At 63.4% G+C, this 57,671-nt stretch carries 41 protein-coding genes, 1 tRNA gene and 5 pseudogenes (2 of these 47 cut by a window edge); 23 read left to right on the forward strand and 24 right to left on the reverse strand.

Annotated features, from left to right (window positions below):
- The 4 genes from NKJ94_RS00850 to NKJ94_RS00865 form a co-directional block, all read right to left on the reverse strand.
- A protein-coding gene (locus NKJ94_RS00850; protein WP_352522514.1) for a zinc-dependent alcohol dehydrogenase family protein crosses the window boundary here: on the reverse strand, positions 1 to 553 show its 5' portion. Its footprint begins 470 nt before the window's first position; the window shows 553 of its 1,023 coding nt (coding positions 1-553); it begins with the start codon at positions 551 to 553; its stop codon lies beyond the left edge, outside the window.
- 16 nt (positions 554 to 569) lie between these two features.
- Complete coding sequence (locus NKJ94_RS00855) at positions 570 to 2,342, reverse strand: TRAP transporter large permease (RefSeq protein ID WP_352522760.1); 1,773 nt, start codon at positions 2,340 to 2,342, stop codon at positions 570 to 572.
- Positions 2,342 to 2,926 (reverse strand): TRAP transporter small permease subunit, encoded by a 585-nt coding sequence (locus tag NKJ94_RS00860; protein ID WP_352522515.1) that lies wholly within the window; start codon positions 2,924 to 2,926, stop codon positions 2,342 to 2,344. Before NKJ94_RS00860 ends, NKJ94_RS00855 begins: the two co-directional genes overlap by 1 nt.
- Before the next feature lie 205 nt (positions 2,927 to 3,131).
- On the reverse strand, positions 3,132 to 4,037 hold the full coding sequence (locus tag NKJ94_RS00865) for a branched-chain amino acid ABC transporter permease (protein ID WP_352522516.1): 906 nt from the start codon (positions 4,035 to 4,037) through the stop codon (positions 3,132 to 3,134).
- Positions 4,038 to 4,112: 75 nt separating this feature from the next.
- On the opposite strand from NKJ94_RS00865, the gene NKJ94_RS00870 reads away from it, so the two are divergent.
- The 11 genes from NKJ94_RS00870 to NKJ94_RS00920 all read left to right on the forward strand — a co-directional run bounded on the left by NKJ94_RS00870 (position 4,113) and on the right by NKJ94_RS00920 (position 17,872).
- The gene (locus NKJ94_RS00870; RefSeq protein ID WP_352522517.1) at positions 4,113 to 4,721 is read left to right on the forward strand and encodes a CGNR zinc finger domain-containing protein; all 609 of its coding nucleotides are present in this window, start codon (positions 4,113 to 4,115) and stop codon (positions 4,719 to 4,721) included.
- Positions 4,714 to 5,244, forward strand: coding sequence for a hypothetical protein (locus tag NKJ94_RS00875; protein ID WP_352522518.1), 531 nt, complete (start codon positions 4,714 to 4,716; stop codon positions 5,242 to 5,244). Before NKJ94_RS00870 ends, NKJ94_RS00875 begins: the two co-directional genes overlap by 8 nt.
- Before the next feature lie 224 nt (positions 5,245 to 5,468).
- On the forward strand, positions 5,469 to 8,948 hold the full coding sequence (locus NKJ94_RS00880) for an indolepyruvate ferredoxin oxidoreductase family protein (RefSeq protein WP_352522519.1): 3,480 nt from the start codon (positions 5,469 to 5,471) through the stop codon (positions 8,946 to 8,948).
- Positions 8,949 to 9,100: 152 nt separating this feature from the next.
- Positions 9,101 to 11,422 (forward strand): putative bifunctional diguanylate cyclase/phosphodiesterase, encoded by a 2,322-nt coding sequence (locus NKJ94_RS00885; protein WP_352522520.1) that lies wholly within the window; start codon positions 9,101 to 9,103, stop codon positions 11,420 to 11,422.
- 150 nt (positions 11,423 to 11,572) lie between these two features.
- Positions 11,573 to 12,355 carry an N-acyl amino acid synthase FeeM domain-containing protein gene (locus tag NKJ94_RS00890; protein WP_023676258.1) on the forward strand — a complete coding sequence of 261 codons (783 nt, stop codon included), beginning with the start codon at positions 11,573 to 11,575 and terminating at the stop codon, positions 12,353 to 12,355.
- 118 nt (positions 12,356 to 12,473) lie between these two features.
- A complete protein-coding gene (locus NKJ94_RS00895) occupies positions 12,474 to 12,623 on the forward strand; it encodes a DUF3096 domain-containing protein (RefSeq protein WP_013528205.1) in 150 nt (49 codons plus the stop codon).
- A 238-nt stretch (positions 12,624 to 12,861) separates the two neighbouring features.
- Positions 12,862 to 13,086 (forward strand): aa3-type cytochrome c oxidase subunit IV, encoded by a 225-nt coding sequence (locus NKJ94_RS00900; RefSeq protein WP_352522521.1) that lies wholly within the window; start codon positions 12,862 to 12,864, stop codon positions 13,084 to 13,086.
- Between the two features lie 81 nt (positions 13,087 to 13,167).
- Entirely contained in the window at positions 13,168 to 14,430 is a 1,263-nt protein-coding gene (locus NKJ94_RS00905; RefSeq protein WP_352522522.1) for a Re/Si-specific NAD(P)(+) transhydrogenase subunit alpha, read from the forward strand.
- Positions 14,430 to 14,852: a proton-translocating transhydrogenase family protein gene (locus NKJ94_RS00910; protein ID WP_502895988.1), complete on the forward strand. Its 423-nt coding sequence runs from the start codon at positions 14,430 to 14,432 to the stop codon at positions 14,850 to 14,852. Before NKJ94_RS00905 ends, NKJ94_RS00910 begins: the two co-directional genes overlap by 1 nt.
- A gap of 6 nt (positions 14,853 to 14,858) precedes the next feature.
- The gene (locus NKJ94_RS00915) at positions 14,859 to 16,256 is read left to right on the forward strand and encodes an NAD(P)(+) transhydrogenase (Re/Si-specific) subunit beta (protein WP_352522524.1); all 1,398 of its coding nucleotides are present in this window, start codon (positions 14,859 to 14,861) and stop codon (positions 16,254 to 16,256) included.
- Between the two features lie 143 nt (positions 16,257 to 16,399).
- Positions 16,400 to 17,872 carry a hypothetical protein gene (locus tag NKJ94_RS00920; protein ID WP_352522525.1) on the forward strand — a complete coding sequence of 491 codons (1,473 nt, stop codon included), beginning with the start codon at positions 16,400 to 16,402 and terminating at the stop codon, positions 17,870 to 17,872.
- A 97-nt stretch (positions 17,873 to 17,969) separates the two neighbouring features.
- Here NKJ94_RS00920 and NKJ94_RS00925 read toward each other — a convergent pair whose 3' ends face one another.
- The 4 genes from NKJ94_RS00925 to NKJ94_RS00940 all read right to left on the reverse strand — a co-directional run bounded on the left by NKJ94_RS00925 (position 17,970) and on the right by NKJ94_RS00940 (position 25,027).
- A complete protein-coding gene (locus tag NKJ94_RS00925) occupies positions 17,970 to 18,884 on the reverse strand; it encodes a hypothetical protein (RefSeq protein WP_352522526.1) in 915 nt (304 codons plus the stop codon).
- A gap of 246 nt (positions 18,885 to 19,130) precedes the next feature.
- Positions 19,131 to 21,602 (reverse strand): DNA topoisomerase (ATP-hydrolyzing) subunit B, encoded by a 2,472-nt coding sequence (gene gyrB / locus NKJ94_RS00930; protein ID WP_352522527.1) that lies wholly within the window; start codon positions 21,600 to 21,602, stop codon positions 19,131 to 19,133.
- A 146-nt stretch (positions 21,603 to 21,748) separates the two neighbouring features.
- Complete coding sequence (locus NKJ94_RS00935; protein ID WP_352522528.1) at positions 21,749 to 24,415, reverse strand: caspase family protein; 2,667 nt, start codon at positions 24,413 to 24,415, stop codon at positions 21,749 to 21,751.
- A gap of 42 nt (positions 24,416 to 24,457) precedes the next feature.
- Entirely contained in the window at positions 24,458 to 25,027 is a 570-nt protein-coding gene (locus NKJ94_RS00940; RefSeq protein ID WP_352522529.1) for an NADPH-dependent FMN reductase, read from the reverse strand.
- A 187-nt stretch (positions 25,028 to 25,214) separates the two neighbouring features.
- Here NKJ94_RS00940 and NKJ94_RS00945 point away from each other — a divergent pair.
- Positions 25,215 to 26,577: pseudogene (locus NKJ94_RS00945) on the forward strand (cytochrome P450).
- 22 nt (positions 26,578 to 26,599) lie between these two features.
- Here NKJ94_RS00945 and NKJ94_RS00950 read toward each other — a convergent pair.
- Positions 26,600 to 27,571: a complex I NDUFA9 subunit family protein gene (locus NKJ94_RS00950; RefSeq protein WP_352522530.1), complete on the reverse strand. Its 972-nt coding sequence runs from the start codon at positions 27,569 to 27,571 to the stop codon at positions 26,600 to 26,602.
- A gap of 344 nt (positions 27,572 to 27,915) precedes the next feature.
- Here NKJ94_RS00950 and NKJ94_RS00955 point away from each other — a divergent pair, with 344 nt between their 5' ends.
- Complete coding sequence (locus tag NKJ94_RS00955) at positions 27,916 to 28,188, forward strand: hypothetical protein (protein WP_352522531.1); 273 nt, start codon at positions 27,916 to 27,918, stop codon at positions 28,186 to 28,188.
- A gap of 57 nt (positions 28,189 to 28,245) precedes the next feature.
- Here NKJ94_RS00955 and NKJ94_RS00960 read toward each other — a convergent pair whose 3' ends face one another.
- The 5 genes from NKJ94_RS00960 to NKJ94_RS00980 all read right to left on the reverse strand — a co-directional run bounded on the left by NKJ94_RS00960 (position 28,246) and on the right by NKJ94_RS00980 (position 32,711).
- Positions 28,246 to 29,247 carry an Ldh family oxidoreductase gene (locus NKJ94_RS00960; protein WP_352522532.1) on the reverse strand — a complete coding sequence of 334 codons (1,002 nt, stop codon included), beginning with the start codon at positions 29,245 to 29,247 and terminating at the stop codon, positions 28,246 to 28,248.
- 117 nt (positions 29,248 to 29,364) lie between these two features.
- The gene (locus tag NKJ94_RS00965) at positions 29,365 to 30,174 is read right to left on the reverse strand and encodes an ABC transporter permease (protein WP_352522533.1); all 810 of its coding nucleotides are present in this window, start codon (positions 30,172 to 30,174) and stop codon (positions 29,365 to 29,367) included.
- Positions 30,174 to 30,839: an ABC transporter permease gene (locus tag NKJ94_RS00970; protein ID WP_352522761.1), complete on the reverse strand. Its 666-nt coding sequence runs from the start codon at positions 30,837 to 30,839 to the stop codon at positions 30,174 to 30,176. The genes NKJ94_RS00965 and NKJ94_RS00970 overlap by 1 nt, the downstream gene beginning before the upstream one ends.
- A 215-nt stretch (positions 30,840 to 31,054) precedes the next feature.
- Complete coding sequence (locus NKJ94_RS00975) at positions 31,055 to 31,849, reverse strand: transporter substrate-binding domain-containing protein (RefSeq protein ID WP_352522534.1); 795 nt, start codon at positions 31,847 to 31,849, stop codon at positions 31,055 to 31,057.
- A 52-nt stretch (positions 31,850 to 31,901) separates the two neighbouring features.
- Positions 31,902 to 32,711, reverse strand: coding sequence for an ABC transporter ATP-binding protein (locus NKJ94_RS00980; protein ID WP_352522535.1), 810 nt, complete (start codon positions 32,709 to 32,711; stop codon positions 31,902 to 31,904).
- Between the two features lie 218 nt (positions 32,712 to 32,929).
- Here NKJ94_RS00980 and NKJ94_RS00985 point away from each other — a divergent pair, with 218 nt between their 5' ends.
- The 3 genes from NKJ94_RS00985 to NKJ94_RS00995 are packed head-to-tail and all read left to right on the forward strand — an operon-like array spanning position 32,930 to position 36,120.
- On the forward strand, positions 32,930 to 33,778 hold the full coding sequence (locus NKJ94_RS00985) for a dimethylarginine dimethylaminohydrolase family protein (protein ID WP_352522762.1): 849 nt from the start codon (positions 32,930 to 32,932) through the stop codon (positions 33,776 to 33,778).
- Positions 33,775 to 35,355 (forward strand): 5-guanidino-2-oxopentanoate decarboxylase, encoded by a 1,581-nt coding sequence (locus tag NKJ94_RS00990; RefSeq protein WP_352522536.1) that lies wholly within the window; start codon positions 33,775 to 33,777, stop codon positions 35,353 to 35,355. The genes NKJ94_RS00985 and NKJ94_RS00990 overlap by 4 nt, the downstream gene beginning before the upstream one ends.
- A gap of 57 nt (positions 35,356 to 35,412) precedes the next feature.
- The gene (locus NKJ94_RS00995; protein ID WP_352522537.1) at positions 35,413 to 36,120 is read left to right on the forward strand and encodes an SDR family NAD(P)-dependent oxidoreductase; all 708 of its coding nucleotides are present in this window, start codon (positions 35,413 to 35,415) and stop codon (positions 36,118 to 36,120) included.
- A gap of 95 nt (positions 36,121 to 36,215) precedes the next feature.
- On the opposite strand, the gene rpsA is transcribed toward NKJ94_RS00995, so the two are convergent.
- The 4 genes and pseudogenes from rpsA to aroA all read right to left on the reverse strand — a co-directional run bounded on the left by rpsA (position 36,216) and on the right by aroA (position 40,433).
- A complete protein-coding gene (gene rpsA / locus NKJ94_RS01000; RefSeq protein ID WP_023676278.1) occupies positions 36,216 to 37,913 on the reverse strand; it encodes a 30S ribosomal protein S1 in 1,698 nt (565 codons plus the stop codon).
- A gap of 205 nt (positions 37,914 to 38,118) precedes the next feature.
- Positions 38,119 to 38,769: a (d)CMP kinase gene (cmk, locus tag NKJ94_RS01005; protein ID WP_352522763.1), complete on the reverse strand. Its 651-nt coding sequence runs from the start codon at positions 38,767 to 38,769 to the stop codon at positions 38,119 to 38,121.
- Positions 38,770 to 38,799: 30 nt separating this feature from the next.
- A pseudogene (locus NKJ94_RS01010) lies at positions 38,800 to 39,078 on the reverse strand (DUF6881 domain-containing protein); the annotation flags it as partial.
- Complete coding sequence (aroA, locus tag NKJ94_RS01015; RefSeq protein WP_352522538.1) at positions 39,075 to 40,433, reverse strand: 3-phosphoshikimate 1-carboxyvinyltransferase; 1,359 nt, start codon at positions 40,431 to 40,433, stop codon at positions 39,075 to 39,077. The gene aroA and the pseudogene NKJ94_RS01010, both read right to left, overlap by 4 nt.
- Before the next feature lie 195 nt (positions 40,434 to 40,628).
- On the opposite strand from aroA, the gene NKJ94_RS01020 reads away from it, so the two are divergent.
- Both NKJ94_RS01020 and NKJ94_RS01025 read left to right on the forward strand, forming a co-directional pair.
- Positions 40,629 to 41,018: a TIGR02300 family protein gene (locus tag NKJ94_RS01020; RefSeq protein ID WP_352522539.1), complete on the forward strand. Its 390-nt coding sequence runs from the start codon at positions 40,629 to 40,631 to the stop codon at positions 41,016 to 41,018.
- Positions 41,019 to 41,186: 168 nt separating this feature from the next.
- Positions 41,187 to 41,262: transfer RNA gene (locus NKJ94_RS01025), tRNA-Ala, on the forward strand.
- A gap of 225 nt (positions 41,263 to 41,487) precedes the next feature.
- Here the strand turns inward: NKJ94_RS01025 and NKJ94_RS01030 are convergent.
- A complete protein-coding gene (locus NKJ94_RS01030; RefSeq protein ID WP_352522540.1) occupies positions 41,488 to 41,919 on the reverse strand; it encodes a hypothetical protein in 432 nt (143 codons plus the stop codon).
- Positions 41,920 to 42,376: 457 nt separating this feature from the next.
- Here NKJ94_RS01030 and NKJ94_RS01035 point away from each other — a divergent pair.
- Positions 42,377 to 46,411: pseudogene (locus tag NKJ94_RS01035) on the forward strand (HAMP domain-containing protein); the annotation flags it as partial.
- Between the two features lie 149 nt (positions 46,412 to 46,560).
- Here NKJ94_RS01035 and NKJ94_RS37535 read toward each other — a convergent pair.
- Positions 46,561 to 46,746, reverse strand: a pseudogene (locus NKJ94_RS37535) (hypothetical protein); the annotation flags it as partial.
- On the opposite strand from NKJ94_RS37535, the pseudogene NKJ94_RS37540 reads away from it, so the two are divergent.
- Both NKJ94_RS37540 and NKJ94_RS01040 read left to right on the forward strand, forming a co-directional pair.
- Positions 46,667 to 47,797, forward strand: a pseudogene (locus NKJ94_RS37540) (response regulator); the annotation flags it as partial. The pseudogenes NKJ94_RS37535 and NKJ94_RS37540 overlap by 80 nt on opposite strands.
- A gap of 52 nt (positions 47,798 to 47,849) precedes the next feature.
- On the forward strand, positions 47,850 to 49,889 hold the full coding sequence (locus NKJ94_RS01040; RefSeq protein WP_352522541.1) for a PAS domain-containing hybrid sensor histidine kinase/response regulator: 2,040 nt from the start codon (positions 47,850 to 47,852) through the stop codon (positions 49,887 to 49,889).
- A 55-nt stretch (positions 49,890 to 49,944) separates the two neighbouring features.
- Here the strand turns inward: NKJ94_RS01040 and NKJ94_RS01045 are convergent, their stop codons facing one another.
- Positions 49,945 to 51,003: a LysR family transcriptional regulator gene (locus tag NKJ94_RS01045; RefSeq protein WP_352522542.1), complete on the reverse strand. Its 1,059-nt coding sequence runs from the start codon at positions 51,001 to 51,003 to the stop codon at positions 49,945 to 49,947.
- A gap of 1,030 nt (positions 51,004 to 52,033) precedes the next feature.
- Between NKJ94_RS01045 and NKJ94_RS01050 the strand changes: the two genes are divergently transcribed.
- Positions 52,034 to 53,533, forward strand: coding sequence for a helicase HerA domain-containing protein (locus NKJ94_RS01050; RefSeq protein WP_352522765.1), 1,500 nt, complete (start codon positions 52,034 to 52,036; stop codon positions 53,531 to 53,533).
- A gap of 311 nt (positions 53,534 to 53,844) precedes the next feature.
- Here the strand turns inward: NKJ94_RS01050 and NKJ94_RS01055 are convergent, their stop codons facing one another.
- Together NKJ94_RS01055 and NKJ94_RS01060 are read right to left on the reverse strand one after the other, a co-directional pair.
- Positions 53,845 to 54,939, reverse strand: coding sequence for an alkene reductase (locus NKJ94_RS01055; RefSeq protein WP_352522543.1), 1,095 nt, complete (start codon positions 54,937 to 54,939; stop codon positions 53,845 to 53,847).
- Between the two features lie 61 nt (positions 54,940 to 55,000).
- The gene (locus NKJ94_RS01060) at positions 55,001 to 55,789 is read right to left on the reverse strand and encodes an SDR family NAD(P)-dependent oxidoreductase (protein ID WP_352522544.1); all 789 of its coding nucleotides are present in this window, start codon (positions 55,787 to 55,789) and stop codon (positions 55,001 to 55,003) included.
- Between the two features lie 110 nt (positions 55,790 to 55,899).
- On the opposite strand from NKJ94_RS01060, the gene NKJ94_RS01065 reads away from it, so the two are divergent.
- Positions 55,900 to 56,463, forward strand: a complete 564-nt coding sequence (locus tag NKJ94_RS01065) for a TetR/AcrR family transcriptional regulator (protein ID WP_352522766.1) — start codon at positions 55,900 to 55,902, stop codon at positions 56,461 to 56,463.
- Between the two features lie 286 nt (positions 56,464 to 56,749).
- Here NKJ94_RS01065 and NKJ94_RS01070 read toward each other — a convergent pair whose 3' ends face one another.
- A protein-coding gene (locus tag NKJ94_RS01070; RefSeq protein WP_352522545.1) for an ABC transporter permease crosses the window boundary here: on the reverse strand, positions 56,750 to 57,671 show its 3' portion. Its footprint extends 65 nt past the window's final position; the window shows 922 of its 987 coding nt (coding positions 66-987); its start codon lies off the right edge, out of view; the stop codon is at positions 56,750 to 56,752.

Raw genomic sequence — 57,671 nt, forward strand, 5'->3', positions numbered from 1 at the left:
TCGCCCCGGCGAGCTTCGCCAATTGCACCGTCAGCAGGCCGATCACGCCGCCGCCGAGCACGGCGACCGACGAGCCTGGCCGGATCGCGGCAAGGTCTACGCCATGCAGGCAGCAACCGAGCGGCTCGCAGAACGCACCATGCGTCGGCTTCAGATTGCCCGGCAAAACGAAGGCCTGCTTCTGCGGCAAGACAAGATATTCGGCAAAGCCGCCATCGCGATGGATGCCGATGGCGCGCAGATTGCCGCAGAGATTGACCCGGCCTGCCTGACAATGCGCACAGCGCCCGCAGGCGATGTTGGGATCGCCGGTAACGCGGTCGCCAGCGGAAAAGCCGGATACGGCAGATCCGATCGCCTCGACGATGCCGGAGAATTCATGCCCGAGCGTCACCGGCGGCGTGCACGGGAATTCGCCATGGAAAAGATGCCGGTCGGTGCCGCAGACACCGCACGCCTCGATCCGCACCAGCAGCTCGTCCGGCCCGGCGGTAGGTTTCTCGACCTCGCGCACGGCTAGGCCGCCCACTCGCTCCAGTCGCACCGCCTTCATGGCTGCCCGGCCTTCGTCACTTGAAACTCGGTGGTTGCGACAGATCGGTTGCCGGTGCCGCCGGTTTCGCAGGGGGTTTTTCATCGAAGCTCGGTGGCTGCGACAGATCCTGCGCACCGGGCGCAGCGGGTGCCGTGCTGCCACCGACCGGTGGCGTGCCGAGAGGCGACAGGCTGGGCATTTCCGGCACCTGGAAGTTGATGGTCGCCGGATCGACGACGGTGCCTTTGTAGTGCATCACCATCTGCGGGAAGGCGATGGTCAGGCCGATCATGATGACCTGGATACAGACGAACGGCACTGCGCCCCAATAGATCTGGCCGGTGGTGACCGGCGCGATCTGCTTGCCGGTGAGCCGGTCGAGATAGGGCACGCGCGCGGCGACCGAGCGCAGATAAAACAGCGCGAAGCCGAAGGGCGGATGCATGAAGCTGGTCTGCATGTTGACCCCGAGCAGCACGCCGAACCAGATCAGGTCGATGCCGAGCTTGTCGGCCGCCGGCGCTAAAAGCGGCACGATGATGAAGGCAAGCTCGAAAAAGTCGAGGAAGAAGGCGAGCACGAAGACGAGGATGTTGACGCCAATCAGGAAACCGACTTCACCGCCCGGCAGCGACGTCAACAGGTGCTCGACCCAGATGTGGCCATTGACCCCGTAGAAGGTCAGCGAGAACACCCGCGCGCCGATCAGGATGAACAGCACGAAGGACGACAGCCGCGTCGTCGAAGCCAGCGCCTGCTTGACCACGTCGAGCGACAGCCGGCCCTTCATCGCCGCCATCGCCAGCGCACCGACGGCGCCCATGGCGCCGCCTTCCGTCGGCGTGGCGATGCCGAGGAAGATGGTGCCCAGCACCAGGAAGATCAGCGCCAGTGGCGGGATCAGCACGATGATCACCTGCTGCGCCAGCCTCGACATGACGTTGATCTTCAGGCGCTGATCGATTATCGCCATGACATAGATGAAGATCACGCCGATGGTGGCGCCGAGGATATCGGCGTTGCCGCCATGGTTCGGCGCGAGGTAGCGATACGCCGCATAGGAAACCACCACCGCCGCCAGCAGCGCCGCCAGCAGCGACAGCACACCGTGGCCGAACGTGCGGGCCTCCAGCGGCAGTGCCGGCATCGACTTCGGCCGGAAGATCGACATGAGCAGGATGTAGAGCATGTAGATGCCGGTCAAAATGAGCCCGGGGATCAGCGCGCCCTTGTACATATCGCCGACCGAGCGGCCGAGCTGGTCGGCCAGGACGATCAGCACCAGTGACGGCGGGATGATCTGGGCGAGCGTCCCGGACGCGGCAATGACGCCGGACGCCAGCCGCCGGTCGTAGCCATAGCGCAGCATGATCGGCAGCGAAATCAGTCCCATGGCAATGACGGAAGCCGCCACCACGCCAGTCGTCGCGGCAAGCAGCGCGCCGACGAAGATCACGGCGTAGGCCAGGCCACCGCGGACCGGTCCGAACAACTGGCCGATCGTGTCGAGCAGGTCTTCGGCCATCCCGGACCGTTCGAGCACGATGCCCATGAAGGTGAAGAACGGGATCGCCAGCAGCGTATCGTTCGACATCACCCGGCTGCCGTAGAAATTGTCCGGCAACGCGTGCAGCAACGGCCAGGCGAGATTGATCGAGCCACCCGAATAGGGCGACAGCAGCACGCCGATGAAGAAAAACATCAGACCGTTGGCGGCGAGCGAGAAGGCGACGGGGTAGCCGATCAGCAGGAAGAAGATCAGCGAGGCGAACATGATCGGCGCCATGTTCTGGGCGATGAACTCGATCACGAGCGCACCTCTTCGACGAGCGCCTTCGCTTCGAGTTCGGCTTGCTCGTGCACCGATATGAACGGAGTGGGATCGTCCATTTGGCCGCGTATGATGGCAATTTTCTTGATGATTTCGGAAATGCCCTGCAGCGCGAGCAGGAAAAAGCCGACCAGCAGGATCGCCTTCGCCGGCCAGATGATCAGCCCGCCGGAATTGTTCGACATCTCGCCGCTGCGATACGACAGCGACACATAGGGAACAAAATAGACCACCATCAACATCACGAACGGCATCAGGAAGAAGACGTGACCGAAAAGGTCGATCCAGTGCTGCACGCGGCGCGAGAACATGCCGTAGACGATATCGATGCGGATATGGTCATTCTGCTTCAGCGTGTAGGCGGCGGCCAGCATGAAGGCGGCGCCGAACAGATACCACTGCAGTTCCAGCCAGGCGTTCGACGACATGTCGAACACCTTGCGGATGACGGCATTGGCGGCGCTTACCAGGATTGCCAACAGGATCAGCCACGATACCCATTTGCCGATGAACTCGTTCAAACGGTCAATGGCCCTGGATAGAGCGAGAAGCCCTGCCATGCATTCCTCCCTTGTGTCAGAGCGCGCCGGTTCCCTGTCCGCCGCGTCGCTGTGGCCCAACGGTATGCAGTGCGTGGTCCGGCGGGTCAACACGGGATAGCCCGCATAAACACAGTTGTGAGGTGAGGGCCGGCAAAAATGCTGCTGCGTCCTTTGCATGTCCAAGGAGATGCGGCGCTTTCATCCAACCAAAGTCTGATGTGGTTCAGGCGATCTTCTGTTGGTCGCGCCCGGCGCCGATCAGCACAAGCATGGCGACGAGGAACAGATACATCCAGCCGTCCCGCCATTCGAGCGGAAAATAGCCGGCCCATAGTGATTCGGCCATGCCGAAAGCGGCCGCGCCCAGTGCCGCCCGGAGCGGCGAGAGATAGCCGCCCACTGCCGTCACGAACAGGATCTTCAACCCGTAGACCAGACCAGTGCCGAAGCTGATGTTGCCGTAGTAGAAGCCGGCAAGCACCCCGGCCAGCGCAGCGCAAAGGCCGCCGAAAAGCACCGCGCGCCGGAACACCGCGCGGACATCGACGCCGCACATCGCCGCCGCCTTGGGATCGTCGGATACGGCGCGCCAGCTCCGACCGAAGCTCGAATATGCGAAGCCCCATGCAGCCAGTGCGATGGCCGCCAGCACGGCGGCGCAATCGAGCAATTGGATCAGCGTCAACGTCGCCTTGAAGCTGGCATTCTGCGCGAAGACGATGGTCTGGGCCAGCATTGGCGGCAACCATAGGTCATGGGTATCGGCGGCGATACGGCTGGCTTCCGACAAGACCAGCAATATGCCGAGCGTCGTCACCACGATGGCGTTGGGCGAACGGTCGGCCAACGGTTCGAAGATGCTTCGCGACAGGACATGGCTGAGCAGCGCCGCATAAAGGAACGCCGCAGCTACGCCAAGCGCGACCGATGCAAACAGCGTCAGCCACAGCGCCTGATAGCCGAACGCCGCGGTGAGGATCATTGTATGCCCGCAAAAGGCGAACAGCGCCCCATAGGCAAGATTGGTGCGGTGCAGGATGCCGTTGGTCAGCACGTAGCCGAAGGCAAGCAATGCGTAGAGCGCGCCCGAATGCAGCCCGTTTAGAACCTGCTGGAAGAAATAGAGCATGCGGTCGCCTCCGTCACGAGCGTTGCACCCGGAATCTAACTTGTCAAACGCGATTTATCGGTTAGATTTCGCCATATGACAGTACCCTGGACCCCGCACCGCTTCACCGGCGGGATGCTTGCGCTCGACACGGCGAACACGGTCGTTTTGCGGAACGATCCGGAGAAAATCTTCGATCGTTTCGAAGATCCGGCCGAGATCGCCCGCTTTGCCGAAGCCGCGAGCAGCTTTCGCGCCGTTGAGCTCGGCGGCAGGCGGCTCGAAGCGCCGGTGCCTGAAAAGATCGCGCCGATGGTGCTGTCGATCCGGGAGACGACCGATCGGCTGTTTCGCCGTGCGGTGTCGAAAGGTGCGATCGCCACCGGCGACATGCCTGAATTCCTGGAAGCCTGCGCCGATGGCCTCGCACAAAGCCGCACCGAAATCGGTGCGCCGGGAAAACCGTTCGGCGATGCGGCGACGCCGGTCGCCTTCGAGGTAGCGCTGGCCATCTCGGCGCTGTCGCTGCTGCGCGACGACACCATCGCCAGGCTGAGGATATGTCCCAATTGCAGCTGGCTGTTTGTCGACCGAAGCCGCAATTCCAGCCGCCTTTGGTGCGACATGGCGGTATGCGGCAACCGCCAGAAGGCAAACCGTCACTATCGCCGCCGGACGGCGGCCAGGGAGGTCATCAATGTCTAAAATATTTTGGCGCGCGATCGTTGTCGGCGCGGCGTTGTTTGCGACAGCCGTGCTTGGCGCTTGCCGTGATTCCGGCAAGGACCAGTTGTTCGCCATTTCCGGGAAGCTGTTCGAGTTCAACTACCGGCTGGGTATCGCCACCTACGTCATCACCCTCAATCCGCTGCGGCCAGTGGGTGAGGGACAGGTCGCCGTGGTCTCCTTCCAGAACCCGGCCGGCGGTGATCCGATCATCGTTAACCAGAAGATATGGCCGAAGCTGCCGCATGTGACGCTCACCAGCCCGCCGCTCACTTGCGTCGTCAAGGACAAGCCCTATGCGGTGTCGATCCGCATCGAGGATTCCAGCGGCAAGCTGCTGCAGAGTTTCGAGACGACGCTGACGTCCTCGCTCGACCAGTCGGTGCTGCCTGACCGGCCTCTGGTGGTCGGGCCGGTCTACGAGCTCAACAAGGACCTGGCCGGCCATGTCGACGGCAAGCTTCCCGGCGAACCGAAGCCCAGTTGCCCAAAGGCTGCATGATGCGTCACCAGCGGCACTGACCGTCGCCGGAATTTTCGTGCTCGGCCATCCTGCCCGACAGGCGTTTCGTGGCGCCACCCGGCCGCGCACGGATCATTTGTTGCGCACCGCGTTGCACCTTCGATTTTGTTTGACCTCCCCGGCAAGGGAAGAAAGACTGTAGGCACTCGACTCCGACGTTGGCCGCGCACCTCTAGGCGGGGCCTCCGCACAGGAAATGCCTGATGACGCTGCACAATGTCGCGCTAGACGACAAGTTCGACCTGGCAAAGGAGCGTATCTTCCTGTCGGGCGCCCAGGCGGTCATCCGCATGCTTCTGATGCAGCGCGAGCGCGACCGCCGGGCTGGCCTGAACACCGCCGGTTTCGTCTCCGGCTATCGCGGCTCGCCGCTCGGCGGCCTCGACATGCAGCTGTGGAAGGCGAAGAACCAGCTCGCGCAGTCGGACATCGTCTTCCAGCCCGGTCTCAACGAGGAGCTCGCCGCCACCGCTTGCTGGGGCTCGCAGCAGGCCGAATTGTTGGGCGAGGGCACGCATGACGGTGTCTTTTCGGTCTGGTACGGCAAGGGTCCGGGCGTCGACCGCTCCGGCGACGTGTTCCGCCACGCCAATCTCGCCGGCTCATCCAGACATGGCGGCGTGCTGGCCCTGATGGGTGACGACCATATGGCCGAATCCTCGACCAACGCGCATGCCACCGAGTTCCTGTTCGTCGACACCATGGTGCCGATCCTCAATCCGGCCGGTGTCCAGGAGATCATCGATTACGGTCTCTACGGGTTTGCCATGTCGCGTTTTGCCGGCACCTGGGCGGCGATCAAATGCGTCAAGGACAACGTCGAATCGACGGCCTCGGTCGATGCAGCGCTCGAACGGCTGAACATCGTCGTGCCGGACTTCGACATGCCGCCCGGCGGCCTCAACATCCGCAACGAGATCGACATGCTCGGCCAGGAGGAGCGGTTGCATGAATACAAGCGCGCCGCCGCCTCGGCCTTCATTCATGCCAATGGGCTGAACCGGATCGTCTATTCAGGCGGCCGCAGCCCCAAGCTTGGCATCGTCACCATCGGCAAGAGTTATCTCGACGTTCGTCAGGCGCTGGAAGATATCGGCATCGACGAGGCGGTCGCCAATCGTATCGGGATCAGGCTGTTCAAGGTCGGCTGCCCGTGGCCGCTCGACCTGCAGCACATTGCCGACTTCGCCCGCGGCCTCGACACCATCGTCGTCGTCGAGGAGAAGCGCTCGCTGATCGAGGTGCAGTTGCGCGAGAACCTTTACGGCACCGCCACGCAGCCGGTCATAGTCGGTAAGAAGGACGAGCGCGGCGACTGGCTGTTCCCGGCCAAGGGCGCGCTCGACCCCAACGACATCGCCATCGCGCTCGGCGAGAGGATCTTGAGAACGATCGGCCCGTCGGAGGAGATCGCCGCGCGGGTAGCGAAATTGCGCCAGTTCCAGGCGATGCTCGCCGACACGTCAGACGTTGCCTCGCGCACGCCCTTCTTCTGCTCCGGCTGCCCGCACAATTCCTCGACCAAGGTGCCGGACGGCTCGCTCGCCGCCGCCGGAATCGGCTGCCATTTCATGGCGCTGTGGATGGACCGCAACACCGTCGGCTTCACCGCCATGGGCGGCGAGGGCGCGCAATGGGTCGGCCAGGCGCCGTTCTCGAAGCGCGAGCACATCTTCCAGAATCTCGGCGACGGCACCTACAACCACTCGGGTGTGTTGGCGATTCGCTTCGCGCTGTCGACCGACGCCAACATCACCTACAAGATCCTCTACAATGACGCCGTCGCCATGACCGGCGGCCAGCCGCACGAGGGCGGCCTGACGGTGGACATGATCGCCAGGCAGGTGCGCGCCGAAGGCGTCGAGCGCATCGCCATCGTCACCGACGAGCCGGACAAATATGCCGGCAAGGTGGAATTTCCCGCTGGCGCCACCATCCACCACCGAGACGACCTCGACCTCGTCCAGCGCGAGTTGCGCGCGGTCAAGGGCGTCTCGGTGCTGCTCTACGACCAGACCTGCGCCGCCGAGAAGCGCCGCCGCCGCAAGCGCGGCACCTTCCCCGATCCCGACAAGCGCGTCTTCATCAACGAACTGGTCTGCGAAGGCTGCGGCGATTGCGGCGTGCAGTCGAATTGCGTCTCGATCCAGCCGGTCGAAACCGAATTCGGCCGGAAGCGCAAGATCGACCAGTCGAGCTGCAACAAGGACTTCTCTTGCGTCAACGGTTTTTGCCCGTCCTTCGTCACCGTGCACGGCGCCAAGATCAGGAAAGCCGAAGCCATCGCCGGCGCAGCCGACCCGCTCGCAGGGGTGCCGGTGCCGGCGCAATTTCCGCTCGGTGAACAAGGCTGGGCGGCGATCATCGACGGTGTCGGCGGCACCGGCGTCGTCACCATCGGCGCGGTGCTCGGCATGGCCGCGCACCTCGAAGGCAAGGGCTGCGGCATGATCGACATGGCCGGCCTCGCCCAGAAGGGCGGCTCGGTGTTCACCCATGTCCGCATAGCCCGCACGCCGGACGACATCCACGCCATTCGCGTATCGGCCGGCAAAGCCGACCTTGTGCTTGGCTGCGATCTCGTCGTTTCGGGTGCCAAGAAGGTGCTGGCCGCGGTGCGCGAGGGCCATACCATCTTCCTCGCCAACACCGCCGAGATCATGCCGGGCGAGTTCGCCCGTTCGGCCGATTTCTTACTGCCTGTAGAGCGGCTGAAGAAAGCGATACGAACCGCCGCGGGCGACAACAAGACGCATTTCTTCGACGCCACCCGCACCGCCACCGCGCTGTTCGGCAGCTCGCTCGGCGCCAACATGTTCATGCTCGGCTTCGCCTTCCAGCACGGCGGCCTGCCGCTGTCGGCCGAGGCGGTCGAGAAGGCGATCGAACTCAACGGCGAGGCGGTGGCTATGAACGTCGCAGCATTTCGCTGGGGCCGCCGCGCCGCCCACCAGCCGGATTTCGTCCGCAGCCTTCTCGCCCAGCCGGGCAAGGCCACGCAGCATGCCGCCATTGCCGAGACGCTGGACGATATCATTGCTCGCCGCGTCGCCTTCCTGACCGCCTATCAGAACGCCGCCTATGGCAAGCGCTATGCCGACAGACTGGCGGCGCTGCGCAAGGCCGAAACCAATGCTGTGCCCGGGTCGACCGTGGTGACCGAGGCTGCCGCAAAGAACCTGTTCAAGCTGATGGCGATCAAGGACGAATACGAGGTGGCGCGGCTTTATACGGACGGCTCCTTTGCCGCAGAGCTCGCAAAGCAGTTCCAGAGCTACGGCAAGCTTGAATTCCATCTCGCACCGCCGATCATGGGCAGGCGCGGCAGTGACGGCAAGCCGAAGAAATCGAGCTTTGGCCCGTGGATGATGAACGGGTTCCGCCTGCTGGCGGCGATGAAGGGCCTGCGCGGCACGGCTTTCGACCTGTTCGGCTACAGCGCCGAGAGGCGTATGGAGCGGCAGCTTCTTGCCCTCTATGAAGCCGACCTGGAGCTTGTCGCCGGCGCGCTGGCGCCGGGCAAGATCGAGGCCGCTGCCGCGCTTGTTTCGGTACCAGCGCTCATCCGCGGCTTTGGCCACGTCAAGCAGGCCAGTGCCGAAAAAGCCGCCGGCGAACGCCAGCGTCTGCTCGACCGCCTCTCGACGGCGCCGCTGCGGCCGCAACTTCAAGCCGCCGAATAATTCAGCGCTGTGATACGCCTTGTTTACCTGAACTGTAGTTTCCCCGCTTCCGCTGCGTCACCAATGAATGCCAATAGAGCCCAAACCGCTGCTCTAAACCTTTCTTAAGGCCAATGTGACACTGCTGGGTTCCCCAGGGTTGGGATCCAGGCGTGAATCTGAGACGAAAAAACGAGATTCCGGTCGACGTTTACATTCCGTTCGTGGAAACGCTGTTTCGCGACGGGTTCACGCTGTCGATCGGCCTTGTTGCGCAGACACTCCTCGTCATTCTGGTCTATTGGAAGACCATGGACTTGGCGTATCTTCTAGTTGCCGCTGGGCTCATCATTGTCGGTACTCTGCGCCTTCGCAACATCCGAAAATATGGGCGACTTCCTTCCCCGACGACGTGGGAAGAAGCCCATGATCGCGAAAACGATTACATAATTTTCGGTTCGATGCATGGTTTCATGCTTGGCGCGTTCTGTTTCGTCAGTATCTATCTGGCAAATGACAGCCACGACAACTATGCCGAAATAGCCTCTGTCTGCGTCACTCTGGCATCGGTCACGTCGATTGCCGGCCGCAATTATGGGTCGCCGCGCATGGTCATGATTTTTATCATAACCACCACATGGCCCATATCGCTTGGCTTTATCCTGCGCGGCGATATCTACCACATCATCCTCGGTCTGATGTCGGCCCCTTTTCTGTTTGCGATCAAGCGGTTCGCCGACATCGTCCGCGAAGTCCTGTTTACCGCCCTGTCGGAGGAAAAGAAGGCGAACCGCATCGCGCAGCGTTTCAACCGCGCGCTCAACACCATGTCGCATGGCCTTGTCATGCTTGGTCCCGACGGCCGGGTGGCGGTGGCCAATGCCGAAGCCGCGCACCTGATGTCGCTCAAATCGGCCGATGCGCTGCTAGGCCGCTCGATCCACGGTCTGCTGATGCGCGGCGCTGCCGGCGGCATGCTGGCGCCGAAAGATTGCCGTTACATCGAAGCCCAGCTGACGCGTGCGTTGCGCGAGGGCCGCGACCGCAAGGTTCTGGTCTCGCTCACCAACGGCCAGCACTATGAATTTTCGGCGCGCGAAGGCAGCCAGGAACTGGGCGTCGTCACTTTCGAGGATGTGACCGCCCGGGTCGAGGCGGAAGACAAGATCCGCTTCATGGCGCGCTACGACAGTCTCACCGGCCTGCCCAACCGCGCCTACTTCCACGAACTGGTCGTGGAATCCATGGAATCGGGCGACCCCGAGCGTCTCTGCGGGCTGGTGGTGCTCGATCTCGATGATTTCAAGAGCGTCAACGACACGCTTGGCCATCCGGTTGGCGACGGCTTGATCTACGCCGTTGCCGAGCGGCTGGCGGCAGTCGCTGGGCCAGGCATCACCGTCAGCCGCTTCGGCGGCGACGAGTTCATGATCTTCTTCGAGCGCATCGAGGATGAAAGCCACCTGACCGGCCAGGTTGATGAGATCTTTGTCAATCTACAGGGCGAGGTCGATGTCGCCGGCCACGGATTACGCATCCAGGCCAGCGGCGGCGCGGTGCTGTCGCGGGTCAAGGATACCGACGTTGACGCCATGATCGTCAAAGCCGACCTTGCACTCTACAAGGCCAAGGAGCTTGGCAAGAACGGTTGGCGGCTGTTCGAGGCCTCGATGGACGCCGCCTTCCGCAGCCGTCAGCTGATGAAGGCGGACCTGCGCAGCGCCGTGGAAAACAACGAATTGCGGGTGGTCTATCAGCCGATCGTGGCGATGAGCACCATGCGTATCGCCAGTTGCGAAGCGCTGTGCCGCTGGGATCATCCCGATCTCGGGCCGATTTCCCCCGGTATCTTTATTCCGCTGGCGGAGGAAATGGGGATTATTTCCGACATCAGCACCTTCGTCCTGCATGCGGCCTGCACGGAATGCGCCAAATGGCCGGCCCAGACCAGCGTGTCGGTCAATCTCTCGGCCAAGGATTTCCGCAACCGTGATGTCATCCAGAAGGTTCGCGACGCGCTGGCCGAATCCGGTCTCTCCGCCGGACGTCTGGAGATCGAGGTCACCGAGACGGCGCTGCTCGACGACAAGTCGCTGACACGCCAATATATCGAGGAGTTGAAGCGGCTCGGCGTGCGCATTGCGCTCGACGATTTCGGTACCGGGTATTCGAGCCTCAGCTATCTCCACAAACTGCCGCTCGACAAAATAAAGATCGATCGCTCGTTCCTGATGGATGTCACTCAGAACAGCCGGTCGCTCGAATTGCTCAAGGGCATCGTCAACCTGTCACGGCCGCTGGGACTTTCGGTTACCGTCGAAGGTGTCGAGACCTTCGAACAGCTCAAGATCCTAGCATTGCAGGTCAAGCCGGACATGGTCCAGGGCTTTCTGTTCGGGTCGGCACTCAGCGCGTCCGGCATCGAGACGATGTCGAGCACCGTCTGGCCCTTCGCCAAGGACATCCAGACGGCAAGGAAGGCGCCGCGGCGCTGACTTCGCGCTGAAAAACCGCGTATTTTAGTATAATTTTATTAATTGTTAACCTTAACGAGCGGTAAACGAGCTCCTACTTATTTTCATCTTTACATCTCATGACCCGTCCGTAGTGTCGGCTGGTGGCGGTAATCGCGGGGAATAGAGTTCATGTGTGCCCAGTTGAGTTCGCTCGGCCATGCGGCGGGCGCTGGTGGGAAAGATGCGTCCGAGACCATGTCCAGCTTCGCGCAACATGTTTATGCGCTGCTTGACCGGACGGAGTACCGACGCTGTGAAAGCGGCGAGGACTTCGAAAGCATTTACAGGCTGCGCTACAATTCCTATCGGATGAACGATCTGGTGCCCGAGAATGCGTCCCGTCAGGTCCATGACGAGTTTGACGAACTGCCCAATTGCCATACGTTCGGAATCTACATCGAGGGGCGGCTGGTCAGCACAATGCGCCTGCATAACGTGTCTGCTGATAACGCCACATCACCAGCGCTCAGCGTCTACAAGGACTTGTTGATGCCGCGTCTGGCGGCCGGCGAAGTCTTTATCGACCCGAGCCGTTTTGCCGTGGACGCCGAATGGTCACGGCTTTACCCGCAGATCCCGTATGTGACGCTGCGCCTTGCGGGCATGGCTTGCTTCCATTTCGGCGCGCCTTATTGCATATCCATGATCCGCGAGGACCATGCGGCTTTCTACAAGCGCATCTATCGGGCGCGACCGATTGGCGATGCGCGGCCCTATGCCGGCGTGATCAACTGTTTCGCGCTGCTTTATCAAGCCGATGTCCTGGCGATCAAGAATGAAACCTACGCTCGCTTTCCGTTCTTCCGTTCGACGCCAATGGAGCAGCGCATGTTGTTCGATACGCCCGGTGCCGGCGAACTCGCGCCGCTGACCATCCTGCCCACCGCCAAGTATTTTCGCGAAGCCGCCTGAACGAGATCATGGAGCCTTCCGGTTGCTTCGGCGTTCTGGCAAGGGTGCTGGTGGTAGGTCGGCATGTCTGACATCCGCCAAGCATCGCTTCGACAGCGATCCGATCAAAGGAACCGATATGACCATTTCGACGCTCGCCCTTACTCCACTTATCTCGCTGATTGCAGGCGTGCTGATCCTGGTGATGCCGCGGCTGCTCAACTATATCGTCGCCCTTTATCTGATCGTTGTCGGCCTGCTCGGGTTGTTCCCGCATCTCGCCGGCTAACGACATCGGCAATAGCGGACCTGCCATCCATTGTGATTGGTATCGCCGCGCTCCGCCCCGCCTCGTTTTCAGGCTCGGGTCAGTCATAAGACCGCTGCGCATGTTGCGCCACATCATTGACGCAGCGATTTCCAGTTTCGCTTGAGACAGTTGGCTGCGGCGATGCGGCAATAGCGCCATTGCCCTTGACGCGGCTTTTCGCTATGTGCCTGAAAGATGTCTTCGAAGGGGTATTCCTATGGCTGAACACACGCCGACCGGTCCTGTCGAACTGGGCGCGAAGATGGACTATGCCGAGCACGACCGCACCTATGCCGGCTTTGTGATGCTGGCCAAATATGGATCGCTATTTTGCGCCGCCGTGCTTCTGGCCATGGCGTTCGGCTTCTTCGTGGGCGGTTTCTTCTCGGGGACTATCCTGTTCGTTCTGATCCTTGCCGTCGGCGCCTTTATTCTCCGGTAGACTCCTCCAACCTTTGTCGAGGGCGCCGCCGGGGGCCGGTCGGCGTCTTGGGTAACGGGTTCCGGCCGAAAGGATCATGCGGTGGGACAGACGGTTTTCATCCCTCGTGAGCTTGACGCGAACGAGCCGCGCGTCGCGGCCTCGCCCGACACGGTGAAACGGCTGACGGCACTGGGTTTCGACGTGGTCGTCGAAGCCGGCGCCGGAACGGCGTCGCGCATTCCCGACGAGGAGTTTGCCAAGGCGGGCGCCGCGATCGGTAAGGCCGGCGATGTTTCCAGGGCTGATGTCGTGCTGAAGGTGCGCCGGCCGAGCGAGGCCGAGCTGAAAGCCTATCGGCCGGGCACTGCCGTCATTGCCATCATGGATCCATATGGCAACGATGCTGCCGTTGCCGCGCTGGCAAAGGCCGGTGTTACTGCCTTTTCCATGGAGTTCATGCCGCGCATCACCCGTGCCCAGTCGATGGACGTCCTATCCAGCCAGGCGAACCTCGCCGGCTATCAGGCATTGATCGACGCGGCTGGCGAATATGACCGGGCGTTGCCGATGATGATGACCGCGGCCGGCACGGTACCGGCGGCGAAGGCCTTCATCATGGGCGTCGGCGTCGCCGGTCTGCAGGCCATCGCCACCGCGCGCCGCCTCGGCGCCGTGGTCACCGCCACCGACGTGCGCCCGGCCGCCAAGGAGCAGGTTGCCTCGCTCGGCGCAAAATTCCTGGCGGTCGAGGACGAGGAGTTCAAGGCGGCCGAGACGGCCGGCGGCTACGCCAAGGAAATGTCAAAGGAGTATCAGGCCAAGCAGGCGGCGCTTACCGCCGAGCACATCGCCAAGCAGGACATCGTCATCACCACGGCGCTGATACCCGGCCGGCCCGCGCCGAAGCTGGTATCGGCGGCGATGGTCGCTTCGATGAAACCCGGCTCGGTGATCGTCGACCTCGCGGTCGAGCGCGGCGGCAATGTCGAGGGCGCCGTGCCGGGGCAGGTGGTGACCACGGCCAACGGGGTAAAGATCGTCGGCCATCTCAACGTTCCCGGTCGCGTCGCGGCCTCCGCTTCGCTGCTCTATGCGAGAAACCTCTATGCCTTCCTCGAGACGCTGGTCGACAAGGCGACGAAGACGCTTGCCGTCAACCGCGACGACGAACTGGTCAAGGCGACGATGCTGACGAATGGCGGCAAGGTCGTTCATCCTGCTTTCGTCAGGGCTGAGCAAGAGCCGCGCGTCGAACCGCCGGCCATTCCGGCCAAGACGATGGTTGCCGACGCTTCGGCCAAACCGGCTGCGAAGAAACCGGCCGCTTCAAGGAAGCCAAAGACCACCGGGGGGATCGCGTGATGGACCAGACCCTGCAGAAAGCCCTCGACCAGCTCGACCAGGCGACAGCTGCCGTCCGGCTCGCGGTACAGAACCTGGCCACCGCTCCCGGCACTGAGGCCGCCGCCGACGCCGCGCACGCGCTGTCCGGCGGGGCGATCGATCCCTTCGTCTTCCGCTTCGCCATCTTCGTGCTGGCGATCTTCGTCGGCTATTACGTCGTCTGGTCGGTCACACCGGCGCTGCACACGCCGCTGATGGCGGTCACCAACGCGATTTCCTCAGTCATCGTCGTCGGTGCGCTGCTGGCCGTCGGCATCTCTGCCTCCGGCATCGCCACTGGTTTCGGCTTCGTTGCTTTGGTGCTGGTCTCGGTCAACATCTTCGGCGGCTTCCTCGTCACCCAGCGCATGCTGGCCATGTACAAGAAGAAGGAAAAGTAGAGCGCTATGAACGCCAACTTTGCCTCCTTCCTCTATCTGGTCTCCGGCATCCTCTTCATCCTGGCGTTGCGCGGCCTGTCGCACCCGACCACCAGCCGCCAGGGCAACATGTACGGCATGATCGGCATGGGCATCGCCATCGCCACGACGCTGGCGCTGGCGACCCCATCCGCGGGAGGCTTCGGCCTGATCGTGCTCGGTCTGCTGATCGGCGGCTCGGTCGGCGCGGTCACCGCGCGGCGCATCGCCATGACCTCGATGCCGCAGCTGGTTGCCGCCTTCCACTCTCTGGTCGGCCTTGCCGCCGTCATGGTGGCGGCCGCCGCCATCTACGCGCCTGAAAGTTTCGGCATCGGCACGGTAAACGATATCCACGCCCAGGCTCTGATCGAGATGAGCCTTGGCGTCGCCATCGGCGCCATCACCTTCACCGGCTCGGTCATCGCCTTCCTCAAGCTCGACGGCCGCATGTCGGGCAAGCCGATCATGATCGGCGGCCGCCACTTCATCAACGCCGCGCTTGGCATCGCGCTCGTCGTATTGATCGTCCTGCTGGTCACCACCGAGTCGAAGCTGGTGTTCTGGCTGATCGTCGTGGCCTCGCTTGTCCTTGGCGTCCTGCTGATCATCCCGATCGGCGGCGCCGACATGCCGGTGGTCGTCTCGATGCTCAATTCCTACTCGGGTTGGGCAGCGGCGGCACTCGGCTTCACGCTCGGCAATCTGGCGCTGATCATCACCGGCGCGCTGGTCGGCTCGTCCGGTGCGATCCTGTCCTACATCATGTGCAAGGGCATGAATCGAAGCTTCATCTCGGTCATTCTCGGCGGCTTCGGCGGCGAGACGGCCGCAGCTGCCGATGACGGCATCGAGCGCACGGTCAAGCAGGGCTCGGCCGACGACGCCGCCTATCTGATGATGAACGCGCAGAAGGTCATCATCGTGCCGGGCTACGGCATGGCGGTGGCGCAAGCGCAGCATGCGTTGCGCGAGATGGCCGACAAGCTCAAGGCCAATGGCGTCGACGTCAAATACGCGATCCACCCGGTGGCCGGCCGCATGCCCGGCCACATGAACGTGCTGCTCGCCGAAGCCAACGTGCCTTACGACGAAGTGTTCGAGCTCGAGGACATCAACTCCGAATTCGCGCAAGCCGACGTCGCCTATGTCATCGGCGCCAACGACGTCACCAACCCGTCCGCCCGCGACGACAAATCGTCGCCGATCTACGGCATGCCGATCCTCGACGTCGACAAGGCCCGCACCTGCCTGTTCGTCAAGCGCTCGCTCGGCTCCGGCTATGCCGGTATCGACAATGCGCTGTTCTACAAGGACGGCACCATGATGCTGCTCGGCGACGCCAAGAAGATGACCGAAGAGATCGTCAAGGCGATGGATCACTGAAACGGCGTCGTTGCCAACTCACTGCCGGTCGGTCGTCGAATACAGACCGGCTTCGCGCCGGGCTTTTTCTTGGCTGTTACCGGTTCTGAAGTTACGATAGCGACCGGTCGTCTTGTCTGACGGCGTCGTCGGTGGAGGTGCCGGTGCCCGACCCTGGTTCTGCTGCATCGCCGGCCACCGATCTGACTGCAGCAGAGAAGGCGCCGCGCAAGCTCAGCCAGGCGGTGGTGGTCGTACACGGCATGGGCGAACAGCGGCCCATGGACACCCTGAGGGGATTTGTCCAGGCGATATGGAGCCACGATCCCGCCCGTGCTCCGTTCTATGCCCATGTCGCAGATCCGGCCGACCCGACGGGTGCGAAGATCAACCAGAGTTGGATCACGCCCGACAGCCGGACCAATTCGCACGAGCTTCGCCGGATCACCACGCCCTATGATGTCGATGGCCGCCGCACCGATTTCTACGAGCTTTACTGGGCCGACATCACCCAAGGCACGACCCGGAGCCGCCTTGCTGCCTGGGTGACGACCCTGCTCTGGCGCAAGCCCGCCGATATTCCGCACGATGTGCGCAAACTCTACGCTGTCACGCTTTTGGCCACTATCGTCGTCCTCGGCGCGGCGCTGGCGCTCGCAACGTCGGCCTGGCAAGGCTACATCTCCTGGACGACCGGTGTGCTTCTCACCGTCGTGGCGTCATTCGTCATCTGGTCGGTGGACCAGTTTGGCCTGCCTTATTTCGGCGATGTCGCTGCCTATGTACGGGCCGAAGCGACGACGGTCGAGAAGCGCGCGCTGGTCCGCGAGCGTGGCCTCAAGCTGCTGAAGCGCCTTATGATGGACGACGCCTACGACCGCATCGTCCTGGTCTCGCACAGCTTGGGGTCAATCATCGCCTATGATCTGCTGCAGATATTGTGGGCCGATTTCAGGCCTCGAAGGCTGGAAGCCGTTCGCGACAAAGCGAGGCTGAAGGCGATCCGCGCCGTCGACAAGGCGACGCTGGCCGCCGATGTTTCAGCTTGGCCCGAGCATCTCGATGACCTCTCCGGATTCCAGCGCGACCAATGGGAGCTCTACCAGCAGCTCCGTGCCAAGGATGCGGATCACCCGCTGCCGTGGAAGATCAGCGATTTCGTCACGCTCGGCAGTCCGCTGACCCACAGCGAGTTTCTGGTTACCTACAACCTCGCCGAATTCAGGCGCGGCATCGCCGAACGCCTGTTTTCGGCATGTCCGCCGATCGCCGACACGGCAGGCGGCGGGACTGTGCTCTATCAGGAAGGGCGCAGCCATTCGGGCAAGCCGCAGCGGGCGGTGCATCATGGCGCGGTGTTTGCGGCGACGCGCTGGACCAACATTTTCGACAGGGGAAATGGCTGGCTGACCGGCGACCCGATTTCCGGACCGATGACGGAGAATTTCGGTCCGGGGGTGGAAAACATTCAGGTCGAGTTGCGCGGCCCGCGCGGCCGCGCCTTCACGCACACCCTTTATTGGTCGCTGACGGCGAGCGGCGTCGAGGCCAACGCACCATCCGGCGTGCCGCGCTCGCATCTTGCCGTGCTGCGCGACGCAATCGATCTCGGCCGCAAGCTGGGAACTGAGCTATAGGCAATGAACGGCGCACGATCATGGCGACGACAGCTCAAAGCAAAATCCGCTTCGGGGTAACCTTCCCTGAAGCGGATCAAACTCGCTTAAGCACCGATCAACGGTTGGTCAGGAAAATTGCCTCCTCGTCGTCGCGCTGCCTGCCGCCAAGTGCTGCAGCTGCACTGGCAATGAAAGCCCCGACGACCAGCGACAGCGCTCCAATCAGCGAGAAGGTGGCGCCCGCCTTTCTGGCGGTGTCGGCCGCCTGCTGGGCCTTGACCTTGGCGTCCTGCACTTTGGCGATTACCGCATCGACCCGAGCGGTGGCATCCGCTTCGGACAGGCCTGTACGGGCGGCCACCAGCCGCGACAGATAGGTCTTGTCGTCGCCCGATATTTCGCCTGCTGCCGCACTCGCGATCAGAATTCGCGACGCCTGCGCAGTTGCCGCGGCGTCGCTCTCCGGATTGGCGGCAGCGAGCCTTGCCGGATCGGCCGGGCGGAACAGCGTATCGACGAAATACGATGTGGCGCTGTCAGTCGAGGCGCCACCAGCGTTTGCAGTGGCACCCGCCGAAGCGCCCATTGCCGCGCCGGATGCCACAGTCGAAGCAGCCTGGACACCGGTGCCTATTGCGGCCGAAAGCGCCGTGCCGAGCACGCCGGCGACGAGCAGCGTCGCAAGCGCCCAGGCCAGGAAGCCGTGAGCGGTATCGCGGAAGAAGACTTCATCGGTGTGGATGCCGACCCATTTGGTCCGCAGGCGTCCGGCAAGGTAGCCGCCGAGAGCGGAAGATAGCCACTGCACGATGATCAGCCAGACGGCGGTGGAAACGGCGAAAGTGGTGACTGACGCACCCGAGCCGGACCATGGCGACACCATGCTCAGCCCGAGCCCGGAGCCGAGCAGCATCAAAATGAAGGTAAGCGTCGACGCAGCAAAGGCGCCGGCGATGATCGGCCCCCAGGTGACAGCAGTAGAAGAGGATTCCGTCGGTGCGGAAACGTCGACAGACGTTAGGGTGGACATCGAAGCCCCCTACCGTGCGAACAGCATCAGGAGAATAATGATCGGAATCGGAACTCCGAGAAGCCAGAGCAAAATGCCACGTCCCATGGATGCCTCCTGCGGCGATTGTGATCGACTACAATGCCTTGAAAGACTTTCCGTTCCGGGAGATACGCGGTGATCTTTGTTGCAATGCAGCAGGCGCATCGGTGCGCCAAGGCGCACCGATCCACTTCACGCCCGCCGGCTGGGTATCTGGATCGCGGCTCAGATGTCCAGATTGGCGACCGACAGCGCATTCTCCTGGATGAATTCGCGCCTTGGCTCGACCTCGTCGCCCATCAATCGCGAAAACAGTGAGTCCGCGTCCGTTGCGTCATTGACCCTTACCTGTAAGAGCGAGCGCACATTCGGGTCGAGCGTCGTTTCCCAGAGCTGCTCGGCGTTCATTTCACCAAGGCCCTTGTAGCGCTGCATGGTCAGGCCCTTGCGGCCGGTGGCAAAAACGGCATTGAGCAGTGCGAGCGGCCCCGAAATGGTTTCGGAGACGTCCTTGCGGCGCAGCACCGGCGGCTCGCCGTAGATTTCTGACAGGCGCGGCGCATAGCGGTCGAGCTGGCGTGCATCGGCGGAATTGATCAGCGCCAGATCGAGATGCGCGAACTCCTTGACGCTGCGCACGGTGCGCTCGAAGACATAGCCGCCGGTGCCCTCGTTCGAGGTTGACATACGGCCTGTCCAGCCGCGCTCGGTGTCCTCGGCGATAATGTCGAGACGACGCGCAACACGCTCGGCCATCTCGTTGGCGCGGCCGAGGTCGGTGAAGATCTCGGGGTTGAGCGCGCCGGCGATCGCTGCCTGCTCGACCACGCCTCTGTTATAGCGGGTATGCAATCCGTTGATGAGCTGGCGGACAGCCAAGGCGTCGTCGATGGCGCTGCGCAGGTCCTGTCCGGCCCGCACCTCGCCCGTGCTGAGCGCAAGCGACGCCTCTTCCAGCCCCGAGCCGATCAGGAATTCCTCGAAGGCGGCTTCGTCCTTGATATATTGCGAGCTCTTCCCTCGCGTCACCTTATAGAGCGGCGGCTGCGCGATATAGAGATGGCCGCGTTCGATCAGTTCCGGCATCTGCCGGAAGAAGAAGGTCAGCAGCAAGGTGCGGATGTGGGCGCCGTCGACATCGGCGTCGGTCATCAGGATGATCTTGTGGTAGCGCAGCTTGTCGGCATTGAACTCGTCCTTGCCGATCGAGGTGCCGAGCGCGGTGATCAGCGTGCCGATCATGTCGGAGCCGAGCATGCGGTCGAAGCGGGCGCGTTCGACATTGAGGATCTTGCCGCGCAGCGGAAGAATGGCCTGGTTCTGGCGTGAACGGCCGCCCTTTGCCGAGCCGCCGGCGCTGTCGCCCTCGACGATGAAGATTTCGGATTTCGCCGGATCGCGCTCCTGGCAATCGGCCAGCTTGCCGGGCAGCGAGGTGACGCCGAGCGAGCTCTTGCGGGTGATATCGCGTGCCTTGCGCGCGGCTTCGCGCGCGGCAGCGGCCTGGATGACCTTCTCGATGACCGCCTTGCCCTCGGTCGGGTGCTCCTCGAGCCAGGTACCGAGCGCTTCGTTGACGAGCCCTTCGACCACCGGGCGAACCTCGGACGACACCAGCTTGTCCTTGGTCTGCGAGGAGAATTTCGGGTCGGGAACCTTGACCGACAGCACGGCCGTCAGTCCTTCGCGGCAATCGTCGCCGATCAGCGCCACCTTTTCCTTCTTCGTCAGGCCGGAGGAATCGCCGTAGCCGGTTATCTGGCGCGTCAGCGCACCGCGGAAGCCGGCCAGATGCGTGCCGCCGTCGCGTTGCGGGATGTTGTTGGTGAAGGCCAGCACGTTCTCGTGGTAGCTGTCGTTCCACCACATGGCGACTTCGACGGTGATGCCGTCGCGCTCGGCGCGGATCGCGATCGGCTTGTCGAGCAGCGGCTTCTTCGTCCGGTCGAGATATCTGGCGAACTCTTCCAGCCCGCCATCGTAGTGCAGTTCATGGCGCACGATGTCGGCATGGCGGGCGTCGGTCAAAACGATGCGCACGCCGGAGTTCAGGAAGGCGAGTTCACGCAGCCGGTGCTCCAGCGTACCGTAGTCGAACTCGACCATGGTGAAGGTTTCGGACGACGGCAAAAACGTGATTTCGCTGCCACTGCGTCCTTCATAGGTGCCGGGGACCTTGTGTTGTTCGTAGGTGCCGGTGACCCGCAGCGGCGCGTCCGCATCGCCATGCGTGAAGCTCATCTCGTAGATCTGGCCGTTGCGGCGGATTTTCAGTTTCAGCCAAGCCGACAGCGCGTTGACGACCGACACGCCAACGCCGTGCAGGCCGCCCGACACCTTGTAGGAGTTCTGGTCGAACTTGCCGCCGGCATGCAGCTGCGTCATGATCACTTCGGCCGCCGAAATGCCTTCCCCGGTGTGGATATCGGTCGGAATGCCGCGGCCATTGTCGATGACCGTCACCGAGCCGTCCGGATTGAGCGTCACCGTCACCAGGTCGGCATGGCCGGCCAGTGCTTCGTCGATGGCGTTGTCGACGACTTCATAGACCATGTGGTGCAGGCCCGAGCCGTCGTCGGTGTCGCCGATATACATGCCCGGCCGCTTGCGAACGGCATCCAAGCCCTTCAAAACCTTGATGGAATCGGCGCCGTATTCGGCTTCAACGCCGTTGGCGATGTCGGTCTGGTCGCTCATGAAAACCTGTCTGATTGATGCCGTGTGCAGAGCGCGAAAAATCGGCGTCGAATCGCGCATTTCTAATGTCGTAGATATAGGCGCAAAAGGCGGTTTTTCCAAGGTTTGCAGGCGTTTCCGAACGGAATGACCGTCGCGTGGGCCGGCTACCGGCGCCTGGCTTCGATCTTGGCCAGCCGCTCACGCAGGAACTTGATCATGAACTTGTATCGCGGCGCCAGCCGACCGGTCCGGTCGAGCTCGAGCGTCATGTCGAGCGCCTTGGAAAGCACGGCTTTCGGATCCTTCGCAATCTGCGCGTAGTCGATATAGGCGACCACAAGGTCGCGCTGCCAGGTGGCGTTGTCCGGATCGGACTGGGCAAGTTTCTCGCGAATGGCGAGGCTGTCCTGAAGGGCTTGCCGGGCTCCTCTGACGTCGCGCTGCCTGAGGCGCAGCGTGGCGACTTCGGACAGCGTTATCGACAAGTCACGCTGCCAGTCGGAATTGGCGGGATCGAGCTTCGCCAGCCTCTGTGCAATCGCGTAACTGTCCAGATAGGCTTTCAGCGCGCCTTTGTGGTCGCCCTGTATCGCCAGGACGCCGGCGACCTTCTCGAGGCACACGGACAGGTCACGCTGCCAATCGGTGTTGTTCGGGTCGCCGGCGGCGAGCGCGCTGGCCTGCGAGAGTGCCTCACGATAAGCCGAAAGTGCCGCCGGCCAATTCTCCTGGTCGCTCAGCGCGTTGCCGATCTTGGCGTTGCCGACCGACAGGTCGCGTTTCAGCTCGGTGTCGTCCGGATCGCGTTTCGCCAGTTGCTTGATGATCGCCAGGCCTTCCTTGTAGGCCGCCAGCGCCCCGGCGGCGTCGCCGCGTTCGCGCAGCAGGTCGCCTATCGTATCGTGGCTGACCGAGACGTCACGCTGCCGGTCGGCATCTCCCGGCTTGTCCGCCGCCAGCGCCAGCCGCACCTTCAGGCTCTCTTCATAGGCCGCCTGTGCGTTGTCCAGTTGGCCTGCGACATGGGCAAGATGGCCGATCTCATCATAGGCGATGGTCAGGTCGCGCTGCAGCTCGGCACGGTCGGGTTCGCCGGCAGCGAGCTGTTTCTTGATCGACAGGCTTTCCTGATAGACCTGTGCGGCGCCGGCCCGATCGCCTTGCGTCGCCAGCACGTTACCGATCTTGTCGTCGGTCATGGCGAGGTCGCCGAACCACTCCAGATTGTCCGGCTCTGCCTCGGTCAGGCCCTGCAGAACGGTCTTGGCGGTCTCATAGTTCTGCAGCGCTGCCGGCAGATTGCCTTGCGCCATCCGCACATTGCCGAGCTTGACGTGGCTGACGGCGAAGTCGCGCTTCACGTTCGGATCGGTTTCCTGATGCGACCGCCGCTCGAGATCAGCTTGCAGCGCCTCGAAGGCGCGGCCGGCCGCCTCGATATTGCCGACCGTGGTATAGAGCTTGCCGAGCTCGTCCAGCGTGCGGATCAAGCGGTCGGCATCGTCGAGCGACAGCACCACCTGGCCGGCTTCGCCATAAAGCGCGAGCACCGATTCATAATCCTTGATGGCTGTGGCGTAGTCGAGGTCGGCGCGCGCCGCGCCGCCGGACAGATAGCGCGTCGCGGCTTCGGAAAGCGTGCGGCTGACGAAATTAGCCTTCAGCGCGTTGCGCGAGACATTGTCGATCTCGGCTGCCTCGGCGAGCTTTTTCCGCGCGGCATCGAACGCTCCCAGCGAAAGCTGCTCTTCGGCCTGCCGGCGCAACGCTGCCACCCGCAGATCGTCGGAGCCAAGGGTCTGCATTTCGCTTCGCACCTTGACGAAGGCGTCGGCCGCCTCACGCAGCCTGGCGTTCAGACTGTCCGCGGAGAGGTGGCCGGCATCGGAACTGATCAACGCGCCATAAAGCGGTGCCAGCGGCATGTCGGCGTCGCTGGCGATCTTTTCCACCTCGCCGCGCATCTCGGGCGTCACCTCGGCCATGGCCAGCAACAGGCGTTCGCGCTCCGGCAATTTCTCCTTGGCTGTCGTGGCAAAGAACAGCTGCGGCAGGCCGCTCTCGACATAGGGCAATTGCTTGCCGCGCGAGAGATCGTAGACCTCCTGTTGCACGAGCGTCAGCACGGAGCGGATCTCGAGCCCTTCGGTGCCGAGATATTTCGTCAGCGCCGCGGTGAACGGCGAATTCTCGCCGGTCCCATCCGCTGCGGTCTCGCCGGGCGCCGCCGAAAAGGCAAACAGGATGTTTTCTGCCCGCCCGATGCGACCAAGACCCGGCCGGACCTTGTCGCTGACGTCTTTTGCCAGTGCCGTCGCGCCGCGGCCTTCATCGCCCGTGCCCGCGAATGGATCGCTACGGCAGGCATCGAGCACAATCAGTCCGATCTTGCTGGTGGCGGCGACGACCTCGCGGACCTCTTCCAGCGGCAGACTGGTCTTTTCCAGCGCATCGAGCGACGACGAGTCTGCATCGACCGGCAGGAGCCGGTTCTCGCCGGCGATCTCGACGCCGTGGCCGGAGAAGAACACGAACGCCACGTCGGCGCCTTTGGCATCGTCGCGGAAATCGTCGAGCGCCCGGCGCATGCGCCGCAGGTCGCGGTTGGTTTCGAGGAAGACCTCGAAACCGAGCTTCCTCAGCACCGTTTCCATGATCTCGCCGTCATTGACGGGATTGGCGAGCGGCCGGATCAGCCGGTAGTCGTTCTCGGCGATGACTAGCGCAACGCGCCGCTCCGCCACGGCAGCGGAGGCCGTCGAGAGGATCAGCAGCAAGGCAAACAGAAGACGCAAATCGAACCGCCCCGGCCCGGTCATTTGCCGGAGCATTCCATCTCTTTATGGCATGAGCAAGCCAGGCTGTTCGCGTTGTTAGCCGACCCGCATCGGCTTCAGTGCTTCGCTCCAGCGGAACAGCTCGTCCAGCATGGTCCTGGCCCCGCCGAGCACCTGCTCGCTGGGCAGGAAGGCACCGGTCTCGTCGAGCAGTTTCTGGTACATCGGCAGCGCCACGCCTTCCGGGATCGGCATGACGCCGACGGAGGTCAGCAGCGGTTTGACCGCCTGCGCCGCTCGCAAGCCGCCGGAGACACCGCCATAGCTGAGAATGGCGGCCGGCTTGTATCGCCATTCCCTGAGCAGGTAGTCGACCGCGTTGACGATCGCGGGGGCTGCGAAATAATTGTATTCCGGCGCCACGAAGACGAATGCGTCGGCGGCGTCGATTGCCTCCGACCAAGCCTTCGTGTGGCTGTTTTCGTATTTGCCGAGTCTCGGATGATGCGGCTCGTCTAGCACCGGCAGGTTGAAGGCGGCGATGTCGGTGAGCACCGGCTCGAATTTCCCGTGCTCGGCCGCGAAGCTCTCCAGCCACTTTGCGAAAACCGGCCCGGCGCGGCCCGGCCGCGTGCTGCCGATGATGACGTTCAACTGGTGCTTCAAGGTGGGCTCCTGCCGGTTGGCGGTATCTGTTGGTGAGTGCCACCTAAGGCACGCAACCAGACACAACAAGCAGGCACTTTCCGGTGCCCCGGTCACATTCCAGAGAGTGGATGCTTCGCCTTGCCGTTCGGCCACATGGACGCTTGCCTTGCCAGCCACTACATTGAGCTCGCTAGCGGAGCACGCCATGGACAGTCAGCCCGTCCCCTTCGTCCCGCCGGCGCCGAAGCCGCGCACCTCGCCGCCTTCGACGCTGGAGATGATCCGCATCGTATACCGCAATCCGCTCGAACTGTGGGGCGAGGCGACCTACAACGAGCCCTGGATTTCGGTGAACGGCGTCGGGGGGCGGCTGGTCATCGCCAACGATCCCGGCCTCATCCGCCACGTGTTGGTCGACAATGCCAAGAACTACAAGATGGCGACGGTGCGCCAGTTGATCCTGCGGCCGATCTTGCGCGACGGCCTGCTGACCGCCGAGGGCGATGTCTGGAAGCGTTCGCGCAAGGCGATGGCGCCGGTGTTCACGCCGCGCCACATCTTCGGCTTCGCCGAGCCGATGCTGAAACGCACGCTCGAGTTCGTCACGCGCTACGAGCAGGGTGGCACGTCGGATATCGCCCACGACATGACGCTGCTCACCTTCGACATCCTGGCCGAGACGCTGTTTTCGGGCGAGATATCGGGCGAGCCGGGCAGCTTCGCCAAGGAGATCGACCGCCTGTTCGAGACGATGGGCCGGGTCGATCCGCTCGACCTTTTGCGTGCGCCCGACTGGATGCCGCGCCTGACCCGCATCCGCGGCCGCAAGACCATGGCCTACTTCCGCAAGATCGTCACCGACACGGTGCAGATGCGCGAAGAGCGGCTGAAGCGCGCTCCGGATGGACTTTCTCACTCTGTTGCTCAAGGCGGAGGGACCGGACGGGCTGACCCGGGCCGAGGTCGAGGACAATATCATCACCTTCATCGGCGCCGGCCACGAGACTACAGCCAGGGCGCTCGGCTGGACGCTCTACTGCCTTGCCGAAGCGCCGTGGGAGCGCGAAAAGATCGAGCACGAGATCGATGCGGTGCTGGCGCGCGAGCCCGACCCGACGAAATGGCTCGACGCAATGCCGCTCACCCGCGCCGCATTCGACGAGGCGCTCAGGCTCTATCCGCCGGCGCCGTCGATCAACCGCGAACCGATCGAGCCCGAAACCTGGAACGGCCTCTATATACCGCGGCGCGCCGCGGTGCTGGTGATGCCGTGGGTCGTCCACCGCCATCGGAAATTGTGGGACCGGCCGGACGCTTTCATGCCGGAACGCTTCCATCCGGGAAACCGCGAAAAGATCGACCGTTTCCAGTATTTACCGTTCGGCGCCGGGCCTCGCGTCTGCATCGGCGCCAGCTTCGCCATGCAGGAGGCGATCATCGCGTTGGCGATCATGCTGTCGCGCTACCGTTTCGACACCACCGCAGAGACCCGGCCCTGGCCGGTGCAGAAGCTGACGACGCAGCCGCAAGGCGGGCTGCCGATGCAGGTCACCCGGCGCGTGCCGTAAGCGGCTGAACGTTCGTTCCGTATTATGCGGACTTGCGTTGGAACTGGCCGGCGGCGCGGTAGCGCCAGAGATAGCTTGGCAGAATGGTTCCGATCGACCGAGGCTGAATGCCGAGGCCGGCGAGCGTCCTGTTATCCTTGACGGCGGCATCCGACACGACATTGTGCTGGCGCAACAGCAGGACCTGGTCCTTGGTCAACAACGGTTTGGGCAGCAGCCCGAGAATTGATGCCTGGAGGTTCGCCAGCCACCATGGCATCGGCAGCAGAAGCCGCTTGCGTTCGATGATGACAAGCAGCTCTTGCATGCATTCCTTGAAGCTGAGCACTTGCGGCCCGCCGAGCTCATAGATCTGGCCGCCCTGGACCTTGCCGTCGACCGAGTGCGCCACCGCTTCGGCGACGTCGCCGACATAGACCGGCTGGAATTTCGTCTGCCCGCCGCCGATCAGCGGCAGGACTGGGGAAAAGCGGGCCATGTTGGCAAAGCGGTTGAAGAAACCGTCCTCCGGCCCGAAATTGATCGATGGCCGCAAGATCACGGCGTCCTGGATCGTCTCCAGAACCGCCTTTTCGCCGAGCGCCTTGGTACGCGCATAGTCCGATTGCGCGTGGAGATCCGCACCCAGAGCCGAGATATGGGTGAGGCCGGCGCCGACGGTGCGCGCCGCCTCGGCGATGGCGCGTGCGCCGAACTCATGCACGGCAGCGAATTTCTGCCGGCCGCCCTCATACGGGATAGCCACCAGATTGACGACATGGTCGGCGCCTTGCACGGCGCGGTCGACCGACCAGCGCACCCGGACATTGGCCTGCACCGGCTGGATCTGCCCGACATTGCCGAGCGGCTGCAGGTGGCCGGCGAGATCGGGCCGGCGGCAGGCGACTCGGATGCGGTAGCCGCGCTTGGCCAGCGCCCGCACGACATGACGACCGACAAAGCCGGAGCCGCCGAAGACGACGACGAGCTTTGGGGTCTGCAGGATTTCGGTCATGGCTGGCTCCGGCGGGCTATCCAGATGGCTCGGTTGAAGCCGTTTCATAGTCCGTTTCGCGCCAAAGGCAAAGGGTGACCATAGGTCGCCCGGCATTGTTGAAGCATGATTTTCCGGATCCGTTCGAAACGGCAGAAAACCCGGCCGAGGCGCGGCTTTCCGGGGTCGCGTTCATTTGCAACCATGGTTCAACGGGCCGCTTGACCTGAGACGATATCGGGAGGGCGTGAAGCAAGTACGCCCGCCCCAACCCCGAACATCCGATAGGACCAGCACCGGCAGGAACTTTTATTCGGTCGGCGATTTTAGATGTATGGTTTGATTCCGAATGGAGGATATTGCCGATGACGAAAAAATGCGTTGCGATCTTCGCTCTGGCTTTCGCAACAGGCTGCAGCATTGGCGCTTCGGCGTTCGCCGGAAACCGGCATCACCACCAAGCTCAACCCGAACGCTACGTTTCCGCCAATGGCGACATCATCGACATCCTGTTCGGTGGCCCGCGTTACTATGACAACCACTTGTTCACGACGGCCGCCGAACCCTGCTCCTACAACAGGGTAGGACCGGACGCGAATGCGCTGAACGTCATCAACGATCATCATTGCGGGAAGTAGGCTCGCGCTGCCGGATCGGCCGGCGTGGTCAGCCACTCATCGGACAAACGAATTTCTTCAGGATGAATAGCGGGCGGCGAATTCGGAAATGCGCTGCACCACGGCTTTCGGCGCGCTTATGCCGCGAGCCGCCGCCTTCTCAGCCGCTTCTGCCCGGGCACGCCCTGGCACATGCACGCCATAGCGGCGGCGCAGCCGGTCGAGTTGATCCTTCATCCGTTTCTCGAAGTCCGGATCGAGCAGCTTGGGCTCGACGGCGAGCACGAACAGGCCGGTCCCCGGACTGTCCGGTCCGCCGCTGAACCATGGCGCATCGAGCGACCAGTTGGCGCCCGACAGGCCCGCAGCCAGCACCTCAACCATCAGCGCGATGTTGGCGCCGCGCTGGCCGCCGAAGGCAATCATAGCGCCTTTCATGGCGGACGCGGGATCGGTGGTCGGGTTGCCGCTGGCGTCCAGCGCCCAGCCTTCGGGAATCTTCTTGCCGTCCTCGGCCGCCTTGCGGATGTTGACGAAGGCGGTGGCGCTCGACGACTGGTCGATGACCAGCGGCGCCCCGTCTGCGGCGGGTGCTGCAAAGGACATCGGATTTGTACAGTAGACCGGCTTGACCGAGCCCGAGCCGGCAAGCACGGCCGGGCCGTTGGTTGCGGCGAACGAAACCAGCCCCTGCGCGGCAAGCCGCCCGGTGAAATAGCCGAGTGCGCCGCACGTATAGGCATTCTTCTGCGAAAAAATGGCGACGCCGAACAGCCGCGCCGCCTTGGCAAGGTCATCGATCGTGCGGTCGAAACCGGTATGCGCCAGGCCGCCGCGCGCATCGGAGAGATAGACGGCGAGCGCCGGCCTGGTGATCACCGGATCGGCGTTGCCGTCAATGCGGCCAGCCTCCAGTGCTTCGAGATAATCGATGAAATGCGACAGCCCGACGGCCGACAGTCCTTCCGCCTCGGCCGTGACGATCGAGGCAGCCAGCGACTGTGCCGCCTCTTCGTTGGCGCCGGCGCCAAGTGCGGCCATCCGGCACAGCCCTGTCGCCTGGTCGAGACTGAGTTGCATTGGGATTGCCTCTGGGTGAGTAGTGAATGGTGAATGGTGAATAGTGAAGCGTGAATAGGTGGATGGGAGTGGTGACTGGTTGATCCCACTACTCACTACTCACCATTTACCATTCACCTACCCGATCTTGTTCGGGATCCGCGCCTCGATCTTGCCCAGGGTGAAGACGAGGATGCCGGTGATCGCCATATAGATCAACGCCAAGAGCAGCAAGGGTTCATAGGTGAGATAGGTATCCTGCCGCACCTTGGAGGAGACGGCGAATATGTCGATCACGCTGATGGTCGCCACCAGCGGCGTCGATTTCAGCTGCAGCACGGTTTCGCCGGTCAGCGTCGGCAATGCGCGGTAGAAGGCCTGCGGCAGCCAGATTCGCTGGAATGTCTTCCAGCGGCTCATGCCGAAAGCGCGGGCGGCTTCCAATTGCCCTTTCGGCACGCCGGCAAAGGCGCCTCGCATCACCTCGCCCTCATAGCCGGCGAAGGACAGCGTCAGTCCGAGGACGCCATAGGGCCATGCCTGCCTGAGATAAGGCCACATCCAGGACTGGCGAATCCACGGATATTGCGGAAACAGCGAACCGAGGCCGTAATAGAGCAGCCAGAGCTGCAGCAGCAGCGGTGTTCCCCTGATGACGGTGCAGAAGACCTTGGCGGGTGCCGCGAACCAGATGGGGCCGGCGGCCTGCGCCAGCCCCAGCGGCACGGCGAGCAGGAAGCCCAGTGTGCAGGTGACGGCAAGAATCCACAGCGAGCGCCAGATGCCGAGCAGTCCCATTTCGTAATATTTCGGCAGCCAGTCCCAACGCATGAAGAAAGCCGCCGACAGAACCAGCCCCAGTGCGATGAGGATCAGCACGATGCGATGCGGCTTCAGCCACAGCGAAGCGCGTGCAGCGACATTGACAACGACAGCTTCGCCAGTCATCACCGGGCCTCCTTGAGCGAAGGCATGCCGCGGCGGGCCCAGGTCTCGATCCGGCCGATGATCAGGTTGGAAACCAGCGTCAACAGCAGGTAGATCGCGCCTGCGGCGACGAAGAATGTAAGATAGGCTTTGGTGACGCCTGCCGCTTGCCGCGTCGCCAATGTCAGCTCGTAGAAGCCGACGACCGCCAGCAGGGCGGTGTCCTTGGTGGCGATCAGCCAAAGATTGGCAAGGCCGGGTATGGCGAAAGGCAACATCGCCGGCAGTGTGATGCGCCGCAGCAGCAGGCCGGGAGGCATGCCATAGGCTCTCGCCGCTTCGATCTGGCCTTGCGGAATGGCGAGGATCGCGCCGCGGATCACCTCGGTAGAATAGGCACCCTGGACGAAACCGAGCACGGCAATGCCGGCCGCAAGCCCGCTAATGTCGATGCGCTGATAGCCCATTGCCGCCAGCATCTGATTGATCAGGTCGGTGCCGGCGTAATAGAGCAGCAGAATCAGCACCAGCTCCGGCACGGCGCGCACGACGGTCGTATAGACTGCCAGGAGATCGCGCACGACCGGACCGCCATAGAGCTTGCCGGAGGCGCCGCCGATGCCGATCAGAAGGCCGAGGCAGGTGGCCCCGACCGCGATCTCGATCGTATGGAGCAGCCCGACCAGGAGCGTTCCACCCCAGCCCGGCGGCGTGGGCGAGAGAAGCGCGATCGTAGAGGCGGCCCAAGCAGGAAGAAATGCGTCGATCAGCGTCGCCCCCGAATTGCTGGCGCTAAAACCGCCGGCGATCTGCGCCTGCGGAAGCTTGCGTGGATGGGTTTTCGACGAACCACGCGGCGCGCTGCCAGCGCCGCGTGGTTATCGCTCATGGGATAAGGCCGTCAGTTCGACTGCGTGTCGGCACCGTAAATGTCGAAGTCGAAATATTTCTTCGAAATCTCGTCATATTTGCCATTGGCGCGGATGGCCTTGATGCCGGCGTTGATCTTTTCCTTCAACTCGGTGTCTTCCTTGCGGACGCCGGCGCCGACGCCAGGCCCGAGGATGGCCAGATCCGGCGCGACCATGCCTTTCAGGTCGCAGCATTGCTTGCCCTGATCCGATTTCAGGAAGGCGTCGAGGGCGATGGAATCGGCCTGCACCGCGTCGACCCGGCCGGCGGCAAGATCCTGGTTGGCTTCATCCTGGGTCTGGTATTCCTTGATTTCCGCCGCTTCGGCGAAGTGCTTCTTGGCGTAGTCGGCATGCACGGTCGAGACCTGGACGCCGATGATCTTGCCCTTGAGATCCTCCGGTGTCGAGCCGAACTTCTGGTCCTTCGGCCCGATGATGGCCGTCGGGGTGTTGTAATACTTGTCGGAGAAGTCGATCGTCTTCTTGCGTTCGTCGGTGATCGACATCGAGCTGGCGATGACGTCGATCTTCTTGGTCGTCAGCGCCGGGATGATGCCGTCCCAGGCGACGGGCGTGATGACGCAATCGAGCTTCTCCTCGGCGCAGACGGCGTCGATGAATTCGATTTCCCAGCCGACCCATTTGCCGGAAGCGTCCGGCGAGGTGAACGGCGGATAGGGCTCGGCGGCGACACCGATCTTGACCGGATCGGCCTTGGCCACGCCCATCGCGGCAACGCCAAGCAGCAGCGCTGCGGCAAAGGTCTTGAGAATAGTCTTCATGGTCATGACTCCCAGTTTTGTCGTTGTTCCCGGTTTTTCCATCCGCCTCGGTTTAACCGATGTTGCGGATGAATTGCTTCAGCCTTTCGGATTTGGGTGCGCCGAAAATCTGCTCCGGCGGCCCTTCTTCCTCGACCAGCCCGTTGTAGAGATAGACGACATGCGTCGCGACCTCGCGGGCGAACTTCATCTCATGGGTGACCAGCACCATGGTGCGGCCTTCGCGCGCCAGGTCGCCGATCACCTTCAGCACCTCGCCGACCAGCTCCGGGTCGAGCGCCGAAGTCGGCTCGTCGAACAGCATGACGCGCGGGTTGATGGCCAGCGCCCTGGCAATCGCGGCGCGCTGCTGTTGGCCGCCCGAGAGATAGGCGGGATAGACGTCGCGTTTTTCGGCGAGGCCGACGCGGGCCAGCAGTTTCTCCGCCTCGCTGATCGCCGCATCGCGCTTGACGCCGAGCACATGAATGGGAACCTCGATGACGTTCTCGATCAGCGTCATGTGGCTCCACAGATTGAAGTTCTGGAACACCATGCCGAGCTTGGAGCGGATGCGTTCGATCTGCTTGCGGTCGGCGGGCACGGTGTGGCCGTGGCTGTCGGCCTTCAGCCGGATCTGCTCGCCATTGACGCGGATGATGCCGCTGGTCGGGTTCTCCAGGCAATTGATGCAGCGCAGCAGCGTCGACTTGCCCGAGCCGCTGCCGCCGATGATGGCGATCACCTCACCATCGCGCGCCGACAGCGAAACGCCCTTCAGCACATGCAGCTTGCCGAAATTCTTGTGCAGGTTCTCGACGTGAATGGCTTCGGCGGCGCCGTTCTGCGCCGTATGCTTCAGGGCGGTGCCCGGCGCTGTCATCGTCGCGGTGCCCCGCGGAGCGGCCGAGGCAGTCCTTGCTGGAATTTTTTACCCATTACCCGTCACTGGACAGCGTTCCGATTCTCAAGATGGACCGTTCCGCTTGCCTCCGTCAACCGCAGTTTTTGGACCATTGATCACGGCCTGCCGAGTGGCTATTGGCAGGAGGGGGCGCGTTTCAGGAGAATTTAGTGGGCAAAGCTTACGGGTCGCAGTCGATGGCCGGGCCGCTGCAGCGCGTACTGATGCGCTCCGCCGCCAGCGCCATGCATGGGGCCGAAGCGCTGGAGTGGCACTATGGCCCGGGCTTCGATCCGCAAAAGGCGGCGGCCCAGCATGAAGCGCTGGCCAGGTTGATTTCGGCCTCAGGCGCCGAGATCGAATGGCTGAGCGACGCCGATGACGGGCTTGCCGATTCTGTCTTCACCCACGATCCGTCGCTGATGACCGACCATGGCGCCGTTATCCTGGCCATGGGCAAGGCATTGCGCCGGCCCGAGCCCGGCCTGCACGAGGCAGCCTACGGGCGCATGGGCATCCCCATCCTCGGCCGTATCGAGGCTCCCGGCCAGGTCGAGGGCGGCGATTGCGTCTGGCTGGATGCGAAGACGCTGGCGGTCGGTCGCGGCGTGCGCACCAACCAGCACGGCATCCAGCAGCTCTCCAATCTGCTTTCGCCCAAGGGCATCCAGGTCTATGGCTTCGATCTGCCGCTCTGGCACGGCGAGGAGGCCTGCCTGCATCTGATGTCGGTGATCAGCCCGCTCGCCGACGATCTGGCGCTGGTTTATGCGCCGCTCTTGCCTGTGGCCTTCTATCAGATGCTGCGCGCGCATGGCATTCGCCTGGTCGAAGGCGACGCCGACGAATTCTTCGCCTCGAATGGGCTCAGCCTGAACGTCCTGCCGACCGCGCCGCGCCACGTCATCGCCGTTGCTGGCTTTCCCAAAACAGCAGCGGCCATGCAGGCCGCCGGCTGTACGGTCTCGACATTCGAGGCCGATGCGCTGTGCATTGCCTGCGAAGGCGGCCCAACCTGCCTCACACGCCCGGTGCTAAGACAATGACGACGGTCGGCGAAGCCCTCATCACCTTGCTCGAAGCCCATGGCGTCGACACCGTCTTCGGCATTCCCGGTGTGCATACGGTCGAGCTCTACCGCGGCCTGGCGCGGTCGAATATCCGCCACGTCACGCCGCGCCACGAGCAGGGTGCCGGCTTCATGGCTGACGGCTATGCGCGCGCCAGCGGCAGGCCGGGCGTCGCCTTCGTCATCACCGGGCCAGGGCTGACCAACACCATCACCGCCATGGGCCAGGCGCGCGCCGATTCGGTGCCGATGCTGGTGATCTCGGGCGTCAACGCCACACCGACGCTGGGCAAGGGCCTCGGCCATCTGCACGAACTGCCGGACCAGCGCGGCATGATGGAGAAGGTGGCGCTGTTTTCGCACCGCGTCACCGAGGCTGGCGAACTGCCCAGCGTGCTCGCCCGCGCCTTCGCACTGTTTTCATCCTCGCGTCCGGGCCCGGTGCATATCGAGATCCCGACCGATGTCATGACCATGCCGGCCAACGGCATCGTGGCGCTGCTGCGAAATTCAGCGCCGCCCGAGCCAGATGTGGCGGCGATTGCAGAGGCGGCAAGGCTGTGCGCGTCTGCCCGCCAGCCGCTTATCCTCGCCGGCGGCGGCGCCAAAGCCGCCGAAGCGCCGTTGCAGCGCCTGGCCGAGAGGCTGAGCGCGCCGGTCGTCCAGACCGCCAATGCGCGCGGCCTGCTGTATCGCCATCCGCTTGGCGTGCCGGCCAGCCCCAGCCTGAAGGCGGTGCGTGCGCTGATGGCCGATGCCGATCTGGTCATCGCCGCCGGCACCGAATTCGGTCCGACCGACTATGACGGATATGGTGACGGCGGCTTTGTCCTGCCCGCCAATCTGATCCGCATCGACATCGGCGCCGACCAGCTTGCCCGCCGGCCGGCGCGGATTTCGATCCAGGCCGATTGCGGCGCAGCGCTCGAAGCGCTGCTTGCCGAACTCGGCACGGGCCAGGCACCGTTGGATGATGGTTCGGCTCGCGCCGCCGCGACGCGCAAAGCAGCCTTTGCCGAGATCGGCCCGGCTATGCAGGCGCAACTGCGGGCCGTCGAGACGATCCGCGATACGCTGCCCGGCGCGATCATCGTCGGCGATTCGACCCAGCCGGTCTACGCCGCCAATCTCTATTACGATCACGACCGGCCGGGCGGCTGGTTCAACGCCGCCACCGGCTTCGGCGCGCTCGGCTATGGCCCGCCGGCGGCAATCGGCGCCGCCCTTGCCAGGCCCGACGCACCGGTCGTTTGCCTCACCGGCGACGGCGGCTTCCAGTTCACCCTGCCGGAACTGGGCGCGGCGCTCGATGCGGCGGCGCCGGTGATTTTCGCCGTCTGGAACAATCGCGGCTACCGCGAGATCGAAACCTCGATGCTTGACGTTGGCGTCGAGCCGGTCGGCGTCTCGCCGGCGCCGCCGGATTTCTGCAAGCTGGCCGAAGCCTATGGCATTGCCGCCGAGCGGATTTCCGGCGTTGGCGGCTTGGCGGACGCGCTTAGGCGCGCGCGAGCGGCTGGACGACCCTACGTCATCGAGATTTCGGTTGAGTGATCGCGCGAAAGGCGCGACTTTCCGCACCGGCGGCGCGCAATCACGGAGCGGTCGAATATGATGGAAACACTGGACGGCAGACATATCGTGGTGACCGGCGGCACCGGGGCGCTTGGCGGCGCGGTCGTGGGGAAACTGCTGGAGCAGGGCGCGATTTGCCATGTGCCCAATGCTCACGCTGCCGCGCCTGCGCATTTTCCCTTCCCGGCACATGACCGCGTCAGGCTGGCGCACAATGTCGACCTCGCCGACCCTGCCAAGGTCGACGCCTTCTATGCCAGTGTTCCGGATTTGTGGGCATCGGTGCATCTTGCCGGCGGCTTCACCGCCGCGCCGGTCGAGAAGATCGAGCCCGCCTCCTTTGCCGAGATGATGGACACCAACGCCCGAACTACCTTCCTGTGCTGCCGCGCGGCGATACGCTCGATGCTGGGATCTTCCGTGTCGGGCCGCATCGTCAATGTCACCGCGCGAGCCGGGCTCGACCCGCGGCGCGGCTCCGGCAAGGTCGCTTACGCCGCCGCCAAGGCGGCGGTCGCCGCGATGACCGTGGCGATGGCTGAAGAGCTGAAGGCCAAGGGCATCCTGATCAACGCCGTGGCGCCCTCGACGCTCGACACGCCGGCCAACCGAGCTGACATGCCGGATGCCGATTTCAGCAGATGGGTCAGCCTCGAAGCGGCAGCCGAGGCCATAGCCTATCTTGCCTCGCCGGCCAACATGGCGATCAGCGGTACGCTGGTGCCGCTTTACGGCAGGGCCTGAAATTCAGGCCTAGTCTAGTACAAAAAAAGCCCCGCCGGATCGCTCCGGCGGGGCTTTTTGTTTCGTTTACAACCTGCGTGAGGCGCGGTGTTGGCTCAGCTGCCCTGCTTCTTCAGCGCGGCGCCAAGGATGTCGCCCAGCGAAGCGCCGGAGTCGGTCGAACCGTATTGGGCGACCGCTTCCTTCTCTTCGGCGATTTCCAGCGCCTTGATCGAGACCTGCAGCTTGCGGGTCTTCTTGTCGAAGGCGATGACGCGGGCGTCGACCTTTTGACCGACGGTGAAGCGCTCGGGGCGCTGCTCGTCGCGGTCACGGCTGAGATCGGAGCGCTTGATGAAGGTCTCGATGCCGCTGTCGACCAGCCGCACTTCCAGACCGCCATCCTTCACGCCGATAACCTCGCAGGTGACGACTGCGTTCTTGCGAAGTTCGCCTGACGTCGCTGCTTCGCCGACCGTATCCTTGGCCAGCTGCTTGATGCCGAGCGAGATGCGTTCCTTGTCGATGTCGACGTCGAGCACCTGCGCCTTGACCATGTCGCCGCGATTGTACTCCTCGATCACCTGCTCGCCCGGACGGGTCCAGTCGAGGTCGGAAAGGTGGACCATGCCGTCGACGTCGCCTTCGAGGCCGATGAACAGGCCGAACTCGGTCTTGTTCTTGACCTCGCCCTCAACCTGGCTTCCGACCGGATGGCTGCGCGCGAAGGCTTCCCACGGGTTTTCCAGCGTCTGCTTGAGGCCGAGCGAGATGCGGCGCTTGGCCGGATCGACTTCGAGCACCACCACGTCGACTTCCTGCGTCGTCGACAGGATCTTGCCGGGATGCACGTTCTTCTTGGTCCACGACATTTCCGAAACGTGGATGAGGCCTTCGATGCCCGGCTCCAGCTCGACGAACGCGCCGTAGTCGGTGATGTTGGTGACGGTACCCTTGATCTTCTTGCCGATCGGGAACTTGGTGCCGATCTCGGACCACGGATCGCTCTCGAGCTGCTTCATGCCGAGCGAGATGCGGTGGGTTTCCTGGTTGATGCGGATGATCTGCACCTTGACCGTCTGGCCGATATTGAGGATCTCGGTCGGATGGTTGACGCGGCGCCAGGCCATGTCGGTGACGTGCAGCAGGCCGTCGATGCCGCCGAGGTCGACGAATGCACCATAGTCGGTGATGTTCTTGACGACGCCTTCGACCACCTGGCCCTCTTCGAGGTTCTGCACGATTTCCGAACGCTGTTCGGCGCGGCTTTCCTCGAGCACGGTGCGGCGCGACACCACGATGTTGCCGCGGCGGCGATCCATCTTGAGGATCTCGAAGGGCTGCGGGTTGTGCATCAGCGGCGAGACGTCGCGGATTGGGCGGATGTCGACCTGGCTGCGCGGCAGGAAGGCCACGGCGCCGTCGAGATCGACGGTGAAGCCGCCCTTGACCTGGTTGAAGATGACGCCTTCGACGCGTTCGCCCTTGGTGAACTTCTCTTCGAGACGGACCCAGCTCTCTTCGCGGCGGGCCTTCTCACGCGACAGCATGGCTTCGCCAAGCGCGTTTTCGATACGCTCGACATAGACCTCGACCGTGTCGCCGACCTTGAGCGTCGTGTCCTTGCCCTTGACGCCGAATTCCTTCAGCGGCACGCGGCCTTCGACCTTGAGGCCGACGTCGATGATAGCCATGTCCTTCTCAATGGCAGTGATGATGCCCTTGACGACCTGGCCTTCGCCGGAATGGCCGGCGGAAAATGATTCTTCGAGCAGGCTCGCGAAATCATCGCGAGTGGGATTTGCAACTGACATAGTTTCTCCTGGAATGCCCCGCAATCTGTCGCGGGGCCGGCGCCGTGGGTTAGCGTTGCGTTGGCCTGCCGGCGTTCCGGGCAAAAAGCCCTTGGCCGCCTTTGAGCGGCAATTCCGGCGCATGAAGAATGCTGGCAGGCTGGTTCATGCCTGATATGGGAATTCTTTTTGTCGCCGGCAATCGGCGGCGGCGGGAACACCCGGCTCAGGCTTCATTTCTCTTGGCCAGGACGTCGTCGATGATCGCCCGAGCTGCCAGAAACGCGGCCTCTATAGCCATTTCCGACGTGTCAAGCAAGTGCGCGTCGACGGCCGGCTTCAAGGGCGAGTCCACGCGGCCCATGTCGCGCTCGTCGCGGCGCACGATATCGGCAAGGATTTCATCGAAATTGGCAGTGCCGCCGATGCTCTCGATTTCATCCAGCCGCCGCTTTGCCCGCACCTCGGCACTGGCCGTGACATAGAGTTTTACGTCGGCATCGGGACAGACGACGGTGCCGATGTCGCGGCCGTCGAGCACCGCGCCAGGCGGTGTTCTTGCGAAGTCACGCTGTTTCTCGACCAGGATGCGCCGCACCGACGGGATCACTGCCACTTTCGAAGCCGCCTCGCCAACGGCGTGTGCCGAAAGCACTGGGCGGTCGAGCTTTGCCAGATCGACCTGCCGGGCAGCGGTTTCAGCGGCCGAAACATTGTCGAGCGGCAGGCCGAGCCGGAGCAGCGCATGCGCCACCGCGCGATAGGTAAGGCCGGTGTCGAGCAGGTTCAGCCGGTAATGGTCGGCGAGTCGCCGGGCAAGGGTGCCCTTGCCGGCGCCGGCGGGACCGTCGATGGCGATGGTGAAGGTTGAGGTCATTCGCCGCCTCGAGGCAAGCGCCTGCTGCCAACGCTTTTCAAACTCTGCCGCCGTGACTTCCACCGCCTCAAATACAGGATCAGCGTTGATCTCGTCGAGGTCCGGAAAAGGTTGGTCTGAGTTCGTTGTCCCGCCAACGTCGAGGTCCTTTGATCCATCTGGCGCGACGCCACGTGACGCGAACCCGACCGAACCGTCCCGATAGAACTCTATTGTTCTCGACTGATAATTGTCATCTTCAATCTCATACCAGAGGTGAAATGGTTGCTCCGGCCTTTCGTGCTTCCAATGTACGCAGACATATTTCACCCGATCTCCGCCCCCAGCCCCTTCATCAGACCCATGAATTCCGGAAAACTCGTCGCGATCATCGCCTGGTCGTCAATGGTCACGGGCTTTTCCGTCGCCAGGCCCATCACCAGAAAGCTCATGGCGATGCGGTGGTCGAGATGGGTCTGGACAATAGTGCCCCGTCCGTTCGGATGCTGGCCGAGGCCCTTGCCGCCGGGTTTTCCACGCACGACAAGCGAGGCCTCGCCTTCGCTGCAATCGACGCCGTTGAGCTTCAGCCCGTTGGCGACTGCCGCCAGCCGGTCGGATTCCTTCACCCGCAGCTCTTCCAGCCCCTGCATCAGCGTCTCGCCCTCGGCGAAGCTGGCCGCCACTGCAAGCACCGGATATTCGTCGATCATGGTCGGCGCCCGTTCGGGCGGCACGGTGACGCCCTTCAGCTCGGAATAGCGCACGCGCAGATCGGCGACATCCTCGCCGCCTTCGTTGCGCGGGTCGAGAATGTCGATCCGGGCGCCCATTTCCTGCAGCGTCAACAGAAGTCCGGTGCGGGTCGGGTTCATCAGCACGTTTTCGATAATAATGTCCGAGCCCGGCACGATCAGCGCCGCCACCAGCGGGAAGCCGGCCGAGGAGGGGTCGCCTGGCACCGCGATGGTCTGCCCGGTGAGCTTGCCCTGGCCTTCGATGAAAATGTGGCGCACGCCGCGCTCGTCGGTCTCGACCGACAGATTGGCGCCGAATCCCCTGAGCATCTTTTCGGTGTGATCGCGCGTCATCACCGGCTCGATGACGGTGGTGATGCCCGGCGTGTTCAGCCCAGCCAGCAGCACCGCCGACTTGACTTGTGCCGATGCCATCGGCACGCGGTACGTGATCGGCGCGGCGTGCTTGGGCCCGTGCAGCGTGATCGGCATGCGGTCGCCAGGCGTCGCCTTCAGCACCTGCACGCCCATCTGGCGCAGCGGCTCGAGCACGCGGCCCATCGGCCGGCCGGACAGCGAGGCGTCGCCGATGAAGGTGGTTTCCATGTCATAGGTGCCGACCAGGCCCATGGTGAGGCGTGAGCCCGTGCCGGCATTGCCGAAATCGAGCGGGCCTTCCGGCTGCAGCAGCGCGCCGTTGCCGGTACCGCGGATCACCCACTCAGCGCCATGCTTCTCGATATGGGCGCCCATGGCCTTCATGGCAGCGCCCGTACGCATCACGTCCTCGCCTTCCAGCAGCCCGGTAATGCGGGTTTCGCCGGAGGCTAGGCCGCCGAACATGAACGAGCGGTGCGAGATCGACTTGTCGCCCGGCACCCGCGCCGCGCCGGAAAGGGCAGATGATTTGCGGGCGGTGGCCTGCATCGGGGCGGCAGTATGCGACATGGTTCTTTCCTGGATGAACGCCGGCGGCCGGCTATTTTCTTCTGGTTTGCGCGGTCTCCTATCATGGCGGACCGAAATGGTCATCCCCTTGGCACGAGGCCTTCGAATTCAAGGTTTTTGGGACGCCGGCTTTTCGCTTTGACAGCGCCGTAAACTCTGGTTAAGGGGACCAAACTTTTATCGACGAGGCTTGCTGTGGCAAAACCCGAACTTGGCACCAAACGCATCGACCCGGAGACGGGTCGAAAATTCTATGACCTGAACAAAGACCCGATCGTCTCGCCTTACACAGGCAAGAGCTATCCGCGCTCCTATTTCGAGGAAGGCAAGGTTGCCGCCGTCGAAGAGGAAGAGGAAGTTGTCGAAAAGGAGGTCGACGCCGAGGAGGAAGAGGGCGTCGAGGTCGTTTCGCTCGAAGAGGCGGACGAGGACGTGAAGGCCGACGAACTGCCCGATCTCGGCGACGACGAGGACGACGTCGACCTCGGCGATGACGAGGATGACACTTTCCTCGCCGACGAGGAGGAAGAGGACGACGACGTCGCCGACATGATCGGCGTCGGCGACGACGACGACGAAGTCTGAGCGGGTGCGAACCGCATTTGACGGCTTTCGTCGCGCCGGCAAGAAAAAGCGGTTCTCGAAGGCTTGATATTAGGGGAAGGCGGGGTTAGAAGCCGCCTGCACTAACGGCGCGGTCTCAACCCGCGCCGGATCTCTTCGCCGGAAACGGCGCCGGCGGACTGCCGGAGTGGGGCCATAGCTCAGTTGGGAGAGCGCTTGAATGGCATTCAAGAGGTCGTCGGTTCGATTCCGATTGGCTCCACCAGTTCTCTCTATCGAAACCATCAGGACAGCCGCCCGAACCGAGCTGGCCGCCGCCTATCGCGCGGAAAATAATTAAGCACGGTCGATCAGCCCAAGACTCGCCATTTCATCCAAATGACGAGTCTGCGCCCGATAGAACACCTATCCTAGCCTGGCGTGTGATCGAACCACGAGCACCGATTTCGGATAGGTTCCAGGGCTGAAATGACGGCTGAGCAAAACTCCGTTACTTGTTGCAGTTCTGCATATCCGACGTCATAGCGCCGCTTGGGGTGTTGTTGTCGGTGTCGTTGCCCGCCGTATCCTTGCAGCGGTCATTCATGCCGTTGCCCTGCGGCGTGGCGTTCGTTGCGTTCGGATCGATTGTGTTCGGCGTAGTTCCGGTGCCGGTTCCTGTGTTAGCGCCGGAAGTGCCCGTATTGACACCGGTATTGGCATCATTGCCAGTTCCGCCGGTTTCCTGGCCGGCAGTTTGCGCCATGGCAGATGTGGCCAGGCCTATGGCAAGTAGGGCTGCAGAGAGTAATTTCAGCATGATAGTGTCTCCATTGGGGTGCATCGCTGTATCGCGATCTATACCAAACGAGAGTTTTTCCGGGATGTTCCGTTTGACAGAAATAGTGATCAATACAATCGCTATGAGAGCTTTGTTGCTCATCGTTTCGTGAATGGGGCCGTGAAATTCCTGTGTCACAACAGAAATTTTGTCTGGAACCAAATCGAAGATGCCGCGTTGTTGCGCTTGCGGGGAGTTGTGTCGGCCGCAGGGGACAGTTTCATCAAGACATTCAAGAGAGTCGTGAGCTGGGAGGGGCGCTGTGAGCGTGCTTGCATCCAAAGGGCAATTGGACCGTCGTCAAATACTGAACGCGTTGAAGGCTTTTCGGAGCGGTGATTTCTCCGTTCGCATCGACAATGTCTACACTGGCCTCGATTCGGAGATCGCCGATACCTTCAACGAAATCGTCGAGCTCAACGATCAGGTGACGCGTGAGTTTGAGCGCCTCAGCAAGGTCGTCGGCAAGGATGGCCGGATCGGCGAACGCGGCCGCGTCCGCAACGCCACCGGCAGTTGGGAATCCAGCGTCCGCTCCGTCAACGACCTCATCGAAGACATGGTTCAGCCGACGGCCGAGGTGGCGCGCGTTATCGGCGCGGTGGCCAAGGGCGACCTGTCGCAGACGATGATGGTCGAAATCGACGGCAGGCCGCTGCGCGGCGAGTTCCTGCGTATCGGCAAGATCGTCAATACCATGGTCGGGCAACGGGCCTCCTTCGCCTCGGAAGTGACGCGCGTGGCGCGCGAAGTCGGCACCGAAGGCAAGCTCGGCGGTCAGGCCCGCGTGAAGGGCGTGGCCGGGACCTGGAAGGACCTGACCGACAACGTCAACGCCATGGCGACGAACCTGACCGGGCAGGTGCGCAATATCGCCGAGGTAACGACCGCCGTCGCTTCCGGCGACCTGTCAAAGAAGATCACCGTCGATGTGAAAGGCGAAATCCTCGAGCTTAAGAACACCATCAACACCATGGTCGACCAGCTCAATTCCTTCGCCTCGGAAGTGACACGCGTCGCGCGCGAGGTCGGCACCGAAGGCAAGCTCGGCGGCCAGGCGCGCGTCGAAGGCGTCGGCGGAACCTGGAAGGACCTGACCGACAACGTCAACCTGATGGCCGAAAACCTGACCGGCCAGGTGCGCAATATCGCCGAGGTGACCACGGCGGTGGCGCTTGGCGACCTGTCGAAGAAGATCACGGTCGACGTCAAAGGCGAGATCCTCGAGCTGAAATCGACCATCAACACCATGGTCGACCAGCTGAATTCATTTGCCGGCGAAGTAACGCGCGTCGCCCGCGAAGTCGGCACCGAAGGCAAGCTTGGAGGCCAGGCGCAGGTGCGCGGCGTTGCCGGCACCTGGAAGGACTTGACCGACAACGTCAATTCGATGGCCGAGAACCTGACCGGCCAGGTCCGCAACATCGCCGAGGTGACCACCGCCGTCGCTTCCGGCGACCTGTCGAAGAAGATCACCGTCGCCGTGCAAGGCGAAATCCTCGAACTCAAGGACACCATCAACACGATGGTCGACCAGCTCAATTCCTTCGCCTCGGAAGTGACGCGCGTGGCGCGCGAGGTCGGCACGGAAGGCAAGCTCGGCGGCCAGGCCGAGGTGAAGGGCGTCGGCGGCACCTGGAAGGATCTGACCGACAACGTCAACTTGATGGCCGCCAACCTGACCGGCCAGGTGCGCAACATCGCCGAGGTCACCACCGCAGTGGCCCGCGGCGACCTGTCGAAGAAGATCACCGTCGACGTCAAGGGCGAAATCCTGGAGCTCAAGGACACCGTCAACACGATGGTCGATCAGCTGAATTCCTTCGCCTCGGAAGTGACGCGTGTGGCGCGCGAAGTGGGGTCGGAAGGCAAGCTCGGCGGCCAGGCTCACGTCGAGGGCGTCGGCGGCACCTGGAAGGACCTGACCGACAACGTCAACGCCATGGCCGGCAATCTGACCGTGCAGTTGCGCGACGTCTCCAAGGTGGCGACGGCGATTGCGACCGGCGACCTGACCCAGAAGATCACCGTCGATGCATTGGGCGAGATCCTGCAGATCAAGGACGTCATCAACACGATGGTCGACCAGCTGAATTCCTTCGCCTCCGAGGTGACGCGCGTGGCGCGCGAAGTCGGTTCCGACGGCAAGCTCGGCGGCCAGGCGCAGGTGCGCGGCGTTGCCGGCACCTGGAAAGATTTGACCGACAACGTCAACGCAATGGCCGCCAACCTGACCGGTCAGGTCCGCAACATCGCCGAGGTGACGACTGCGGTGGCGTTGGGTGACCTGTCGAAGAAGATCACGGTCGATGTGCGCGGCGAAATCCTCGAGCTGAAGGACACCATCAATACGATGGTCGACCAGCTGAATTCCTTCGCCTCGGAGGTGACGCGCGTGGCGCGCGAGGTCGGCACCGAGGGCAAGCTCGGCGGCCAGGCGCAGGTGCGCGGCGTTGCCGGCACCTGGAAGGACCTGACCGACAATGTGAATTCGATGGCCGAGAACCTGACCGGCCAGGTGCGCAACATCGCCGAGGTGACGACTGCAGTGGCGCGCGGCGACCTGTCGAAGAAGATCACCGTCGACGTCAAGGGCGAGATACTGGAGCTGAAATCGACGATCAACACCATGGTCGACCAGTTGAACTCCTTTGCCGGCGAAGTGACGCGTGTCGCCCGCGAGGTCGGCACCGAGGGCAAGCTCGGCGGCCAGGCGCGGGTCGAGGGCGTCGCCGGCACCTGGAAGGACCTTACCGACAACGTCAATCTGATGGCGACGAACCTGACCAACCAAGTGCGCGGCATCGCCGATGTCGTGACCGCGGTGGCGCAAGGCAATCTCAAGCGCAAGCTGACGGTCGATGCCAAGGGCGAGATCGCCTCGCTCGCCGACACCATCAATGGCATGATCGAGACGCTTGCGACCTTCGCCGACCAGGTGACCAACGTCGCCCGCGAGGTGGGCATCGAAGGCAAGCTCGGTGGCCAGGCCCGCGTGCCTGGCGCTGCCGGCCTTTGGCGCGACCTGACCGACAACGTCAATCAGCTCGCCGCCAACCTGACCACCCAGGTGCGCGCCATCGCCGAGGTGTCGACGGCGGTGACCAAGGGCGATCTGACCCGCTCGATCAGCGTCCAGGCCTCCGGTGAGGTGGCGGCGTTGAAAGACAACATCAATGAGATGATCCGCAATTTGAAGGATCAGACGTTGAAGAATGCCGAGCAGGACTGGCTGAAGACCAATCTCGCCCGGTTCTCGCGCATGCTGCAGGGCGAGCGCGACCTGGCCACGGTCTCGCGTCTCATCATGTCCGAGCTCGCCCCGCTGGTGAATGCGCAATATGGCGTGTTCTACGTGACCAACCGCGACGAGGACGAATCCTATCTCGAGCTTGCGGCCTCCTATGGCGCCGAAAGCAAGGCGGAGATCAAGCAGCGCCTCGATCTGCGCGAAGGCCTTGTCGGGCAGAGTGCCGCCGACAAGCGCGCCATCATGCTGGGCAACGTGCCGCCGGATTTCCTGCGCGTCACGTCCGGCCTTGGCAATGCCGCGCCGGCGAACGTGATCATTCTTCCGGCTCTGTTCGAGGACGAGGTGAAAGCCGTCATCGAACTCGCCTCGTTCAGCGAATTCCGCGACACGCACCAGTCGTTCCTCAACCAGCTGATGGAATCCGTCGGCATCGTTCTCAACACCATCGCCGCCACGATGCGCACCGAAGGCCTGCTCAAGCAGTCGCAGTTGCTGACCTCGGAGCTGCAGGCGCGTCAGACCGAGCTGACCAAGAAGCAGGAGGAGCTGCACGCCACCAATGAGGAGCTGCAGGAAAAAGCGCAGCTGCTCGAGAACGAAAAGAAGCAGGTGGAGAATAAGAACCTCGAAATCGAGATGGCGCGGCGGGCGCTGGAGGAGAAGGCCGAGCAGCTGGCGCTGACCTCCAAATACAAGTCCGAATTCCTCGCCAATATGAGCCACGAATTGCGCACGCCGCTCAACTCGCTGCTCATCCTTTCAAACCTGCTTGCAACCAATCAGCAAGGCAATCTCAATGACAAGCAGGTCGAGTTCGCGCGCACCATCAATTCGGCCGGCACTGATCTTTTGAGCCTCATCAACGACATCCTCGATCTGTCGAAGATCGAATCGGGCACCGTCTCGATCGATATCAGCGACATGCCGGTGGTGCATCTTCGGCAGCATATGGAGCGAACCTTCCGGCAGCTGGCGACCGACAAGGGACTTGGCTTCACCATCAATGTCGCCCCTGAGCTTCCGGAGACCGTCCGCACGGACGAGAAGCGGTTGCAGCAGATCGTGCTCAATCTTTTGTCGAACGCGTTCAAGTTCACCTCCGAAGGCGAGGTCAGCTTAAATTTTCGGGCCGAAAAGACAGGCCGTCACAACGGCTCGGTGCAACCGATGGAAGCGCTCGCGATCGCGGTCACCGATACGGGCATCGGTATTCCGCAAGAAAAGCAGAAGCTGATTTTCGAAGCCTTCCAGCAGGCCGACGGCACCACCAGCCGCAAATATGGCGGGACCGGCCTTGGGCTCTCGATCAGCCGGGAAATTGCCCGGCTGATCGGCGGCGAATTGCGGGTCGAGAGCACGCCGGGCAAGGGTTCGACGTTTACGCTGGTCATCCCGTTCGACGGACCCCGGATGGCCTTGGCACCGCAAGCGGCGCTGCTGCCGGCGACGGAGGTGGCCGCAACGACCGCGCAGCCGAGCCCGCCATCCTCTGAACTGCTCGATGACCGCGATACCATCTCACCGGATGACCGGGTCGTGCTGATCGTCGAGGACAACCCGACCTTCGGCGGTTTGCTGCTCGGCCTCGCACGTGCGGCCGGGCTGAAAGGCGTCCTGTCGACCGCGGGCTCCGGCACGCTGGCTTTGGCACGCAAGCTGGTTCCTGACGCGATCACGCTCGATCTCGGACTGTCGGATATCGACGGCTGGGTGTTGTTCGATCTGCTTCGCCACGACCCGAAAACCAAGGACATTCCCGTCCATGTCATCTCGGGCGCCGAAGACATCGAGGTCCTTGCCCGCAAGGGTGCATCCAGCATTTCAACCAAGCCCGTATCGTCGGACGAACTGATGAAGGTCTTCCAGGACATTCACTCCAGAAAGCTCCGCGTCCAGCGCCGCGTTCTGATTGCCGATATCGATCCCGAGCGCCGCCTCTCATTGATCGAGGCGATCCGCGACGGTGTCACCTCGGTCACGGCGATCGGCCGCGTCGCGGCGAATGCGGACGACATCGGCATCGCCGCGTATGATGCCGTTGTGCTCGGCTTTGGCCGCTCGGCCAAGGACAACGCCCAGATGCTGGATGAGATTGCCGTCCTGTTCGGACAATCCGTGTCGCGGCTGTTGTTCTTTGCACCTTATCCGGAAGCACTGGAACAGTCGCTCGCCTTGCATCCGGCATTGGCGGATGTTTCGCGGGCGGAGAATTTCGCGCAGCTGGCTCTCCTGATATCCGCGACGCTCCCAGGGCGAGGCCACGAAAACAACGGTGCGGCAGCCGAACAGCCGGGCAAATTCGACCTCGGCGGCGCAAAGGTTCTCATCGTCGATGATGATATTCGCAACATCTATTCGCTCACCAGCGTTCTCGAAACCTATGATATCCAGGTGTTGCACGCGGAACGCGGTCGGGAAGGTATCGTGCTTCTCGAGCAGAGCCCGGACATCGACGCCGCACTGATCGACATCATGATGCCGGAGATGGATGGCTACGAGACGATGCGGCAGATCCGCGGCATGCCGGCGATCGCCCATATCCCGTTGATCTCGGTCACCGCCAAGGCAATGAAGGGCGACCGGCAAAAATGTCTCGACGCGGGTGCTTCCGACTATATCGCCAAGCCTGTCGACCTCGACCTGCTGCTGGCGCTGCTGCGTGTCTGGATCGGCCGCTCGCGATCCCGCGTGCATGGTCCGGAAAAGACGCTCATGGCAGTGAACTGACGGCCGCTCGATGCAAAAGCTGTCGAGGAACGGAGCAAGGAAGCTAGAGGTTATGGCCCCGGCGGAGGGGCCGGCAAGGGCGCGCATCCTGGCCGTGGATGACGACGAGCGCAATCTGCTGGCGATCGGCGAGGTTCTTGCCCCTATCGGCGAAGTCGTCTGCGCGCAGTCGGGCGAAGAGGCGCTGCGCGCTCTGCTGAAGGAGGATTTCGCAGTCATCCTGCTGGATGTGCTGATGCCTGGACTGGACGGCTACGAGACCGCGGGACTGATCCGCCAACGCGAGCAATCCAGGCGAACGCCGATAATTTTTCTCACCGCTATCAACAAGGAAGACGCACACATGCTGCGCGGCTACGACGCCGGCGCGGTGGATTACGTGTTTAAGCCTTTCGACCCGGGCATGCTGCGTTCCAAGGTCGCCGTGTTCGTCGAGCTTCATGAAAAGACGCTCGAAATCCAGCAAAAGGCGGCTGTCGAGCAGGGGCTGCTGGCCCAGGCACTGCAGGCGCAGAAGGAAAAGCTCGAGGCCGAGCGGGCGCTGCGTAGCGCCCAGGAGCGGCAGCATGCCATTTTGAGCTCTCTTCCGGTCTGCTTCCACGCAAGGGCGGCGGAGCCGCCGTTCGGCGCCAGCTTCGTCACCGAAGGGGTCGAACGCTTGACTGGCTTTCCTCCCGAACGGCTGACGTCCGATCCAGGCTTCGGCCTGAGCCGGGTTCATCCCGACGATCTGCCGAGAGTGAGGCAAGCCCTGCTCGCAGCCAAGACTGCTGGCTCCTACACTTGCGAATTCCGCTGGCTATGCGCCGACGGCAACTACCGGATTTTTCTCGACCAGGGCGTCTTGTCGAACGGCGCCGACGGCCAGAGGCCTGAGATCCTGGGCACATTGCTGGACATCACCGAGCGGCGCGAGCTGGAGAACCAGCTGCTGCAATCGCAGCGCCTCGACGCGATCGGCAAGCTTACCGGCGGCCTGGCGCATGATTTCAACAATCTGCTTGCCGCAATTCTCAGCGGATTGGGATTGCTCGAGCGCCACGCCGAGTTCGACGGACAGGCCAGGCAGGTTCTGGAACTGACACGCCGGTCGGCAAAACAAGGCGCCGAGCTCGTCAACCGCATGCTTGCCTTCTCGCGCCGCCAGACGCTGAAGCCGCAGGCCGTGCGCCTCGCCGCGCTCGGCGACACCATGAACGGGTTGGTGGCTCCGGTCCTGGGAGGGCTGATCCGCTTCGATTGGCTGGTCGACGACACTGTCTGGCCGGCGCATGTCGATGCCAGCCAGCTGGAGCTCGCGCTGATGAACCTGGTCTTCAACGCGCGCGATGCCATGCCGTCCGGCGGGACGATAATTGTGGATGCGCAAAACCGAATGCTAAGCAGTGCAGCCGAGGATATTTCGTCGGGTGATTATGTCCTGGTCACTGTCAAGGACACGGGATCGGGCATACCGGCCGACATTCTCGCCAAGGTCGTCGAACCGTTTTTCACGACAAAACCCGTCGGCAAAGGCACGGGTCTGGGTCTGAGCACGGTCCATGGCTTCGTCAAGCAATCCGGCGGCACGCTTCGCATCGACAGCGTCGTCGATCGTGGTACTGCCGTCCAGCTCTGGCTGCCGCGTTCAATCGAGCGTGCCGTCGAAATCGCCGAGAAGTCCGATGCCGACCACACCGTCGTGAATGCCGGCGAGGAATATCCATCGGTCCTTCTGATCGACGACAGCAATGTGCTGCGGGAACTGACGGCGCAATCGCTTCGGCAACATGGCTTTGCGGTGACCTGCGCCGGCGGAGGTGCGGAAGCGCTGGCGATGATCGAGCGGGCGCCGTACGATTTCGACGTCATCGTCACCGATTTTGCCATGCCGCTCGTCTCGGGCCTGGAGGTCATTCGGTTTGCACGCAATCTGCGGTCCGATTGGCCCGCGGTGATCATAACCGGATATGCCGATGCGGGTGCGATCGCCGACCGGCCCTCTGACGTGCCGCTGCTCGGCAAGCCACTGCGCGAAAAGGATCTGATGGAGAGCATTTTCCTGGTGGCTGCGCGCGCCGGGTCGCGAGGCACCAAACAGGCCAGCGGGTGAGAGGCGGGCCGATCGGACCATGGGCGTTCGCAGGCAATCTCACCGCGATCTCGGTTCAAGGCGTCCTCTGTGCAACCAGCGTCGCAACCATTTCCAGGAAACGTCGACCACTCGCGGCCAAGACCGGCTCGCGCCACGCTGCGGCCATCGGCAAGGATGGCGGCTGCGGGCTAACCGGACGGTACGCCACGCCGGGCCGCGCCACCCGTGCGATGCCCGCGGTGACGAAGCCCAGGCCGGCACCCGCGGCGACCAGGCCAGCCAGTGTCGTCATCGGCGTCACCTCCTGGACGATGCGCGGGCTGATGCCCTCGCCTCGAAACAGGGCAATCACCCGGTCATAGATGCTTGGGCCAATGACGCGCGGCGCAAGCAGGAACGGTTCGCCGTCAAGGTCGCTCACGCGGATCGTTGCTTGTGCCGCGAGCCGGTGTGTTGCCGGAAGCGCCAGCACCAGCGGTTCGTCGGGCAGACCATGGACGATCAGCTCCGGCGTCGAGAGCGGTGGATGCAGCACGCCCAGATCGATCTCGCCGGCCGCGAGCGCTCTTTCCAGCAATGGCGAGTTCATCTCGATGAGATCCACCTCGACATCCGGATAACGGGTGCGGAACATCCGCACCGCTTCCGGCAGGACCCCATAGAAAGCAATGACGGTGAAGCCGAGCCGCAAGCGCCCGACCTCGCCGCGAACCGCCCTTAGCGCCTGCGTCTTTGCGGCGTTGGCGTGCTGCACCGCCTTGCGGGCCGGGTCGAGAAAGGCGGCTCCGGCCGGCGTGAGCGCCACGCTGCGGCGATCCCGCTCGAACAGATCGGCGCCGATCTCAAGTTCCAGGGCGCGGATGCGCCGGCTGAGCGACGGCTGGGTCAGGTTCATCCGCTCCGCCGCGCGGCGAAAATGCAGGTCTTCGGCAACGGCCACGAAACAGGCGAGCGTGCGAATATCCAACATCGCCTCCTTATGCAGAACGCCTATCACAGGCGCCGACATTCCGATTGGAATGCAATCAGCGTCGAAGATATTTTCCGCCAATGCAAGGGTTTGGTGGGACCAGCAAAGGAACGAAATCATGATCAGGCTAAGCTCTTCTGCGCTCGCCATCGCGCTGAGCATCGGCGCACCGTCCACAGTGACGACACAGCCATCGGATCTTGTCGGCCGGATTTCGGCAGGCCGGATAGCGGTCGTCTCCGACGGTGATTTCGTCGCCCAGACCTATGCCACGGGGCAACTTGCGCCACGCGAGGCGGGCCATCGCGATGTGCTGACAGTGCTGTCCACCGTCGATGGCAAACTCGTGACCGGCACGATGCCGCTCTCCAATTCGGTGACCTCGGCACCGGAAGTCCTGCAGCTGAGCGAAGACGGGCGCACCGCCTTTGTCACCGAAAGGCTGGGTGAGCGTCCCCGAGAGGGCGACACTGTTCGCGACCTGCCGCCGGGGTGGCGCCTTTTCGCTGTCGATCTGTCCGACAGCGCCGCACCTCGCCTAGCGGACACCGCCGAAATCGCCACTTTCCCCGAAGCCTTGTCGGTCAGCCCGGACGGAGGCCGCGTTTCCGTGGTGTCCAACACGCCCGAGGCAAGTTTCGTCCAGATCGTCGGCTATGGCGATGACCGCTTCGGCCCGGTCGCGCGGTTCGATCTCGCCGGGCTGGGGGTCACGGGGTCAGCCTCCACGCCACGCGGCGGCGTGACCGCGACCAATATTCATTGGCATCCGAGCGGCCGCTTCATCGCGGTCAACATCAACACCCAGAACCGGGTCGCCTTCTTCGAGGTGATCGGCAATGCCGGCAGGCCCGGCTTGCGTCCCTGGGGCAATATCGTCGATGTCGGCGCGGATCCCTTTGTCGGCCGCTTCACGCGGGACGGGCGCCATTATCTGACCTCCAACTGGGGCCGAAACTTCACCGCGGCCAACCTCGAGGGCCGTATCCCGCAGACGCGCTCGAGCATCAGCGTGGTGCGGCTGGCCGACCCCGCGACCATATCGAATCGAAACGGTGCGTTTCATTGCTGTGCTCAGCAATCCTCGACCGCCAGCGGCATCCAGCTGTGCGCAACACCCGAGCGGTCGGCCACGGGCGCTCGACGGGCTCTGATGCGGTTGATAAGCCCTCTCCACAAGGAGAGTCGAGACATGACCGTTGCGATCGAGATAGGCCAGACGACCGCAGGCGCCCCGGCGGCACTGGACCTCGAGGAGCTGCTGGCGACGCGCCTTTTGGTGCAGGGTAATTCGGGCTCCGGCAAATCCCATCTGCTGCGCCGGCTGCTGGAGCAGAGCGCGCCTTGGGTGCAGCAGACCATCATCGACCCCGAAGGCGACTTCGTGACGCTTGGCGACCGTTTTGGCCACCTGGTGATCGATGCCGAGGAGCATACCGAGCGCGGCCTGCAGAGCGCCGGCGAGCGGGCGCGCATCCATCGCGTCTCCACGGTGCTCAATCTCGAGGGGCTCGACGCCGAGAACCAGATGCGGCGCGCCGCCGCCTTCCTCGGCGGGCTGTTCGAAGTCGCCCGCGACCACTGGTACCCGATGCTGGTGGTGGTGGACGAGGCGCAGCTGTTCGCGCCGGCAGTCGCGGGCGAGGTTTCGGATGAGGCGCGCAAGCTCTCGCTCGGCGCCATGACAAACCTGATGTGCCGTGGCCGCAAACGCGGGCTTGCCGGCATCATCGCCACCCAGCGGCTGGCCAAGCTCGCCAAGAACGTCGCCGCCGAGGCTTCCAATTTCCTCATGGGCCGGACTTTTCTCGATATCGACATGGCGCGCGCCGCCGACCTTCTCGGCATGGAGCGGCGCCAGGCGGAGGCCTTTCGCCACCTCGAGCGCGGGCAATTCATGGCGCTCGGCCCGGCGCTGTCGCGCCGTCCGCTCGGCTTGCGCATCGGCCCGACCGATACAAGTCCGCGCAATGCGACCCCGCGCCTGATGCCGCTGCCGGAATCGGCACTGGAGGACGCGCGCGCCATCATCCTGGCGGCCCCGCCGCCCGAAACTGTCCGGCCGCAGCGCCGGTCGTCGCCGGACCTGCTCGATCAGCTGATGGCGGCGAAGTCGGCGGCGCTGGAAATCCGCCCCGAACCGGTGGAACCGCCGATCAGCGCCGAGGATCTGGCGCAGCGGCGGGAGCGCGTCGACCGGGTTCTGCGCGCCGTGATGGCGCAACCTGATGCGGGGTTCCGCGTCATCGGCGTGCTCTATCAGGAGTTCGTGGTCCGCTGCCGCATAGAGGGCCTCGCCTCGGTCGTGCCGGACCTGCCGGAGTTCCGCCGCATGCTGACGCGCGCCCGCGCCGGCCTCGGCTCCGATATGGCAGGGGATGACGCATGGCAGGATGTCTCGGTCCGCGCCTCGCTGCTGCCCGAGGACATGCAAGGTGTGTTCATGATGATCGCCCGCGCGGCCAAGGAGGGCTGGCCCTGCCCGAGCGACGCGGCGATCGCCCGCGCCTACGGCTCACACTCGCTGCGCCGCGCCCGGCGCCTGCTGACCTATATCGAGGAGCAAGGCCTCATCGTCTGCCAGCTCGACGGGGTCGGAAGGCGGACGGTGACGCTGGTGGAGCTCGCCTGGGCGACTGCGCCGGGCGACCCTAATGCCGAGGAAGCGGAGCAGGGGAGTTTGGCGGTGTGAGGGGGGGCGGTGCGCTTTGGCTCAGAGGCGCCGTCGAGCTATGTCGGCTTATGACCCATTCACGACAGTCGAAATCACGGTGAATGGGTCCGCTTGCGCCTGTAAAGCGAACGTACGACGCAAAATCGTGCTACGAATCTCGTCTGGCTGGCCCTGGGCGAACCAGAGGAACTAACGTCTATGCTATAGCCCTCCACGGCCCTCCTGAATCCCTAGGTTTGGACGCCAGTTCGAGCGGAGCGCCAGAGAGATGCCCTGAGGCGCTGCTGTCACGTGGGATGGCTGCCTCGCAGGCGCCGCCCTCCGATAGCTCATGGGCGGCTTGAGGCGGCGATCGCGGGATAGTCGGTATAGCCAGCGGAGCCGCCGCCATAGAGCGTCGCCGAGTTGAACTCCGTCAGCGGCGCGCGCGTCCTCAGCCGTTCCACAAGGTCGGGATTGGCGATGAACGGTCGGCCGAAAGCGAACAGATCCGCCTTGCCCTCGGCGAGCCGCGACGCCGCGAGTTCGAGGTCGTAGCCGTTATTGGCGATATAGGTGTTGTTGAAGCGCCGGCGGAGCGATCCGAAGTCGAACGGCGCGACATCGCGCGATCCGCCCGTGGCGCCCTCGACGACGTGGATGTAGACGATGCCCAAAGCGTCGAGTTGATCGACGATATAGTCGAACTGCGCCTGGGGGGCGCTGCTCGAGACGCCGTTGGCGGGCGAGACGGGCGAAATCCGGATGCCGGTGCGCTCGGCACCGATCTCCTCGATCACCGCAGCGGTAACCTCCAGCATCAGCCGGGCGCGGTTCTCGACCGATCCGCCATAAGCATCCGTGCGGACATTGGCACCGTCCTTGGCGAACTGGTCCAGCAGATAGCCGTTGGCGCCGTGAATCTCGACGCCGTCGAAGCCGGCCTCAATGGCGTTCGCGGCTGCTTGCCGGAAATCGTTGACGATCCCGGGAAGCTCGTCGAGCGCCAGCGCGCGGGGCTCCGAAACCTCGACAAAGCCGTTGTTCACGAACGTCTTGGTCGCGGCCCGGATTGCCGAGGGCGCCACGGGCGCGGCGCCGTTCACCTGCAGATCGACGTGCGAGACGCGGCCGACATGCCAGAGCTGCAGGAAAATCCGCCCGCCCTTGACGTGCACGGCGGTCGTGACCTTGCGCCAGCCGTCGATCTGGTCCTGGGAGTAGATGCCGGGCGTGTCCTGGTAGCCCTGCCCCTGCTGCGAGATCTGCGTGGCCTCGGAAATCAGCAGGCCTGCCGATGCGCGCTGGCCGTAGTACTCCGCGGCGAGATCGCCTGGAACGAAGCCCGGGCCGGCGCGATTGCGCGTCAGGGGCGCCATGAGGATACGATTGGAGAGGATCAGCGAGCCGAGGGTATAGGGCTGGAACAGCGTTTTGTTGGTCATGGGTCACCTTTGTCTGTCCCCGCCGCGGCGGGGTCGTTTATCGAAATGGCTTGGTTGGTGCTCAGGCGACCGTGCGGTACCGCTCGGCGGGATGTTCGTTCCGATAGTTCGGAAGCATGGCCTGGCGCGCGGCCTGAAGCGCGTCCCACTGCCCGGCATCGGGAAGCGGCGGGATGGTCACCGGTTCGCGGCGGGCGAAGCCGACCAGCGCCGCATCAACCAGATCGTCCACCTCCATGACGTTGGAGAGCGCGTTGACGTCGGCGCCGACGTGGCCCCAGATCTCGGTTCGCGTCGTGGCGGGCAGCACGGCTTGGACGTAGACGCCCTTCGGCTCAAGCTCGAGGCTGAGCCCCTGCGACAGAAACAGCACGAAGGCCTTGGTCGCGCCGTAAACCGTCATGCCGAACTCGGGCGCCAGCCCGACCACGGAACCGATGTTGACGATCGCCCCTGCACCCGCCTTCGCAAGTCGCGGGGCGATGGCGCTGGCAAGCCGCAGAAGCGCGGTCGTGTTGAGCGCAACGAGCCGGGCGACGTCATTGGTACTCTGCTCGATGAAGCTTCCGCCGATGGCTGTTCCGGCATTGTTGACGAGAATCCCGATGCGGGCGTCATCGCGCAGCCTCGTCTCTACCGTTGCAAGCTCGGCAGGCTGCGTAAGATCAGCCTGGATGATGTCGATCGCAACGCCAGTTTCCTGACGGAGCCGGGCTCCCAGTGCCTCCATTCGTGCCACGTCACGGGCAACCAGCACCAGGTCGTGTCCGCGGCGGGCGAACCGTTCGGCATAGGAAGCTCCGATGCCCGTGGAGGCGCCGGTGATGAGGACTGATGGAATGGTGGTCATGGCATTGCTCTTTTCTCTGATGGAACCTATATTCATGACGATCATCATGATTGCGGCTAAATATGATGGGCATCATGTAAATGTCAACGGGGCCGACGGAGAATTTTGAAATGAAGGTCAGTCGAGAGCAGATGGCGGAGAACCGTCACCGGATATTGGATGCGGCCAGCCGGCTGTTTCGCGAGAAGGGGTTCGACGCGGTCAGCGTGGCGGAAGTGATGAAAGCCGCCGGGCTCACCCATGGCGGTTTCTATGGTCATTTCAGTTCGAAGGACGACCTGATCGCGCAGACCCTTGCCCACGTCCTCGCCGCGGACTCAGGCGGAGGGGGCGATCTTCGCACATATGTAGGTTCCTATCTTTCGCCCCGGCATCGCGACAACTGCGCCGGCGGTTGCCCGACGGCGGGCCTTGCCGCAGCCATCCGCCATCAGACCCCTGCTGCACGCTCGGCCATGACGGAAGGCCTACGATCGCAGATCGACCGTATCGGCAAGGCCCTCCCGGAGTTGGATCCGGCAGACAGACGCCGCGCAGCGATCGGAAGCTGGGCAGCGATGGTGGGGGCAGTAATCCTCGCCCGGGCGATCGATGATCCCGTGCTTTCGGATGAAGTGCTTGAGCAGACGCGTGCCTGGGTCGATGCCGGGATCAGCCAAGTGTCTGCCAGCTAGGTGGTCTGCGGCAGGAGTGCTCTTGTCGAGAGCAATGCGGCTATCGGCGGTGGTTGGGTGGCTATCTTGCAGAATATCGCGCCGCAGCGTGCAATCAGCGGGATTCGCGGACCAAGAGGGTTTCGAACTTCTCTGTTGAGGCAATCATGCTGTCGCCCAATTTCCGCTAAACTGGCGAATGAAGCCGTTCAACGGCAGAACATCGAATGACCGCTCCTGGCGCATTCCTCACATTCGATCTGTGTCTGCTTGGGGATCAAAGCCGCCGTTCCCGCCTGCCTTCCCCCTACCTCTCCTCCACAATCCGCAGATACGCCGCCGTCACAAACAGCACGATCAGCCCGAACAGCATCCGCCGCGCACCCTCCGGCATCTGCAAAATCGTCAGCAGCGTCGTCAGCACCGTGAGGATCAGCGCCCCGATGATAGTGCCAGTATAGCCGCCGCGGCCGCCGAAGATCGAGGTTCCGCCGACGACGGCAGCGGCCACCGAAGGCAGCACCAGCGGTTCGGCGAGCGACAGCGACGGCGCCTTGATCAAGCCGATGTAAAGCAGCCCGGTGATCCCGGCGAGCACGCTCGAAATGACGTAGAGCGCGGTGATCACCTGCCAGTAGCGGACGCCGGACAGGCGCGTTGCCCGTTCGTTGTCGCCGACGGCATAGAGAAGGCGGCCAAAGCCGGTCCGGCTCAAGGTGAAGACGATCAGCGCCGCCACCGGCACGAACAGCAGCAGCGCATTGGGCACGCCATAGGTCAGGCCGGTGCCGAGCCAGGCCAGGAAGGGCGGGATCTTGGCGCCGGAGGCGATCACGGTGCGCTGATAGACCTGCAGGCAGCCGGTGCCGATCAGGCTGGTGCCGAGCGTCATGATCAGCGGGTGCACGCGAAAGACGCCGACGCCGATGCCGTTGACGAAACCGATCAGCACCGCCGGCACCAGCGCGATCAGAATAGCCACCGCCGGGTCATGATTGACGACCTGCGTCGCCATGATGAAGGCGCTCATCGTCGCCACGGTTCCGACGGAAAGATCGATGCCGCCGGTCAGCATCGTCATGGTCTGGCAGCCGGCAAGGATCGCCAGCGGTATGGCAAACTTGACGGTGTTGGCGAGCCAGCGCTCGTTGACGATGCCGGGGCGCAGGATTTGCAGAACCACGACCAGCAAAATCAACAGGATGATCAGCGGGATCAGCGGCCGGTCG

Source organism: Mesorhizobium sp. M0060 (genome assembly GCF_040323155.1).
GTDB lineage: Bacteria > Pseudomonadota > Alphaproteobacteria > Rhizobiales > Rhizobiaceae > Mesorhizobium.

What these genes read in the sequence shown, in the direction of transcription:
- NKJ94_RS00880 (WP_352522519.1), top strand. Translation starts at nt 5,469, where the DNA reads ATGACGCTGCACAATGTCGCGCTAGACGACAAGTTCGACCTGGCAAAG.
- NKJ94_RS00915 (WP_352522524.1), top strand. Translation starts at nt 14,859, where the DNA reads ATGAACGCCAACTTTGCCTCCTTCCTCTATCTGGTCTCCGGCATCCTC.
- NKJ94_RS01055 (WP_352522543.1), bottom strand. Translation starts at nt 54,939, where the DNA reads ATGACCAACAAAACGCTGTTCCAGCCCTATACCCTCGGCTCGCTGATC.
- gyrB (WP_352522527.1), bottom strand. Translation starts at nt 21,602, where the DNA reads ATGAGCGACCAGACCGACATCGCCAACGGCGTTGAAGCCGAATACGGC.
- NKJ94_RS01030 (WP_352522540.1), bottom strand. Translation starts at nt 41,919, where the DNA reads ATGAGCAACAAAGCTCTCATAGCGATTGTATTGATCACTATTTCTGTC.
- NKJ94_RS01045 (WP_352522542.1), bottom strand. Translation starts at nt 51,003, where the DNA reads ATGCTCAGCGCGATGGCGAGCGCAGAAGAGCTTAGCCTGATCATGATT.
- NKJ94_RS00965 (WP_352522533.1), bottom strand. Translation starts at nt 30,174, where the DNA reads ATGACTGGCGAAGCTGTCGTTGTCAATGTCGCTGCACGCGCTTCGCTG.
- NKJ94_RS00865 (WP_352522516.1), bottom strand. Translation starts at nt 4,037, where the DNA reads ATGCTCTATTTCTTCCAGCAGGTTCTAAACGGGCTGCATTCGGGCGCG.
- NKJ94_RS00925 (WP_352522526.1), bottom strand. Translation starts at nt 18,884, where the DNA reads ATGTCCACCCTAACGTCTGTCGACGTTTCCGCACCGACGGAATCCTCT.
- NKJ94_RS00975 (WP_352522534.1), bottom strand. Translation starts at nt 31,849, where the DNA reads ATGAAGACTATTCTCAAGACCTTTGCCGCAGCGCTGCTGCTTGGCGTT.
- NKJ94_RS01065 (WP_352522766.1), top strand. Translation starts at nt 55,900, where the DNA reads ATGAAGGTCAGTCGAGAGCAGATGGCGGAGAACCGTCACCGGATATTG.
- NKJ94_RS00950 (WP_352522530.1), bottom strand. Translation starts at nt 27,571, where the DNA reads ATGACCGAAATCCTGCAGACCCCAAAGCTCGTCGTCGTCTTCGGCGGC.
- NKJ94_RS00895 (WP_013528205.1), top strand. Translation starts at nt 12,474, where the DNA reads ATGACCATTTCGACGCTCGCCCTTACTCCACTTATCTCGCTGATTGCA.
- NKJ94_RS00960 (WP_352522532.1), bottom strand. Translation starts at nt 29,247, where the DNA reads ATGCAACTCAGTCTCGACCAGGCGACAGGGCTGTGCCGGATGGCCGCA.
- NKJ94_RS00990 (WP_352522536.1), top strand. Translation starts at nt 33,775, where the DNA reads ATGACGACGGTCGGCGAAGCCCTCATCACCTTGCTCGAAGCCCATGGC.
- aroA (WP_352522538.1), bottom strand. Translation starts at nt 40,433, where the DNA reads ATGTCGCATACTGCCGCCCCGATGCAGGCCACCGCCCGCAAATCATCT.
- NKJ94_RS00910 (WP_502895988.1), top strand. Translation starts at nt 14,430, where the DNA reads ATGGACCAGACCCTGCAGAAAGCCCTCGACCAGCTCGACCAGGCGACA.
- NKJ94_RS01040 (WP_352522541.1), top strand. Translation starts at nt 47,850, where the DNA reads ATGGCCCCGGCGGAGGGGCCGGCAAGGGCGCGCATCCTGGCCGTGGAT.
- NKJ94_RS00860 (WP_352522515.1), bottom strand. Translation starts at nt 2,926, where the DNA reads ATGGCAGGGCTTCTCGCTCTATCCAGGGCCATTGACCGTTTGAACGAG.
- NKJ94_RS01060 (WP_352522544.1), bottom strand. Translation starts at nt 55,789, where the DNA reads ATGACCACCATTCCATCAGTCCTCATCACCGGCGCCTCCACGGGCATC.
- NKJ94_RS00955 (WP_352522531.1), top strand. Translation starts at nt 27,916, where the DNA reads ATGACGAAAAAATGCGTTGCGATCTTCGCTCTGGCTTTCGCAACAGGC.
- NKJ94_RS00870 (WP_352522517.1), top strand. Translation starts at nt 4,113, where the DNA reads ATGACAGTACCCTGGACCCCGCACCGCTTCACCGGCGGGATGCTTGCG.
- rpsA (WP_023676278.1), bottom strand. Translation starts at nt 37,913, where the DNA reads ATGTCAGTTGCAAATCCCACTCGCGATGATTTCGCGAGCCTGCTCGAA.
- NKJ94_RS00935 (WP_352522528.1), bottom strand. Translation starts at nt 24,415, where the DNA reads ATGCTCCGGCAAATGACCGGGCCGGGGCGGTTCGATTTGCGTCTTCTG.
- NKJ94_RS00985 (WP_352522762.1), top strand. Translation starts at nt 32,930, where the DNA reads ATGGCCGGGCCGCTGCAGCGCGTACTGATGCGCTCCGCCGCCAGCGCC.
- NKJ94_RS00875 (WP_352522518.1), top strand. Translation starts at nt 4,714, where the DNA reads ATGTCTAAAATATTTTGGCGCGCGATCGTTGTCGGCGCGGCGTTGTTT.
- NKJ94_RS00980 (WP_352522535.1), bottom strand. Translation starts at nt 32,711, where the DNA reads ATGACAGCGCCGGGCACCGCCCTGAAGCATACGGCGCAGAACGGCGCC.
- NKJ94_RS00890 (WP_023676258.1), top strand. Translation starts at nt 11,573, where the DNA reads ATGTGTGCCCAGTTGAGTTCGCTCGGCCATGCGGCGGGCGCTGGTGGG.
- NKJ94_RS00995 (WP_352522537.1), top strand. Translation starts at nt 35,413, where the DNA reads ATGATGGAAACACTGGACGGCAGACATATCGTGGTGACCGGCGGCACC.
- NKJ94_RS00900 (WP_352522521.1), top strand. Translation starts at nt 12,862, where the DNA reads ATGGCTGAACACACGCCGACCGGTCCTGTCGAACTGGGCGCGAAGATG.
- NKJ94_RS01050 (WP_352522765.1), top strand. Translation starts at nt 52,034, where the DNA reads ATGACCGTTGCGATCGAGATAGGCCAGACGACCGCAGGCGCCCCGGCG.
- cmk (WP_352522763.1), bottom strand. Translation starts at nt 38,769, where the DNA reads ATGACCTCAACCTTCACCATCGCCATCGACGGTCCCGCCGGCGCCGGC.